Origin of the sequence: Pedobacter ginsengisoli (assembly GCF_002736205.1) — a bacterium.
GTDB classification, from domain to species: domain Bacteria; phylum Bacteroidota; class Bacteroidia; order Sphingobacteriales; family Sphingobacteriaceae; genus Pedobacter; species Pedobacter ginsengisoli_A.
This window is the reverse complement of record NZ_CP024091.1, coordinates 4,267,688-4,325,358: the sequence shown is the minus strand read 5'-3', so window position 1 is coordinate 4,325,358 and position 57,671 is coordinate 4,267,688. Positions and strand designations below refer to the sequence as shown.

Below are 57,671 nucleotides of genomic sequence, written 5' to 3'. Positions count from 1 at the left end.
TATGTTTTAGGTTGTTTGGCATGGTTATTACAATATACCCCATGAATTTTAAACAGAAAATTATGAAAACATTATTGATTATAGGACTAGGATTAACAGTAAGCAGTTTAGCTTTTAAGGCAAATGCACAGACTTCACAATCGGCGGCGAACGATAAAATGCGCTTTGGGATTAGAGCTGGTGCCAACCTAATGAACATGGGTAAAATTCAGGCAGTAGGCCAGGAATATTCAACCGACTCGAAGTTCGGATTCCAGGCTGGTATTTATGCTGATTTGCCTATGGGTGGAGGGTTTGCCTTTCTGCCGGAAGCGATGTTTATACAAAAGGGCGCTAAATTAAGTGAAAACGGTGTGGACTTAGACACTAAGGTGTCTTATATAGACATTCCTGTATTAATAGGATATAAGGCTACTCCGGAATTAACTGTATTTGCAGGTCCTCAGGTATCATTCCTTCTTTCACAAAAATCTACCGGAGAGCTTGGTAATGGTACACAGGGAGAATCGACCGACACTGAGAACTTTAGTAAGTCGTTAGCTGGTGGTGCGGTTGGTCTTGGATATAGTATCACACCAAACCTCAATGTAAATGCCAGATATATGATGGACTTCCAGAAAGCTCTTAAAGACGATGTAAATCAGGACAAAATAAAGAATAAAGGATTTGCATTGTCGTTAGGTTATACGTTTTAAACCGGGTGCTTTTTGAAGTGCAAACGAAACAAATTGAAGCCTTTGCAGGAATAATCAAAAAATGCATGTACCTTTAAAAAGTTATAAGGTCGAAATGACATTCAGATTATACTTCAAAAAAGATAACCAATAGGACAGGAAAGATACTAATCCCTAATTGTGTGTGAGGATAATATTCCTATTTAACCTTAAAAAGCATCCTGAATAGGGTGCTTTTTTTATAACTTTGAAATTTAAACAATCCACTGCCATAATGAATGTTAAACATCTGCTTACTATTACCTTCCTTCTAATTATCTCAGTATCGTCAATTAAGGCACAAAAGAAATCTTATTTACAAACTTTAACAGAGAAGAACCAATGGGTAGATTCTGTTTTTAATAAATTAAACAGACGTCAGAAAATTGCTCAGATGTTCTTTGTAAGGGCGCATACCAATTTAGGGAAGGCATATGAAGACTCGATTGCCAATGTGATTAAAAAGGAACATATTGGAGGGTTGGTGTTTTTTCAGGGTGGTCCGGGCAGGCAAGCCATTTTAACAAATCAGTATCAGGCTGCATCAAGAGTACCACTATTAATTACCTCTGATGGGGAATGGGGATTGGGAATGCGTTTAGATAGTACTATTTCTTACCCTTACCAAATGGCATTGGGGGCTGTTCAGGATAAAGAACTGCTGTATAAGATGGGTTTGGAGGTTGCTAAAGATTATAAGCGAATTGGTATGCACATGAATCTTGCACCAGATGTTGATGTGAATAATAACCCTAAAAATCCGGTTATAAATTATCGTTCTTTTGGCGAAAACAAATATAACGTTGCTGCTAAGGCTGGCGAATATATGAGAGGAATGCAGGATGGGGGATTGCTGGTTAGCCTTAAGCATTTTCCGGGGCATGGGGATACTGATGTTGATTCTCATTACGATCTTCCTCAACTTAAATTTACCAAAGCTCGTTTGGACAGCTTGGAGATTTATCCCTTCAGAGAATTGATCAGGCAGGGGGCCTCGGGTGTAATGATAGCCCACATGAATATTCCTGCATTAGACAATACACCAAATATGCCATCAACCTTATCAAAACCTATTGTTACCGGTGTTTTAAAGGAGGAGCTTGGTTTTAAAGGCCTAATTATTTCGGATGCTATGGGTATGAAAGGGGTGGTTAAGTATTTTAAGGATGGAGAGGCTGATGTAATGGGGGTAATTGCAGGTAATGACATTTTGGAACTTTCGGAAAATAGCAACAGAGCCATAAAGCTTGTTCGTAAAGCAGTTAGACAAGACAGAATAAGCATGGATAGAATTGACGAAAGTGTTAAAAAGATTCTTACTGCAAAATATTGGGCGGGTTTAAATGTTCGTGATTCTATAAATGAAAGAAACGTGGTTGCCGATGTAAACAGGCCATCAAGTCTGGTACTTTTACAAAAACTGGCCGATGCTTCGATGACCCTGTTAAGGGGAAAGGCTAATATTAAGCAATTGTCTAAGGACAGAAGAACTGTTATTATTAGTTTAGGAACACCTGGAGTTACAGAGTTTCAGCGAGACCTGGGTACGTATTATAAAAACTCAGTGTTCTATACACTAGACAGAAATGCGAATGCTGCAGCTATTGCAAAAGTTTTAAGGTATATTAATGTTTTTGATCAGGTAATTATTGGTATTCATGATACTCGCATCAGGCCTGGAAATGGGATGATTCTAAGTAATGACCTAAAAATGTTTATTAAAGACATGTCGCTTAGTAATGCAATTTTTGCATTGTTTGCTAATCCATATAACTTATCGGCATTACCTGGACTTGAGAATAGCAGAGGCCTGATAGTAGCATATCAAAAAGAAGATTTCATGCAAAAGGCTGCCGCTTCTGTAATTAAGAATCAGTTGATTCCTACAGGCAGGCTGCCTGTTACTGTGAATACTTTCTTTAAATATGGTGATAAAGACTAGTTATTTTACTTTTTGTTGCTTGTAAGTTTCAGGATCAACTGCTTTTGCTGTCCAGTTTTTTAAGAAATCTGTAACTGCTTTAACACTATGTCCCGTTTTCTTTTTGCCGTTTACATCTGTCTCGTCGGTTTCTAAGTAAGCAGAGTTTTGGGTGTGCAAAAGTTTTCCATTCCCATCAAGGATTACAAAAACCGGAAAACCGAAGCGCTGAGGGTAATTAAGACTGGCAAGCACAGCCTCATTTTTATTTTCCTGACTATAATTCACTAAGACAACTTCATAATTTTCATTAATAAATTGCTTTAATGCAGGTGTGTTATCAACCATTTTATGGAAAGCAATACACCAGCCGCACCAGTTTCCGCCAATTTGCAGAAACACATGTTTTCCTTCTTTTTTTGCTTTTGCTACTGCGCCATCAATATCTGCACGGGCATTAGCCTGGGGATTGTATATATGTACTGCTTCTTTTTTCTCTTGTGCAGAGCTTGAGCCTACTGTTGCTATTGCGATAAGTAGTATTAAGGCTATCCTTTTCATTATTCAATAATTTAATTGCAAAATTAATAGAATAGCTAATATCAATTGTAATACCAGTTTAATATTCTCTAGTTAAATAGTAGATTTTATTTGTAGTCATATTTTTCCAAATAAGTTATAGCTTTACGTAATGCCTCAACCACCTTTAAAATTGCTTAGAGCATCTGCCGGATCGGGTAAGACTTTTAGCCTAACCCTTCATTACCTTACACTTTTATTTAGTGGGCCTGGTAAATACAAGGAAATTCTAGCTGTTACTTTTACAAATAAGGCAACAGCCGAAATGAAGGAACGAATATTAGGTGCTTTACAGGCAATAGCAAATGGGGATCCTTCGGATTTTAAACCTCTGCTAAAGGAGAGCTATCCTGAACTTTCAGATCAGGATATTAAGGCAAGGGCGCAGCAAATTTACAGCAACATTCTTCATGATTTTGGCAGATTTTCTGTAAGTACAATTGATGGCTTTGTGCAAAAGGTGATCAGGAGTTTTGCTTTTGAGCTAAATCTTGACAGTGGTTACAAGCTGGAAATGAACCATGATAAGGTAAAGGAAGAGTTGGTTAAAGCACTTAATTTGCAGATGGAAGCCGACCCTGAACTGTTGGAATGGGTAACAGCATTAGCTATAGACAGAATTAGCGATGGTAAGGATTGGAATTACCAGCGTGCTTTAAAGGATCTGGCAAACGAGATTTTTAAAGAGCGTTACTACCCTTTTCAGGAAGCGATGTTGCTTATGGGAGAGGATAGATCAACAGAGTTTAATGCTTTAAAACAAACTATTACCTCTGGCATCAAAGTTTTTAATAAAACTTTGTCAGACCAGGCTGCTGATTTAAAATACATATTTGATCTTTCAGGTATTTTACCGGAAGAGCTGGCCCGGAAATCTGTAAACCCATTATTTAAGCTGGATAAGATACTAAATGAGGACTACACCGGGTTTCCGGCATTGTCTGTAATGGTAGATGATTTTGACCAGTGGCCGCATGCATCATTAAAAGATACATCTGGCGTAAGGCAGTTGTATGATGAGCTTAATCCCGGCTTAAAAAAAATGGTTGCTTTTTATCAGGAGGGTGCTGAACAATATTCAACATGGCTGGCTATTCATAAAAATAGTTCTTATTTACGGTTGATGCAGGAAATGGCACAACAATTAAAGAATTACAGGGCCGAGAACAAGGCCCTTCTTATAAGTGATGCTCAGCAATTATTGGTGGGTATAACAGGTGCCGACGCTGAAAACCCTTCCTTTATCTGGGAAAAAACAGGGAACAGATATAAGCATTTTCTGTTTGATGAGTTTCAGGATACCAGTACTATGCAATGGCTTAATTTTTTGCCTCTAATTAGAAATGCACTTTCTGAATTTGAAGGCAATACAGCCGAGCATCTTATTGTGGGTGATGTAAAACAATCTATATATAGATGGCGTAGTGGCGATTGGCGCATTCTGCACAGCAATGTAAAGCACGATGTTCAGGCACATAATGTTGCTGAGGAAAGCCTTGAGTTTAACAGACGAAGTGCGGCTAATATAATTGCCTTTAATAATTTTTTGTATACCCATTTACCCTCTATTTTACAAAGGCAGCTTAATGGGGTGCTTGCCGATACCGAAAGAGAGGATCTTATTAGTTATTGGAACCAGGAATACAGCCAGATTATTGCTAGTGCTTATGAAGGCAGTGATCAAAAAGTTACTCCTCAAACTTTGGATGGTGGTAAGATAGAGGTTCAGTTTCTTGATAAAGAAGAAGATACAGATACTGAAGAGGAAAGCCCGCTTGCAGAAGGCCATTCTGTCGATAAAATAATTGAACTCTTATCTGTTTATGGGTTTTCTATGAAGGATATTTGTGTGCTGGTAAAAACCAATCGTGAGGCAGAAACTATGATTTCTGCATTGCTGGGCAGACAAGATGATTTATCAGCAGCAGCCGGCAAAACATTTCAGGTTATTTCTGGCGATGCTTTAAAGATTTCATCAAACCTTGCCGTCCAGCTCCTCGTCAATATATTTAGAATGCTGGTAGCCAGAGAAGAGGAACAGGCGATTTACAGAGCTACCTGTGCAAGATTATATAACCAGATTAATAATCCTGAGGGGATAGAAAGAAAGGTTACCTTAACTGCACAGGACTGGATGGATATTGCCAATCAACCTATCCAAAACCTTAAGCTCTATTTTCCTGAAGATTTCTGCGATGGCTTTGAAAGCTTCAGGCAATTGCCTATGACCAGCCTTATGGAAAGACTGGTGCAGTTTTTTGGGTTGGGAACTGGGAGCAATGAACATCATATTCCTTTTATTATGGCACTTAGGGATCAGATAGGAACTTTTGCCGGGGGCGGTGATCAAGGCTTAGGGATGTTTCTGGAATGGTGGGATGAGGAAGGCTTAAATAAAGCTTTGCCTGCTGCAGATGATCAGGATGCAGTACAGATCATGACCATACATAAATCGAAAGGACTGGAGTTTAAAGCAGTAATTATTCCATTTCTGAATTGGAAATTAAATATACCAAGTGGATTTATCAAGAAGATTTTATGGGTAGATGCCGCTGCGGCAGGTTTTGAAAGCTTTAGCACTTTGCCTGTTGATTATAGCAGCAAACTTGCATCAACAGCTTTTGCCCGCGAGTACTTTGAAGAGATGCTGCTCAACTATATGGATGCATTAAATACATTATACGTAGCTACCACCAGAGCCAGAGAATACTTGTACCTGGTATGCCCTAAAACTACACTTGTAGAAAAGAAAAAAGAAAGCTCAATAAAAAATGAGCTTCAAAACATATTACTCAATCTCTTTAAAACAGAAGAAGGATCCGGTTTTGTGCTTGATGAAAGTTTGTTGGCTTTTGGAACATTAAAGCCGGCAATTAAAAAAGAGACTGAAATAAATGAAAGGGCTATAACAGTGTCTGACTATTATGTGAATGAGCGTTTAACGGCTAAATTTAATTACCAAAAAAAGGATGACGGCTGGTTTAATGCCCGGCAACGAAAAGGGGTAGTGTTACATAGTATTTTGGAAACCATTACTGATTTGGCAGCCCTAGATAAATTAATTGCCGTAAAGTTACAAGAAGGCCTGATTAGGCGTGCTGAACGGGATGAGGTAAAGCAAGCGGTAATAAATGTAATAAGTCAGCAGGAAATTGCCGGATGGTTTAAGAATTCGAACCGGATTATTAGTGAAAGGGATATGATTTTGGAGGGAGGGGAAGTAAAACGGCCTGATAAGCTTTTTGTAATGGAAGATAAGGCTATTTTGCTTGATTTTAAATTTGGAGCCCCTCATAATAAGTATATAGAAGACATAAAGCAGTACAGGGACAACCTGTTAAAGATGGATGAGTTTAAGGAGATAGATGCTTACATCTGGTATGCCGAAACAGGAAATTTATTAAAAGTATCGTAATGAAAAGTGTGAACGAAGGAAAATTTTTAAACAGGGTAGCTGCCGATCTTTTAGACCGTTTTGGGAATGAATTACAGGATGTTGCTGTTGTTTTTAATAATAAGAGGCCTCAGCTCTATTTAAAGAAATATCTCGCAGAAGTGAGTGGTAAACCAATCTGGAGCCCTCAGATGTATACTATTCAAGAGTTTCTTTCGCTGGGTACGACACTTGTTCCCGCGGGTCAGCTTAAACAATTCTTTGTTTTATATACCTGTTATAATGAGCTGCTAAAATCTGAAGGTAAAGACAGTGTTTCGCCGGATGAGTTTTATCCGCTGGCAGAAATAATTCTTGGAGATTTTAGTCAGGTAGATTATTATCTGGCCAATGCTAACGAGATATTTGGCTTAATTGAAGATATAGCAGAGCTGCAGTTGCAATTTCCAAATTTTGATGAGGATCAGCTACAGTTCATGCGAACATTCTGGGGCTCTTTTTCGGCAAAAAAGCAAAACCAGATGCAGGAAAGGTTTATAGAGCTTTGGCAAAGAATGCCGGCGCTATATGTTAATTTTCATGCCCGATTAGCAAAAGAGGATCTGGTTACCAATGCCCGGATGTACCGTAATCTGGCTGAAGGCAAGGACTCTGATCCCTCGTTTTTAAAAACATTTAAACATACTGTATTTGTTGGTTTTAATGCCTTGTCGAGAGCGGAAGAAAAGTTTTTTAAGCAATGGCAGGAAAAAGAATGGTGTTCTTTTTATTTTGATGTAGATGCACATTATTTCTCTAATCCTTTGCAGGAAGCGGGACATTTTATCAGAAGAAATATACATACGGTTGGACTTGTTAATCAGTTTCAGGAAGCGCCGGCAAGATTAAACGATAAGGCGAAGGAATTTTTTGTAGTGCAGGCACTTGGAAATGTAGCACAGGGGAAATTGCTTTCAGAACTTTTGGACCAAAAGGATACAAAGAATGAAGGTGGAAAAGCAATTATCCTTGCCGATGAGAAATTGTTAATCCCTGCACTACAGACCATTGATGATGATAGCGTCAATGTTACGATGGGTTATCCCTTTGAGCAGTCGGCCTTATACGGTCTATGTGATCTTTGGCTTAGTATCCAGGAGGCGTTGTTATCTGATGATGAAGTTAACTATAAGCATGTTTTATCCTTTCTTTTTAATCCATTGATTACCATAGATGCAGATTTGAGGAATAAGATGCACAATCAGGTTGTTGATGAGAAAAAGATAACTTTTAATAAAACAGAACTTTTACATACAGGCAAGATCGCCGGAATTACTTTTAATCACTTTATTGACTCTTTTACCTCGATAAGACATCTTGCAAGTGTATTGTTATATGTTGCAGAAGAAGGGAAATTACAAAGGATGGATAGTCTGCTATCTACAGAAGCTGTTAAGGCACTTAATGCACTTACCGATAGCTTTGAAGAACTGAAAGCAGAGGGTGCTAAAGATTTTAACCCCAGGTTTGTTTTTAAACTGATAAGAAGGGCACTTCAGGGATTAACCGTTCCTTTTGAAGGGGAACCTTTGGCCGGCTTACAGGTAATGGGGCTTTTAGAAAGCAGGAACCTCGACTTTGATGAGCTAATAGTTTTAGGGGTAAACGAAGGGATCCTGCCTAAAATTAATAATACACCCTCATTTATTCCTGATAATATCAGGCGTGCCTTTGGCCTGCCTATTCTTGAGCATCAAAATGCAATTTCGGCTTATCTGTTTTATAGGTTATTGCATGTTGCTAAAAAGATCACTTTAGTTTACAATGGTGTAACTGACGAAAAAAGTACCGGCGAGGAAAGCCGGTTTATAAAACAATTGGAGTTTGAAACGAATTGTACGTTTATAAATAGGGTGCAGCAAAATCAAGCTATAGAGAATCCGAGGGAGCTTAAAATAGTTGTAGAAAAAAATGGAGATGTATTAAAGGGGTTGGAGAAATATTTCAAACGAAATTCTACGGCTAAGTATGATAAGAAGATCTCTGCAACTGCCTTTACTGATTATAATACGTGTTCTTTAAGGTTTTTCTATAAAAATATTGCCGGATTAAAGGAACCGAAAGATTTGCCAGACAGGATAGAGGCAAATTTAATCGGCAGTGCTTTGCATACGGTAATGGAAGTATTTTATGAACCCGTGACAGGTCAGGAAGTAACGGCAGATTTTATTAAAGAAAGAGAAACAAGGCTTTCTGATCTGTGTGAGTTTGCTTTAGCTAAAGAACTTAAGCTTAATGCAGCCAAAACCGGCACCCAAACTCCGGCATTGCAGCAAATTGTATTGCAGGTGTTAGAACAATATGCACTTAAGATTTTAAGGAACGACGAAAAGCTTACTCCTTTTAAAATAGAAGAACTCGAAAATAAAAGTGATTACGTGATGCTTTATCCAATAGAGGTAGGGAGCAAAAGTCAAAACATCTGGTTGTATGGAATAATTGACCGTGTTGATGTTAAGGATGGGAAGATCAGGATTGTTGATTACAAAACAGGAAAAGACCAGCTCAAATACAAAGATTTTCCTTCGCTTTTCGAAGATCAGGCAAAGGATCATAACAAGGCGCTAATACAAACGCTGTTTTATACCTATGTTTATGAGCAGGTTAAAAAGCGACAATATGTAGAGCCACATCTTTATACGGTAAGGGATTTTAAGGAGGGTACCCTGTTTAAAGAGAAGCATAAAGGTGGCTTGTTACTGCAAGATCAAAGCCTTGAGGCCTTTAAATCTATGTTTGCAGATAAACTAAGAGAAAAGCTGGAAGAACTGTTTGACGAAAACATTCCATTTGTGCAAACGGAGAACAAAGAGAACTGCGGATATTGTCCGTATAAGGACATTTGTCAGAGATAGTTAATGAATTCATCGATAGCCTGGATACTGCAAGTGTAAAACTTTCTTTTCATTGGGTGGCAGTGCGTGAATAAATTGCATATAAAAACAATTTTATCTAAGTTTGCCGCAATTAATATTTGAATATACAATGAGAGAGATTCAATTTAGAGAAGCTTTACGTGAAGCCTTAAGTGAAGAAATGCGTAAAAACGAAAACATTTTTTTGATGGGCGAAGAAGTTGCACAATATAATGGTGCATACAAAGTTAGTCAGGGAATGTTGGATGAATTTGGCGACAAACGCATTATCGACACGCCTATAGCTGAGTTGGGCTTTGCTGGTATCGGTATTGGTGCAGCGATGAACGGATTGGTTCCAATCATAGAGTTTATGACTTTTAACTTCTCTCTGGTTGCTATAGATCAGATTATTAACGGTGCAGCAAAAATGTTGTCTATGAGCGGTGGCCAATTTTCTGTGCCTATCGTATTTCGTGGGCCAACAGGAAACGCAGGTCAGTTAGGTGCTCAGCACTCTCAGAACTTTGAGAACTGGTATGCAAACTGTCCAGGCTTAAAAGTTGTAGTTCCATCTACTCCTTACGAAGCAAAAGGTCTACTTAAACAATCTATTCTTGATCCGGATCCTGTTATTTTTATGGAGTCTGAGGTTATGTATGGCGATAAAGGAGAAGTTCCTGAAGGCGAATATTACATTCCACTAGGTAAAGCAAATGTTGTAAAAGAAGGTACAGACGTGACTATCGTAACTTTTGGCAAAATGCTTAGCCGCGTAGTTAACCCTGCTGTAGAAGAATTAACTAAAGAAGGTGTTAGTGTTGAAGTAATTGACTTACGTACTGTTCGTCCTATCGATTACGCAACTATCATTGAATCTGTTAAGAAAACAAATCGTTTGGTAATTGTTGAAGAGGCGTGGCCATTGGCTTCTATCTCTTCTGAAATTGCATTTAATGTCCAAAAAAATGCGTTCGATTATCTTGATGCTCCGGTATTGCGTATCACTTGTGCGGATGTACCATTGCCTTATGCACCAACTCTTATTGCAGCTAGCTTACCTAACGCAGAAAAGGTAGTTAAAGCCGTAAAAGAAGTTATGTACGCAGCAAAATAAGACTAATAATTTAAAAGAAATATAATCCCGCTGGTTAAACCCTCTGCGGGATTTTTTTTATTTTTAACCCCACTGTACTTTATAACATCAAATAGAGATCAAAATGAGTAATCACTCTACAATAATCGCTGCTGAACTCGCAGTAGCGGAAAAGCAGGTTATCGCTACTATTGAATTACTGGATGAAGGCGCAACTGTTCCCTTTATTTCGCGTTACCGCAAGGAGATGACAGGGAGTTTGGACGAGGTTCAGGTTGCGGCCATCCGCGACCGGTTTCAGCAGCTCCGCGAGCTTGATAAGCGTAGAGAAGCAATTCTAAAAGCACTTGCTGCACTTGATAAATTAACTCCGGAGCTTGAGGCTAAGATAAATGCAGCAGCAAACATTGCCACCATTGAGGATATTTACCTTCCATATAAGCCCAAACGTAAAACCAGAGCATCCGAAGCTCGTAAGAAAGGCCTGGAGCCTCTTGCTATTGCCATACTTGAACAGGGGAAAGAAGATCCTGAGCTAGAGGCTGGCAAATTCCTTAGTGATGAACTTGGCGTATCTTCAACAGAAGAAGCATTGGCCGGAGCACGAGATATTATTGCAGAAATTGTAAATGAGAACATTGATGCCAGAATATCAATGAGAAAATACTTTCAAAATAATGCTACGTTTAAATCTACTTTGGTTAAGGGTAAGGAAGAAGCCGGGATTAAATACAAGGATTATTTTGATTGGAAGGAACCTCTTAAGTCAGCCCCGTCTCATAGGGTTCTTGCGATGCGTAGAGGTGAAAATGAAGATATCTTAAAGCTTGAAGCATTGCCAGAAGAAGATGGTGCAATCCAGATTCTGGAAAAACAATTTGTAAAAAGCAATAATGGCAATTCTGCACAGGTTAAACTGGCTATACAAGACAGTTATAAACGGTTGCTTGGGCCGGCAATGGAAACTGAGATTCGCAATCTTTCAAAAGAAAAGGCAGATGAAGAAGCAATACGTGTATTTGCAGAGAATGCAAGACAATTGCTGCTTGCTGCACCACTTGGGCAAAAGAATGTACTGGCAATTGATCCGGGATTCCGTACCGGTTGCAAAGTTGTTTGCCTGGATAAACAAGGAAAATTACTAGAAAATACTGCCATATATCCGCACAACGGTCAAAGAGGTGCATTAGAGGGGGCTGAAACTATTAAAAAACTATGCGCTAAACATCATATTGAAGCCATAGCTATAGGAAATGGAACAGCAGGAAGGGAGACTGAAGTATTTATCCGCGGATTAGCTATTGCAGATGTTGTGGTGGTGATGGTAAGTGAAAATGGAGCATCTATCTATTCGGCTTCTGAGGTTGCAAGAGAAGAGTTCCCAACTCAGGATATTACTGTAAGAGGAGCTGTTTCAATTGGCCGCCGTTTGATGGATCCATTAGCAGAACTAGTTAAAATAGATCCTAAGTCAATTGGGGTAGGGCAATACCAGCATGATGTTGATCAGAATAAGCTACAGGCCTCTTTGGATGATACTGTAATGAGTTGTGTGAATGCAGTAGGGGTAGAGCTAAATACGGCGTCTAAACAAGTTCTTGCATACGTATCCGGCCTTGGGCCGCAACTTGCACAAAACATTGTAAGCTATCGTAATGAGCATGGTGCATTTAAAAACAGGGAAAGCCTTAAAAAGGTACCTCGTTTAGGCGATAAGGCATTTGAACAGGCTGCCGGATTTTTAAGAATTAGAGATGCTGAGCATGTGTTGGATACCAGTGGTGTTCACCCTGAGCGTTATGCTTTGGTTAATAAAATGGCCAGAGATCTAAGCTGTAGTGTTGCTCAACTTATGAAAGATGCAGAGTTAAGAAAGCAGATCAAACTTCAGCAATATGTAAGTGACGAAATAGGTTTGCCAACTTTAAATGACATTATGAGTGAGCTTGCGAAACCAGGAAGGGACCCACGTGAGCAATTTGAAGTATTTAGTTTTACCGAAGGTGTTAATGGAATTGATGATCTGAAGATTGGAATGAAACTACCAGGTATTGTAACTAATATTACCAATTTCGGAGCTTTTGTGGATATAGGTGTTCATCAGGATGGCCTGGTGCATACCAGTCAGCTTTCAAATAAGTTTGTATCCAATGCTAATGATATTGTTAAGGTGCATCAGAAAGTAGAAGTTACTGTAGTTGAGGTTGATGTTGCAAGAAAAAGGATTTCTTTATCAATGAAAACAGAAGCATCAGCTCCTAAACCTCAGCCTAAAAAGACTGATCAAAAGCATAATAATTTTAAAAAACAAGTAAATCCCAGTAAGCCGGATCAGCATAGAAAACCTGCAAAGCCTCAGAATAACAACGGCGGCACCAAAAAGGAAAAACCGCTGCCGGAAGGAGATTTACAATTGAAACTTGAAGCATTGAAAAATATGTTTAAATAAAAAAGAAACCGAATCAATGACATGATTCGGTTTCTTTTTTTGATCCTGTATTAGTATTACAGTTCAATCTGTCTTTTGATGCTCTCTTCCAGTGAGATTAAGGTTTCTGTACGTTGTATGCCAGATACAGCCTGAATTTCTTCGTTCAATACATGTCTTAGATGGCTTGTGTCCCGACAGATGATCTTGGCGAACATACTGTAAGCCCCGGTAGTATAATGAAGTTCTACAACTTCTTTAATTTTACTTAACTGCTCTACAGCATCTTTATATTGTATCCCTTTTTCAAGATAAATCCCAAGAAAGGCGGTGATATCGTACCCTGCTTTTTGGGGATCAATAATAAGATGTGATCCTTTAATGATGCCCATTTCCTGAAGTTTTTTCATGCGAACATGTATTGTTCCACCCGAAACAATCAGGTCCTTAGCTATTTCTGTATAAGGTTTAGTGGCGTCATGCATCAGTTGCTTTAAGATATCAATATCCAGGTTATCAATTTCTAAATTTTGGGTTTCTTTTTTAAGCATCGTTTTAATATTTGGTAACAATATTCTAAGTTAATTAAAAATATCGTAAAAATAAAATTAAATGATTAAAATATTTGCAACGTATTAAGGTTGTTGTTACATTTGTATCAAGCAAGTAACAAAAAGTAGTTCTTTAAAACTTGTTTATACTCTGTAGGGTGGTGAAATTGGCAGACGCACCTCCTTGTCTCGGTGGTGGAGAATTTGGGAAACCCGTAAGGGCTAACCACTCCTTGAAGGTTCGACTCCTTCCCCTACAGCTATTAAGTAGTTAATCAACCTAAACTTACTACTTAAGAAATAGTACTTTGTATAATGTTGGGTGGTGAAATTGGCAGACACGCCTTCTTGTCTCGGTGGTGGGGATAAATGGATAAACGCAGTTTATGGGTTGACCACAAATTAATTTTTGAACTGTAGCTAACTACCCCTTGAAGGTTCGACTCCTTCCCCAACAGCCAGTTTTTTTATGAATAATAAGTTAGTTAAAAAACGAGTGACCCCGGATAGGGCCACTCTTTTTTGTTTTAGGTCAGTTCTTATATTTATCACTAAACTTTTTATCAAGCTGCTTGTGCAGATTATCGAGGTTAATGTCTCTGCCCTGAATAAAGGCCTGCTCAACCTTATTGCTTTTCATATCAAGAGCATCACCAGCCGAAATAAAAAAAGTAGCATCTTTACCAATCTCTAAACTCCCGGCAATTTTATCTATTCCTAATACTTTTGCTGTATTTAATGTAATGGTTTGTAAAGCCTTTTCCTTATCCAGGCCCCATGCAGCGATAGTTCCTGCCATAAATGGAAGGTTTCTTAGCTGCCAGTAGCTCTGCATACTCATTACAACCTCAACGCCAGCATTAGCCAGAACTCCGGCATTTTTATAAGGCATATTTACATCGCTATCATCAGAATCGGGAAGCGAATGCGGTTCATTCACTATAACCGCAATATTGTTTTCCTTTAAGAAAGCAGTAATTAAATAAGCCTCATCGCCGCCTACAATAACAGGGGTAATGCCATATTTTTGGGCAAACTTAATTGCAGCAATAATGTCTTTTTCTCCTGCTACGCTAATAAACAATCGCTGACTGCCATCAAATAGATGTTTCATTGCAGCAAATCTTGTATTTATAACTGCTGGTTTGTCAGTTTCTGCATAGGCTTTTGCTTCAGTAAAAAACTGATCAAGGGAATTTAAGATGGTTTTAGTGCGTTCTTTAAGTGCATCTACCGAAACGGCTGCTCTGTTGCCTGTATTTTTGAATTTTGGTGTTACAGGCCAGTTTAAATGCATAGCATCATCCTTTTTAATCGCGGCATCTTCCCAGTTCCAGGCATCAAGCTGCACTACTGATGAGCTGCCGGATATAGTACCTCCCTGTGGGGTGATCTGAGCCATTAAAACACCATTGCTTCTTATAGTAGCCGGCACCTTAGAATCTGTGTTATAAGCAACCAAAGCCCTAATGTGGGGGTTGAAATCACCAATTTCACTATAATCAAGCGTGGCTTTAACAGCGCTGATCTCAATTAAGCCCAGGTTAGTAATTGGGGCAATAAAACCTGGGTAAATGTGTTTATCATTTGCATTAATTATTGTTGCGTCACTCATGTTAATACGTGCAACAGTTGCGTCTCCAACACCCGTAATTTTACCCTTATCAAAAATGAGGTAGCTGTTGTCAATTACCTTTCCATTACCAACATGAAGTTTAGCGCCCATAACAATAGTTTTTTTAGTCTGGGGTTTTGCCGGCGAAATATTAGCTTGTGCAAAGCAATTAATGCCAATAGCCCATAACATTACTGTTAGCATGTATTTATTCATGGTCATGAGTCCCTTCCCTTTCATTAAGTTCCATAGAATATTCTTCCAATGTTTCGCAATGGTACATATGTTTCTGCTCTGCCTTAGGACGTTGGGTTTTACCTCCCTTATCTTTGCTGTCTTTCATTTTTTGAATTAGTCTTTTGCGTTCAGCTTGCTGAGCATTTCTGGTCTGAGCATCCCGGTCTATGTCCCAATATGCAATACCGTCAACAAAGGTCTTTTCAGCCTTTGCATAAACGGATAATGGGTTATCTGACCAAACTACCACATCAGCATCTTTTCCTGCTTTAAGGCTGCCCACCTTATTGTCAATATGGAGCATTTTTGCAGGATTCAGTGTTACAAATTTAAATGCTTCTTCTTCCGGTACACCACCATATAAAACAGCTTTTCCTGCCTCTTGATTTAATCTCCGTGCCATTTCAGCATCATCAGAGTTAAACGCAGTAGTTATGCCTACATTATGCATAATTTTTCCATTATAAGGGATCGCTTCAGCAACCTCCATCTTATAAGCCCACCAGTCAGAAAATGTAGAAGCATTAATGCCCCGGGCTTTCATTTTATCAGCAACTTTATAGCCTTCAAGAATGTGAGTAAAGGTGTTAATCTTAAACCCTAGGCTATCCGCAACGTGCATGAGCATATTGATTTCAGATTGTACATAAGAGTGGCAGGTGATGAAACGCTTATTGTCCAGAATCTCAACAATAGCATCCAGTTCCAGATCTCTGCGAACAGTATTACCCTTTTTGGCCAATTCAGCTTTATATTCTTTTGCACGTGTAAATTCATCAACAAAAGTCTGTTCTACGCCCATTCTGGTAACCGGGAATCGCGCCCCTGTTCCAAAGTTACTCTGTTTCACATTTTCTCCCAGTGCAAATTTGATAAAGCCATCAGCTCCGGCAAACTTTAATTCTTCAGGTAATTTACCCCATCTTAATTTAATCAATTGCGATTGCCCGCCTATAGGATTTGCCGATCCATGTAAAATCTGAGAAGTGGTAACCCCGCCGGCAAGTTGTCTGTAAATATTTACATCTTCAGAATTAATGATATCAGCTATCCTTACTTCCGAAGATACAGATTGAGCACCTTCATTAATGCCTCCGGTACCAGCGATATGGGAGTGTTCATCTACAATTCCAGGTGTTACATGTTTACCTGTTGCATCAATTACCTTTGCATTTCCTGCATTCAGATTTTTGCCTACAGCTTTAATTTTACCATTTTCTAAAAGAACATCAGCATTTTGCAAAATACCTTCTTTTTCATTGGTCCATACAGTAGCATTTTTCAATAAAATGCTTTCCTGTTTTAAAGGTGTGGCATTACCAAATGCAGTGAACGGGAAAATTAATGCGCCAACGGTTTCTTTTTTCGGTATTTCGGTGGTTTTCGCAACCGCTTTGCTTGCGGTGTCTTTTAAATCAGCCTCATCTTTTTTAAACCAAATAAAACGTTTGCCTTGTACCCAGTTCTCTTCTATAATGTTTTCTTTTTTGAAAAGGCTATCAGAGGTTATAATAAAGTTGGCAAGTTTTCCTTTTTCAAGGGTACCGACTTTATCTGCTATTCCGATCATTCCCGCGGGGATTTCAGTAAGGGATAATAGGGCCTGTTTTTGTGTTAAGCCATTTTCGAGTGCTGTACGTATGTTTGCCCAGAAATCTTTAGGCGTTTCGAGGCCATAAGTAGTGAGTGAAAATTTTATGCCTGCTTTTTCCAGTACCGCAGGGTTGGTAGGCGCCATTTCCCAGGCCTTCATTTGTGCCAGACTAATATTTCTGTTTTCAACCGTATCTTCAACATCATAGGCCTTTATAAAATTAACAGGAATAATAAGGCTCGCCCCTGTTGCCTTAACTGCATCAATCCTTTGATATTCATCTCCATTAGATTTTATGATGTATTGTTTGCCAAACTCCTGTGCAATTTTATTAGCCCTTAGAATATTTTGCCATCCCTCTGCTTCAAAAATCTGAGGGATGTTTTGTTGTTTGTTAAACTCTTCCAGGGAGATGTTGTACTCATCTTTTTGTTTGCTGTACCATTGCGCATCATAATATGTCTGGCGAAGTAAAGCGATGGCCCCCATTAATGAGGTTGGATAATCGTTTTGCGAAGTCCCTTTACTAAAAGAGTAGTTTGTTGCCGATTGAGGGTTAATAATTGTACTGTTCTCTTTCTCGTCGCTTAATGTTACAGCAACTGAAGTTCCACGGGCAATGCCATCTCGGTTAATTGCATTTACGCTTCCAAAACCTGCTTTACGTAAGTCATCGGCTTTCTTGCTGTCCGCTGCAAAAAATGTGTGGGCTTTTGTTTCTGGCCTTATTGCCTCGTTCCAGCCGTAAGCGCCCTTTTTTGTTGAGGTAAATATCGATTGGCGGCCTGATGAAGTACGGGTAGGCTCTGGTAAGCCATACGATGTAAAGGCATCGATAAGAGAAGGATAAATAAATTTACCCTTCAAATCAATAACCACATACCCTTTGGGGATGGATGTTGCAGTGCCTACAGATTGTATGGTTTGCCCTTTAATTAGTAATGTACCATTAGGGATAGTTTGATTTGCGCTAACCACAATATTAGCATTAGTAAAAGCATATGTGCCTTGTCTGACGTCGTATGAGCCATTAACCGGATAAGTTTGCTGGGCAAATAAAAGCGTAACAGGGAAAATCAAAACCAGACTAAGCAGAATTTTCTTCATATAATTAATACTATTTTGTAATGATCTCTATATTACCGCCGTTCTTAAACAGGTCGTGCGACACAAAATAACCTTTGTTTTCTACTCCATTAACTTTGATAGCGGTAATTCCTCTTCCTTTACCAGGTTTTTTAATAGTTAATGTTTTGTTTGTATTGGTTTTCCATGTAATTTCATCAAAAAGAGGAGCTGTTACCAGGTATTCCGGATCCGTTGCAGAAAAGGTATACATTCCTAATGAACTCAACACATACCAGGCCGACATTTCTCCTGCATCATCCATTCCCGAAAGCACCAATCCCTCCGGGCCAATTCCATATAGCTCATTCAATATTTTGTCGATAATTTTCTGCGATTTTTCAGGCTTACCTATAAAATGATAAGCAAAAGGAGCCTCATGATCCGGCTGATTGCCCTGGCAATACTGGCCTATCATTGTTTCTACATTTCGGGCGATATAATTTGGGTTCCATGGAACAGTAAACAAGGAATCAAGTTTTGATTCAAAGCCTGCAGGCCCGCCATATAATTTAATTAAACCAGGCATATCATGCGGGGCGAAAAACGATACCTGCCATGCATTTGCTTCGCGGTACATGTATTCATAGTATGGATACTGTGGGTTAAAATTCTTAATCCAATCACCATTTGCCAACCGACCCCTCATGAATCTTGTTGAGGGATCAAACATATTTTTAAAGTTTTGCGACCTGGCCATTAAGATTCTGTAGTTGGCGGTGTCCCCAAGTTTCTTAGCCATTTGTGCTAATGAGTAGTCATCGTACGAATACTCTAAAGTTTTTGATACCCCTGCATTGGCCTTAGTTTCCACATGTGGGTTAGCGATGTCAGGGTCAGATATAAAACCTTTTTGAATATATTCCTCCAGATGAGGACGTGCTCCCGGCGATACATTTGCATTCCTTAAAAGGAGCTTATAAGTACCTTCAACATCAAAATTGTCAATGCCCCTTAAATATGCGCCAACAATAGACGAAGCTCCATGATCTCCATGAAAAAAGGTAGGGATAAATCCGGTTTTATCACCAACATCTTTCATTGATTTGATTACGTCAAGTGCAACCTTAGGCGAGATTAGCCCTAACAGCACATCTTTATTCCTGTAGGTATCCCATAATGATGGTTCAGTATAATAGTTAAAATCAGCCTTGCCTGCTTTTCTTTTGGCATCAGTATATTCTCCGTTTACATCACTGCGCAGTGCAGGCCAAAGTAAGGACCTGTACAAAGAAGAATAAAGCATCTGCTTTTGCTTTTCGGTTCCGCCTTTTACTTGTATCAACGACAATATGTTTTCCCATGTTTGGGTTCCTGCTGTGCGGACTTGGTTAAAGGTTTTAGCACCTATTTCCTTTTCAAGGTTTTCTTTGGCATTTTCAACACTTACAAAAGATAAGCCTATTTTAAGCTCAACAGGTTCTTTGCCACCATCAGCAAGATGCACCATTGCAAAGCCTTTTCTTGAGCCTTCTTCCTGTTTTTCTAACCTTTCAATATCAGTGTTGAGCTTGGCGTAAAAATAAATTACCTCACCAACATTTTGGAAGCCCTGCAGGTCTCTGGTTCCGATTTGTTCAATTTTCCAGTTTCCTACCCTGTTGTTTGCTCTGGCAAGATCAAATAATATTTTCCTGCCGGTTTTGTTTTTGTATTCATATTTATGATACCCGGATCTTAAAGTAGAGGTAAGGCTTACATTAACCCCAAAATCATCCAGGTATACCTGATAAAAACCGGGCGCTGAACTTTCTTTTTTATGAGAAAAATGAGAGCCGAATTTACCATCCTTATCTGGAACTGGGTTTCCTGAAATTGGTAAGATAGGAATGTTGCAAAGATTCCAGTGCCCTTTATTGGTATGGGTAAAACCATAAATCATATTGTCTTCATATTCATACCCTGCACCAGAACCATATTCGGTAATTGGGCTAAGCTGTACCATGGCATTGGGCATAGAGCTGCCAGGAAATGTGAGGCCAGCCCACGATCTCCACCCTTGGGGTAAGTTGTAGCCAAGAATTGCTGAATCGGTAAGTGGTGCCGTTCCAATAAATGTATTTACGTACCTGGTAAGGCTTTTTGTTTTCTGGCCTTTGCTTACGTTAAAAGAGGCAAGCAAAATAACCAGACCTAAACTTAGTCCTTTAATTCTGATTTTCATTTTAATTCGTCATTTGTGTTGTTTACCAAATATATAAATTTCAGAATGATTACCTTAGGTTTGTGGCAGTACAAGAACCACGAAATTTATATATATGGATCAGGAATTATTTGGGAAAGTAGACCACTATATCAGCGAGATGCTGGCGCCTGAAGACGAAGTTCTTAAGGAAACTATAAAATCTTTAGATGACGAAAATATGCCTCAGATTAGTGTTACAGCAAACCAGGGTAAGTTTTTGCAGGTTATAGCGCGGATGTGTAACGCAAAAAGAATACTGGAGCTGGGAACTCTTGCTGGCTACAGTACCATATGGATGGCCAGATCACTTCCTGAAAGTGGCAAAATTGTTACAGTTGAATTTGACCCTCACCATGCAAATGTTGCAAAGCAGAATATTGAAAAGGCCGGGCTTTCTGATAGAGTAGACATTAGGGTGGGTAAGGCAATGGATATTATGCTGCAATTAAAAGAAGCTAAAGAAGAGCCATTCGACCTTATTTTTATTGATGCCGATAAACCACCTTATGCAACGTATTTTGAAATGGCACTAACCCTTTCCCGTTCAGGAACCGTAATAATATGTGATAATGTAATCCGCGAGGGTAAGGTTCTTGATGAACATAGTGATGATGACCGGGTTGTAGGAGTACAGCGTTTGAATAAAATGTTAGCGTCAAATGAAAATGTTACAGCTACCATACTTCAAACTGTTGGTGTTAAAGAGTATGATGGAATGGCTATTGCAGTGGTAAAATAAAGAGTTTATAATGAGTCAGAACAAAAAAATCACTACACTTTTTACTGATATAGGTGGAGTGTTGCTTACTAATGGCTGGGACAGAAAGGCAAGAGCCGAAGCCGCACAACTATTTAATTTGGATCTTGTAGAAGTTGAAGAAAGGCATCACCTTACTTTTGATACTTATGAGGTTGGTAAAATTACACTGGAAGAATATCTGGACAGGCTTGTATTTTATGAGGACAGAAATTTCTCTAAAGAGGACTTTAAGGCATTTATGGTAAGTAAATCACTTCCTTATAATGATATGATTAAGCTGATATGCGATCTGAAAAAGAAATATAACTTAAAGGTAGCAGTAATCAGTAATGAAGGCCGGGAGCTTAACCAATATAGAATCAGCACTTTCAAACTAAATGAATTTGTTGATTTTTTCATCTCGTCGAGCTTTGTGCATTTCAGAAAACCAGATGCAGATATCTTTAAGGTTGCCATTGATATTTCCCAAAGCGATGTTGAAACAAGCATTTATATTGATGACAGAATGCTTTTTGTACAAATTGCAGAAGGGCTTGGCCTTAAAGGAATATGCCATACAGACTATAATGACACCAAAATAAAACTGGCTGAGTTCGGTTTAAGTGTGGATTAATCTTATATCTAAAAAAAATTACAGCCGTTGGTCGAAATTTTTAGGGAGTTTGTCGTGAGTTACACGATGCTGGTATAATACGCCGAATTTGGCTGAAACGAAAGGGGAGTAATGACGTCTTATTAATAAAAACAATAAGAAAAATCCTAAAACATAAAGTCATGAAAACTCTTACAAAAGCACTATTCGGAACAGCATTAGCAGCAATTTTTTTAACCTCTTCGGCAATGAAAACTTTCGCTGCAAACAAAATTGAAATTACTTCAGTAAAAACAAACTCTACCGGAATCAACAAAATTTGGGTTGCAGGAAATGTGAAACTTGTATTAAGCCAAAATGATAAAGAAGGAGTTTTTGTGAATGAGAATTTCGATGCAAACAATACATCAGTATTAAGATCAGGACAAACTTTGTATATCAACTCTACAGAAAGCCATCAGGTTACTATAAATATTTCTGTAAAGGATTTACAACGTATCGAGGCTGCAGGTAGTTCAGTAGTTGTTACTAAAGGCAACTTCGATGTAAAATATCTTCAGTTGTTTTTAAGTCAAAGTGCAACAGCTAAAATTAAATCTAAGGTGGGTAGTTTATATACAGTGATCAGTGAGGATGCAGTGTTAAAGATGAGTGGCAGTTCAGATGAGCATACCTTGATTGCAAGCAATATGGAGAATGTTAAATTTGATAATTTTGCCAGTTTGAAAACAGAGAATTTAAGTGAAGGGGTGATTATGAGTGCTGATAGAACAGCGGCAATAAAGTAAAATAAAACGCTTAATCCATGAAAAGGCCCGTTATGACCACGGATGGTCGGAAGAATATTTCTTCCGACTTTTTTGTTTACAATTGTTTTTTTATTTTTATTTAACTATCTGATTATCAATTATTTATTTTCTTTTCTTATTGATTTTAAGTATATTAAATACTGTAAATCAATAAGATATGGCCATTTTCAAAGATCATAAAGTCACTGTAAAACATCTCTTAAGCTTCATTTCTGAAACCTTGATAGCAAACTTGTCGGTCACGACTAAGATCGATCACTACGCGAAAGTTCTGCATGGCAACAAACTGTTTTATTTGCTGCTCTATGGCATTCTGGAGAATGACAGGCTTAGCCAACGAACGCTTGAGGATACGTTCAATGATTCGGTATTCAAAGTGCTTTTCAATCTTGATGAGGATGAAAGGATACGCAGAAGCTCTATTTCCGAAAGACTGTCCAAAGTTGATCCTGATTATTTCCGGCAGATCTATGAATACATTTACGAGCGCTTTTCCGCGACTTATACTTTAACAGAAAGAAAGCAGTATAACCTGATCCGTGTAGACAGCACGATAGTGAGTCAAACCGCCGGTAAGTTAACTGAAGGTATAGTCAATCCCGGCAGCAGTAAAAAGGCGGTTAAATACAGTCTTGCTTTCGATGGTATGCTGCCCGGTTTGGTCCATGTGTTCACCAATCCCAAGTATGGAAATGAAGACAATGCACTGCCGGAAGTCGTCATGGCGCATGTTAAAAAAGAACCCGGTCATCAGAATATTTATGTGTTAGACAGAGGTCTTCAATCTACCAGAACCATGAAAACTTTTGGTGAAGATGGCATAACATTCATTTGCCGGGCAAAAGAGAACAGGAAGTTTGAGCTGATAGAATCACTGATCGATGAAAAACAAGACATGGATATGGGCGAATCCATGTTGCTAAAAGATAGCATCATACGGCTTTATACGGGTACACCCATAGCCAACCAACGGGGAAATATACATTACAGAGAAGAACTAGTGGAAAGTCCTTTTCGCCTGGTTGTCGTCAAAAGCAAAGCAGAGCAAGGCAAGGAGTACTGGCTGTTAACAAACGATTTCAATTTGCCCGCTAAAGAAATCGCGCAGGCTTACCGAAGTCGTTGGGACATTGAGGTATTCTTCCGCTTTCTTAAACAGGAACTCAATGTAAGTCACCTGGTTTCACTTAATAAAAACGGATTACAGGTGATGCTGTACATGACACTAATAAGCAGCATGCTGGTACTAATCTATAAAAAGGGGAATGATCAAGGCTATAAAACAGCAAAAAGGCGTTTTGCCATGGAGGTTAGAGATCTGGCTATAGCCATGATTGTTATTCAATGCGGCGGCGATCCAGGCCTATTTTTTAAAACATAAAAAATGGCCGGAATTTCTTCCGACCATTCGTGGGTATTACCGGGCTTTTTTTTATTACTATTTCTTGGTTCCCTTTATGGCATTGGGCTTTCGTCGGCTTTGTTTATGTCGCTTTTAGTAGGGACAGCATCTTTTACATCAGCAGGTTCAGAGCCCTTTAAGTAAGTAGGCAGATTTAACCCGGCCATATTAAACAAATCATTTAAAGGGGGAACAGTTTTCATCATACCGGAAACAAAATTGGCAGTAGATGAATTGCCGTTTTCATTTACTCCGTTACCGGAATCCCACACCGTGATCTTATCGATCTTGATGTTTTTTACTGCCTCAACTTGTGTTTTAACTAATTCCGGTAATTTCTCAATTAGCAATAACTGGAATGCTTTGGTTGGATCTCCTCCTGCAGCAGCAACTACTTCTTTATAACCTTCGGCTTGTTTGGTTAGTATTTCAAATAAACCCTTTGCTTCGGCCTCCATTTTTGCATAGATAGCATCTGCCTCACCTTTAGCGTTTTCCCTGATGGTTTCTGCGTCAGCTTGGGCTTGTATAATTGCCCTTTGTTTGGCAATTTCGGCAGGAACCACAATATTGGCAATTTGCGTTGCTCTTTCACGTTCTGAACGGGCTGCTTCAGCTTTTCGCTCAGCCAGATAAGATGCTTCCAAAGCCTGAGCCTGTTGTACCTTTTCAGCAGAAACAGCAATTTTTAAAGATTCAGCCTCTTTTTCTCGGCGAAGCGCATCGGAATTAGCAATATCTATTTTTGCCTCGTTTTCTCCTTTTACCGCAATGGCATTTGCTTCCGAGGTTTTAATACGTGTATCTCTCTCTGCTTCGGCTTTACCAATTTTCTCATCTTTAGCGGCAGAAGCAATACTAATTTCACGGTCTTTTTGAGTGATGGCAATTTTAACATCACGCTCACGCTGGGTCTCAGCAATTTGAACATCTTTTTCCCTGTCGGCAATGGCTTTCCCTGTTTCACCAATTTTGGTTTGTTCTGCAACACTGATCAAAGCTTCGTTAATGGCCTTTGCTGCGGCTTCTTTACCCAGTGCTTCAATATACCCAGACTCATCTTTAATGTCTGTAACGTTTACGTTGATTAGTTTAAGGCCGATCTTTTTAAGCTCAGTATCTACGTTTTTTGAAATATTATCCAAAAACTTATCTCTGTCAGAGTTTATTTCTTCAATGGTCATGGTGGCAATAACCAAACGAAGCTGACCGAAAAGAATATCTTTAGCAAGTTCCTGTATTTCTGGTGCTGCAAGGCCAAGCAACCTTTCAGCAGCATTATTCATGCTGTCGCTTTCTGTTGAGATGGCGATAGTAAAACGACATGGAACATCAACCCTGATGTTTTGACGGCTTAATGCATTTACCAGATTGGCTTCAATTGAAATGGGTTTAAGGTCCAGGTAAGCAAAATCCTGAATGACAGGCCAGATGAAGGCACCCCCTCCATGGATACATTTGGCCGATGTACCTCCGGTTTTACCGTAAATAACTAAAATTTTGTCTGATGGGCACCTTTTGTAGCGGGCAATTAATGCCGATAGCATTACAAAAATAACGATAACGGCAACAACGATGATGGTAAGTGGTGATTGTAAGATGTTTTCCATTCTAAATTTTTTCTACTAGGACTATGTTTTGGGTTTCTATACTAACTATTGTAACGGTTGATGAACTTTCTATTGATTCTCCATTTGTAATGGCATCAATTTCCCGAAAGGATCCGTTAATGCTGATCTGGATCTTGCCAGTCCCTGCTTTATTTGCCGGAATGCGCAGATAAACAGTAGCATTTCTTTTTAAAACAGACTCTATTTTAAAAGTATTATCCTCTGCCAGTTTCTGGATTTGCTTCATTATCAGGAAAAACAAAAAAATAAAGCCAATGCCTATCAAGACAGATATTATAATAAGTAGTGGCTTGCTACCAATAAGCGAATAAAAGGAGATACCACTCCAGCTCAACCCTAAAAGAAAGTTGATTAAATTCCGGAATGAGAATAACTGAAAAGGTGCATCGGCATGGTCAAGATTTCCATCAAAATCTGCATCTATTCCATCTGCAGAATCAACACCGATAAATGTTAAAATGGTTTGAATTATGAATATCAAACTTACAGGTATAGCTATATACCAATATGCCCTTAGTAAGGGTTCGAGAGCGTTAAAGTAGTCCATTATGGTAAAAATAAGATTTTTCTGCTATTTAATCAACAGCAATAAACTGATTTTTACCTCAAAAGAATGATAGTAATAGAATTTTAATCCAAAGTTTATACATTTCGTAATTGCATGTGCATTGTATAATGATTGTATAAACATTGTGTTAACATTGGTTAAACCCCCAACTTTTTCCAAAAATTCTAGAGTTAGGCCGCCGGATAAATGCGGTGTACATACCCTTAAATGCAAAATATTATAGCCGGGAACATGAGTTAATTTATACATTTGCTTTCAATAACAATCTAGAACCCCAAAAACCAAAAATCATGAGTAATTCTGATAATTCTTCTGAACTTAACGAGGCAATATCTCACAATGTATATTTTGAAGGTAAAGTGCAAAGTCTTGGTCTGAAAACGCTAAAAGGCAAAGCAACTGTTGGTGTAATGAAAAAAGGAACATATACATTTTCTGCATCTTCACCAGAGGAAATGATTGTGATGGCGGGGACTATGCATGCACAGCTGCCAGGAGAGAGCTACAAAGAATATAAAGAACAGGAAAGTTTCCATGTGGAAGCAGGAACTTCTTTTGAAGTTATATGTAACGATGACGTAGCCTATATCTGTTATTACGGATAAAAAGCATTATTAGTTTTGCGTATATGTGCAAAACGGCATGTATGTGCAGTAACTAATGTATGTATGGATATCATTGAAAAAACAATAAAAGCAAGAAGAGCCACAAAAGCAGTATTTCTGGTATGTGGACTTGGGGTGTCTAGCTGGGCACCAATGGTTCCTTATGCAAAGGAGAGGCTTCAATTAAATGATGCAAATTTAGGTTTATTGCTTTTACTGCTGGGTACCGGTGCGATAAGCATGATGCCTGTAAGCGGTGTTTTGTCAAATCGCTACGGAAGCCGGATAGTTATGCTGTGGTCAGCTATAATTATGGCGCTGGCACTTCCCCTACTTTTAGTTATGGACAATGTTATCTGGATGGGAGTGATGCTATTCATATTTGGGTCGGCGGTTGGTACTGTAGATGTAGCTATGAACTCTCATGGAGTACATGTGCAAAATAGATTTGGTAAACCGATTATGTCGTCCCTTCATGGGCTTTTTAGTGTTGGGGGCCTTTTAGGTTCTTTAGGTCTGGGTTTCCTGATGAAGATAGGATTGGAACCCATAACCGCTGCTATATGTATTGCTGTTTTGTTGATCGTTATTGTTTCATGGAAGTATAATGCCTTGTTTGATAAAGAAACTGAAAGTGCAGCCATTAAAGATTTCTCTTCACATGATCAGAAAGGCAATTCAAGGTCATTCTCGTGGCTAACTGGAGGCGTTCTTTTTTTAGGGGCAATGTGTTTTGCTGTTTTTTTGGCCGAAGGGTCTATGTTAGACTGGAGTGCAGTTTTTTTAACAGAAAACAGAAAAATAGACGAAGAACTGGCAGGAGTAGGCTATGCTGCATTTTCAATTGCTATGGCCACAATGCGATTGCTTGGCGATAAGCTGGTTTCCCATCTTAATGGACCAAAGGTTGTTATCGGGGGTAGTCTTATTGGAGCTGCCGGTATTTTTCTGGTAATACTAACGCCCTGGCTGGTTACGGCTTTATTGGGCTTTATTTTATTGGGCTTAGGAGCTGCCAATATTGTTCCTGTGTTTATTAGTGAGGGTGGACGGTTAAAGAATGTTCCTGCCTCGGTATCTATTCCGGCAATTACTACTATTGGTTATGCAGGACAATTGGCAGGACCGGCAATGCTTGGATTCATAGCCCACCAATATTCTCTGCCCATAGCTTTAGGTTTTAGTGGCTTTTTGCTGGTGTTGGTAGCTGTTTTCTATAAAATGAAGCCAGGTGGATGAACCCTAAACACCCACGCTGGTTTCTGCTCTTGTCTCCCTCACTCTCCTAAAAAGGTCCTCCCCGGATATGTATCATTATGCAAAAGGACAGCCAGTTGGAGAAAGAGGCTTTGAAGGGGCTTTAATGGGCTATCGTCAAAAGAGCCAGTGTATTATAAGCATCAAAATGTAGAAAGAATATCCTAATTGTATTCAAATGGGAGTTGATCGCCAATTCTTTTGCCACCCCAAAAGCCCTGTACAAAAAAACTTCTGAAATCTACATAGCTGCCTTTGCTGTCTATGATTGCATTATCCAGAAACAGACGTATTATAGAGCCGTCTTTACCCATCCATCTGGTAATTGCGCTTTTTTGATCGGGATCATTGGCTTGTAAAGCTTTCTCCTTATCAAAAATGATAAAGAGTCGGGTTTTGAATTTCAATTGAATAAAATTGCTGTCAATTGTATTGATGTATTGCTCCATGTTTACCGGTGTGGGAGCTAACTTTAATGGTTGGATGTTATTCATTACTTCGTAGGTAATAAATCCTTCCTGTTTCAAATGGTTTTTATAGAGGGATCTGAAATAATGCATAAGAGATCCTTGGAAAGCTTTTTTTCTGTTTGCAAGCCAGGAGGTTTTTTCATTGTCGCTGCCTTCCAAATTTTCGAATACCGATTCGCCATCATAACTTGTAACACCTGTTTCTTTGTTGTAGCGAAAGTTTCTAAGCAGGTATTTAATTTTATAGCCAAGACTTTTGTTTTCAATAATCAGGAAATCGTCTGATGTGGCTTCCAGTATTTTCTTGTTGGTCGAAAAATCAAGAATTTCGAGGTTTAATATGGTGCATTTTTTTGCATTCTCAGATTCACCAAGAAAATTTTTAAGGAATATTTTTATGTTCTCTTTCCGCTGAGAATCATTGCCTATTACTACCTGGCGTAAAATAATTGGTTTTTCTGTTAATTGGATGTTTAATGAGGCCGGCTGATCCTGAATAATTACGTTGCTTTTTGATGAATTGTAGCCAACCATTCTAACTATGACCTGGTAGGTTCCGGGCTTTATGTTGTTAAATTTAAACTCGCCTTTTGCATTGGTGGCAGTGCCTTTTTCAGAACCATCAATAAAAATGGTGGCACCCTGCATAACTTCTTCTTTTGTATTCTTAACAGTGCCGCTAATAGTAAAAGTTTGTTGTGCTTTTAATATGCCTGCCTGCATTAAAATAATAAAGATCGAGAGCGTAATCTTTTTCATTGTTTAAGGATTATAAGAGCCTGTTAAGCTAATATAACAGAAATCCTAAAAACCTGTATCAGAAAAGAAAGTCTTCTATCATTGTTGTTACCAAATCAGGGAGCTTACTGCTTTTATTTTCGGCGCAGATTTCTCCAATATAGTCTCCATGGCCACCTGGAAGTACAGCCAGCTCGGCATTTGGTAAAGTTCGTGTTAGCTGAAGAGCGTGTTCAGGAAGTATTACATCTTTATAGCCATTAATAACAAGTGCCGGCGCCTGGATGGCTTTTATATCTGCATCGCTGATGTCTTTAAAGGCAATCATTCGTGCAACATCTCTGTTGAACATGATTTGGAGACCTTTTGGGTCTGGATTTGCTTTCAGGTAAGCTTCCTGCAATGGCTGGGGCATGTATTTGAGTTCTGCATTTTTAAAACCATCAAAGAATCCGGCAGGCATACCATCACGTTTGTAAGCAGCAGATGCAAGAACAAGCTTGTTTACCAGTTGGGGATGTCGGATAGCAATTTGCAACGCGGTGGTTCCTCCATTGCTAAAGCCCATGATGTCGGCTTTTGCAATATGCAGGTGTTTAAGTAATGCAGCTACATCATCAGCATCCTGTTCAAAACTTAAAGGACGGTCAATATCTAATGTATGCCCGTGTGCCTGTAATTCTACCGCGATTATCTTATGCTTTTTTGCCAATTCCGGAAGGATGCGTCCAAATGTAGAAGCTATAGTTGAACCCCCGCCGTGTATTAATACCAAAGGCTTGCCATTACCATGAATTTCATAATATAGTTTTAGGCCGTTTACCTCCGCATATTGCCCTGTTTGTGCACTCATTTGAAGATGGGTTATAATTAATAGAAATGTAGTGATTGTTAATGTGCGTTTCATAATTTTATTTTGATAATATAAATTTACGATCAGAATATTCGAAAATGGAGGGGTGTATGTGCCAAAATATATGGGCGATTGCGTCTTCTTTTTGTTAAATCAGAAGTAGTATTTATGAATCATTTAAGGTCTTTGCTGGCTACATATGCATACAACATTACAGGTTCTTATGAGGTGTCACAAGATATAGTTCAGGATGTCTTCTTAAAATTCTTGGAGGTAGATAGGGCTGATGTTATAAATGAAAAAGCTTACCTGGTACGTTCAGTAGTTAATATGGCTATTAATTATAAAAAGCGAAGTGAACGGGTGCAACATGAGTATCCCGGAATCTGGCTGCCGGAACCTATTGACACTAATGAGGCTGATTCTACTTTGAACAGAGAGGATGTACTTTCTTATTCCCTGATGGTACTTCTTGAGAAATTAACACCTCAACAGCGGGCAGTTTTTATTCTTAAAGAGGGTTTTGATTACAACCATGCAGAGATTGCCGAGCTATTGGAAATAACGATTAGCAACTCAAGGCAGATTTTGAAACGGGCAAAGCAATGTATACAGGAAAGAAGAAAGTTGGCTAAAAATAATGCTGAAAGGGAATTAGTCTTAAAATACAGAAATGCAATAAAGAATGGGGATGTTCGGGAATTGGAGTTGATGCTTAAGGACGATATTTCTGTAATATCTGATGGTGGAGGAAAAGTGCTTGCTGCTTTGAAACCTATTTCAGGCAGGGCGAATGTGATCCGGTTTTTGAATGGATTGCAAGCGAAATTCTTTTCGAAACGAAGTTTTAAATATGGTTTGATTAACCATCAGCAGGCAATGTTTCATTATGAAGGTGGGGTAATGGTAAGCTGTCAGATCTTTGTTTTTGAGCAAGATGAGATTGCTAATATATTTTTTATTCGAAACCCGGATAAGTTGTCACGCTTTGAGCATTCTGATTGTCTTTAAGAGAAAAGAATATTTTATGTTACGAATTAATCAGAATGAAATCCCTGAAGGATTATTTAAAGCAATGAGACAGGTACAGGATCATATCCGTAATTCCGGAATTGATCCGTTGTTAATTGAATTATTAGACACAAGAGTTTCACAGATCAATGGCTGCGCATATTGTTTAGATATGCACTCGAAAGAAGCGGTACACAAGGGAGAAACGTTACAGAGGTTGATCTCTTTATCCGTTTGGAGAGAGACGAACTATTATACACCTAAAGAAAGGGCTGTATTGGCTTTTGCTGAAAGATTAACTAAACTTAAGGAAGAGAATGAATCAGATGATCTGCATGATGAGCTTAAAAAGTATTTTTCTAATGCTGAAATTGCAAATCTTTCATTAGCAGTTGCCCAGATTAATTCATGGAACAGGCTGGTTAAGTCTTTTGGAACAATAGCAGGAACATATGAAGTGAAGTAATATTTTTTTTCATAGATTTATGCATTATGAACAAGTCTAACAGAAGAAAATTTATTGGAACTGCTGCAGCTCTTGCAGTGGGGACAGCTGCAACCGCTATGCCGTTATCAAGTATGAAAAAAAATTACCCGGTGGTACACCATGTGTTTTTCTGGTTGAAAAATCCAGATTCAAAAGAAGATCGTGATAAATTGGTTGCTGGTGTGAAAGCACTTTCAAAGATCCCGACTGTAAAAGAATTACACGTAGGTGTTGTGGCCAGCACTGAACAACGTGATGTTATTGATAGTAGCTGGGGAGTATCTGAACTAATGTTTTTTAGTGATCTGGAAGGTCAGGCAACCTATCAAACACATCCAATACACCTTGAATTTATAAAAAACCATAGCCATTTATGGGAGAAAGTGATCGTGTATGATGCAGTTGAGGCTTAAAATAGAATCATTTTAAATATCAATTAGTAATTGGCTATTACATAAAGCATAAAGTAATTACTTAAGTTTGAAAGAAAAACTGTTATGAATTTTTATCACATTTTAAAGAGCGCACACTCAGGCTGGCGTTATCTTGTCTTGATTTTATTGGTATTGGCAATAATAACTGCAATTGCAGGATGGCTTGGCAAAAAACCTTATACAGAAGGAAATAGAAAACTTAATGTGTTTACTTTAATTTTTGTGCATACCCAAATTTTATTTGGCCTGGTGTTGTATTTTGTGAGCCCACTGGTTGAAGCAGGGATCAGATATTGGAAAATGGAGCATATTGGGATGATGATTTTTGCAGCTATTTTAGTGACTGTAGGTAACGCAAGATCGAAAAGAGGGGATGACCCGTCGGTTAAACACCGTACCATAGCGCTTTATTTTGGATTGGCTTTAATAGTAATTGTAGCATCAATTATTCAGATGACTATGGTAGATCCTAGCCGTAGTTTTTTTGGAGTTTCATAAATTTCACAATTTAATTTTGTTTAGTAAGATTTATTTATATTTTTGTTGCACATGATTAACAATATACATACTTGGCAATGGCGTGGTAACTTTGAAAAGAGTTTCGTCGTAACCTTGTGTACCTTATAGTTTATCAACCTAAACCAAACCACATTGTAAAACCCGACGTAACCACACGCCGGGTTTTTTTATGATCCGGCAATTTGAATAAATGAATTGAAAAAAATGTTATTATGAATAATTATACCATTAATACAACTTATAAAAAGAGACTTGCAGATACCACTACTCCGGTAAGTATTTACCTGAGACTGAGAGATGTATTCCCAAATACAATTTTATTGGAAAGCTCGGACTACCATAGCCGGGAGAACTCTATGAGTTATGTGTGCGCCGAACCTGTTGCAGGTATTATTCTGCAGGATGGTGTGCTTTCTTCTTACTTTCCTGATGGGCGGAAAGAGGAGAAAACCGAGTTTGTGCTAACCGAAGAAATAGATAGCTTTAAAGCTGCTTTTACACCGGATGTAATTGATGGAAACAGGCATATTTCGAGTGGGTTATTTGGGTATTTTACATGGAGTGCCGTGCAGCATTTTGAAGACATTTCTTTTTCTGCAGAAACTCCGCGGGACGAAGAGATCCCAACAATGCAGTATCATATTTACAGGTATATTATCGCTATTGATCATTTTCGTAATGAGATCACACTGTTTAAAAACAGATTTAATGGTGATGACAATGAGGACCTGGAAAAGATGGAATATATTATTCAGAATAAAAATTATCCTGAATATAGTTTTAAAACCAATGGTGAAGAAAATTCTAACCTGACAAATGAGGACTTCATGAACATGGTTGATAAACTTAAGAAGCATATATTGCGCGGAGATGTTTTTCAGATTGTTCCATCAAGGGCATACAATCAGGCTTTTTTAGGGGATGAATTTAATGTTTACAGGTGTTTAAGATCTATAAATCCATCGCCGTATCTTTTTTATTTTGACTACGGAAGCTTTAAGCTTTTTGGCTCATCGCCCGAAGCTCAAATTACAATAAAGAATAATGAAGCCAATATTTTTCCTATTGCAGGTACATTTAAACGCACAGGAAATGATGTAGAGGATGCCGAACAAGCAAAGAAACTGGAAGAGGACCCTAAAGAAAGTGCTGAGCATGTTATGTTGGTAGATTTGGCAAGAAATGACCTTAGCAGGCATTGCAGCGGTGTTCAGGTTAAATCTTTTAAAGAAGTTCAATACTATTCTCATCTGATCCACCTGGTTTCTAAAGTGAGTGGCAACCTGCAGGAAAATGTATCTGCATTTAAGGTTGTGGCCGATACTTATCCGGCAGGAACATTAAGTGGGGCCCCTAAGTACAGGGCTATGCAGTTAATTGATGAGAATGAAGGCCTTGGAAGAAACTTTTATGCAGGAGCACTTGGGTACATGGGTTTTAATGATGAGTTTAATCATTGCATCATGATCAGGACATTTATGAGCAAGAATAATCTGCTCCATTATAGAGCAGGTGCCGGTATTGTTGCCGACTCCGTTCCTGAAAATGAACTAAATGAAGTAAATAATAAAATTGCTGCTTTGCGCAGGGCAATTGAAATGGCTACGCAAATTTAAGATGGAGAATAATAAGATCATGCAAAAGAAAGTTTTGGTTATAGATAATTACGATTCGTTTACCTATAACCTGGTGCATTTAGTAAATGAATTAGGCAGGGATGTTGAAGTGTGGAGGAATGATAAATTTGAGCTGGCTGATGTTGAGCAGTATGATAAGATTTTACTTTCGCCAGGACCGGGGATACCTGAAGAGGCCGGCTTATTACTTGATGTAATTAAAACCTACGCACCTACCAAGAGTATTTTTGGTGTTTGCCTGGGTCAGCAGGCTATTGCTGAAGCATTTGGGGGAAGTTTGTTGAATTTAGGACGGCCAATGCATGGAATTGCAACGCCGATTACAGTGCTGGATAAAGGTGAACTTTTATTTAAATACTGCCCTGATGTAATTAAAGTTGGCCGCTACCACTCATGGGTTGTGAGTAACAATGGGCTGCCTGATTGTTTTGTTGTTACAGCAAGTGATGATACGGGAGAGATTATGGCTTTAAGACATAAAACACTTGATGTGCGTGGTGTACAATTCCATCCGGAAAGTGTACTTACAGAGTATGGAAAACAAATGATGCAGAACTGGTTAGAAAGTTAAATATGAATATTTTAGATAAAATTGTACTGAGAAAGAAGGAAGAGGTGGCTTTGGCTAAGCAGAATGTTTCTGTTAAACAGCTGGAGAGTGCACTGCACTTTGAACGCAATCCATATTCTTTTAAAGAGTTTTTATTGGCGGCAGACCGCACGGGTATTATTGCTGAGTTTAAGCGCCAGTCTCCATCTAAAGGAGTTATTAATGACAAAGTTACAGTTACTGATGTCACTACAGCTTATGCTTCAGCAGGCGCTTCAGCATTGTCTGTGCTAACGGATACAGATTTCTTTGGCGGTCATCAGCAGGATTTGCTGGAAGCCAGGGCTTCGAACAATATTCCTATTCTGAGAAAAGATTTTATGATTGATGAGTACCAGGTTTTTGAGGCGAAGGCATGGGGTGCTGATATCATTTTATTGATTGCGGCTATACTTACCCCTAAGGAAATTGCTACTTTAGCGGGAAGGGCTAAGGGTTTAGGCCTTAATGTGCTGTTGGAAGTTCATAATCAAGAAGAACTGGAAAGGAGCATTTGCAAAGACCTTGATGCAATAGGTGTTAATAACAGAAATCTTGCTGATTTTACAGTAAATATTCAGACTTCTTTTGATCTTGCTGATCAGATTCCTGCTGATTTTATGAAGATATCTGAAAGTGCTATTAGTGACACAAATACAATTAAACTATTGAAACATGCAGGATTTAATGGCTTTTTAATTGGCGAAAATTTCATGAAAACTGAGAATCCGGGACTTGCAATCAGAGAGTTTGTCAGTGAATTGATCTCGGTATAACTTTTGTATCTTTGTATTTTACATGGGAAAACAGAAATATTACGACACGGCGGTGAAGCCGGAACGGGCAGTACTTGTAGGAGTAATCAGGCCTGGTGAAAAGCCAGAGGAAACCAGGGAGTACCTGGATGAGCTTGCTTTTCTGGTAGATACGGCAGGGGGGATTGTGGAACATGAATTTACGCAGAAGATGCTTAAACCTGACCGTGCAACTTTTGTAGGGACAGGGAAATTGGAAGAAATACAGGCTTACGTAAAGTCTGAAGAGATAGATATGGTTGTTTTTGATGATGAACTTTCGCCATCACAACTAAGAAACATTGAACGGGAACTGCAGGTTAAAATATTGGACCGTAGTAACCTGATCCTTGATATTTTTGCCGGCAGGGCACAAACTGCACAGGCTAAAACGCAGGTGGAACTGGCTCAGTTGCAATACCTGCTACCCAGACTTACCCGCTTGTGGACTCACTTGGAGCGCCAAAAAGGTGGTATTGGTATGAGAGGACCAGGTGAGACGCAGATTGAGAGTGACAGAAGGATGATTCTTGAGAAGATCTCTCTTTTAAAAACCAGACTTACCCAGATTGACAGACAAAACGAAACGCAAAGAAAGAACCGTGGACAACTGATCAGGGTTGCTCTTGTTGGTTATACCAACGTAGGGAAATCAACGATTATGAACATGCTTTCTAAATCTGAAGTGTTTGCTGAAAACAAACTATTCGCAACCTTGGATACTACGGTGAGAAAGGTGGTTATTGAAAACCTGCCGTTTTTACTTTCAGATACAGTTGGATTTATCAGAAAATTGCCTCACCATTTGGTTGAATGTTTTAAATCGACACTTGATGAAGTTCGTGAAGCAGACGTGTTAATTCATGTTGTAGATGTTTCGCATCCTAATTTTGAAGATCAGATCAATGTGGTGAATGAGACTTTAAAAGATCTGGGTGCAAGAGATAAGGAGACCATTATGGTGTTTAACAAAATGGATGCTTATGTAAGCCCTGAGCCTGATCATGAGGATGAGGAAAGAGCAGTGCTTACTCTTGATGATTTTAAGCGTAGCTGGATGGCAAATCATAATGCTCCTGCATTATTTATATCTGCCCTGCATAAAGAGAATCTAGAGGAATTTAAACAGTTATTATACGATAAGGTTGTTGCTTTACATGTAGATCGCTATCCTTACGATAAATTGTTATATTAATTAATGCCGTTAAAGAAGAAAGAGAAAAATTATGGAAAGTAAACGTCAACAGAAATTTGCCGGGGTGTTACAAGAGGAATTAGCTGCCATTTTTCAGCGCGAAGGCTCTGCATATTTACCCAATACACTGGTTACTATTACTAAGGTCCGTGTTTCTCCGGATTTGGCGGTGGCAAAGGTTTATTTAAGTTTTTTAAATACAAGCAATACAACCTTATCTGTGGCTGAAGTAAATTCACATGCCAGTGAGATCAGATACAAGCTGGGTGCACGCATCCGTCATCAGGCTCGTGTGATTCCTACGCTTACCTTCTTTGTGGATGATACCAATGAGTATGTAGAGCATATGGATAAGTTATTTGATAAAATATCAAGGGACCGTAAGGAGACGGATGAAGAAGCCGATTAAAATACGTAAATTGGTATATGTTAAAGATTCTCATAGCATTACTTTTGTTATTGGGGCTAAATGTTAAGGCTCAGCCAACTTTAAAGGGGGGCTAGAATCGTTTGTAGTGAATAATAAGATTTATCCTCAGTATTCTTTCCAAAACTGTATTGATGGCACTGTTACCATAAGCTTTAAACTTAATAAGGCTGGCGAGGTGTATTTTTCTAAAATTCAAAAAGGCATAGGAACTGATCTGGACGATGAAGCACTGCGATTAATCCGTTTAAGTAGCGGTAAATGGATAGTTCCGGAAGATCATGATACTACGGTATCTGTTGTGGTGCCAATAAACTTTAAATTGTCAGGTGCCAATTGCCAAAATAAAAGCCCAAAAGAAATAAAGCAGGCAATAGAAATCTATAAAACCAATGTGGGTATGACGGATGCCGTGCTTAATTTTTACAGACACAAGGCTAATGGAAAATTTACTGCTGACGAAGAACAAAGAATTTTAGCTTTAAAGGCGAGCCTTGGCTATGATGAGGAATATATGAAAATGAGGATAAATGATGGGTTGAGGAAGCTGAAGCAAAAGGATAAACAGGGGGCCTGTGAAGATTTTATGTTTGTTAAAAACATGGGATATGATTTGGCAGACGAGCAGATTGCGAAATATTGTAATTAAACAATAATATTAATTGCTGCGGGAATTATGTTGGCCTCAATTCTGCTTACCTTGCCCATGTATTCTCCATCGACCTGAAAATGTGCCTTATGTTTCGTTTTGATATTGAGGCTGGTTGTTTGAAAAGATTCGATATTCTTAGGGTTTAAAGCCATATTGGTAAACCTGAGTTTTAGAATCTCCATTACTGAATATTCTTTTACCAGGATTACTTCAAAAAAATCATCGTCGAGTTTCCCTTTTGGATTGATTTTTACGCCTGTGCCGTACATTGTTGCATTTGCAATAACTACCATTGCAGCTTCTGAACGAATGGTTTTATCTTTTACCTTAATCAATACTTCCATTTTATGATGGCTCCAAAGTGCTTTCCATGCAGCTTTGGTATATCCCCACATTCCACGCTGCGGGAGATCATTAAATTTTTTAACGATGTAGGCGTTAAAACCAATATCAGCAAGATGAATGCATAACTCATTGTTTACAGTTACAGCATGTATTTTTTTTGACTGGCCGTTTACTGTCACATCCAGCGATTCTTTAATGGTTACCGGTATCCCTAATTCTTTAGCCATACCATTTGCAGACCCCGCAGGTATAATGCCCATTGGTGTTTCTGTTTGGAGTAAGCACTCTGCAACCAGCTTAATTGTTCCATCGCCACCTACGGCTATAACCCGGTCGGCATTTGAATCGGTTATTATGCTTTTGACTTTGTCGAGCGAGCAGTTTAATGTTAATGTGTAAAGCTGAGCAGTATGCTCTAATGTTTCAAAATAGTCACTTATAACATCGCAGAAATTGATCTCGCCATTCCCAGATCCCGGATTAATAATAAAAAGCAATTTCATTGGAATAGTTTTGTCGGCCATTACATTTTCTTTAATATCACAAACAACTTTAGTATTGCTCTGTTTTAATTATTAATGAAAAAATCTGTAAGCGTTAAAGTATATCATGGATACGGACACACCCATAACCTTGTTGTATATGGCCATGTATTTAAGTTCAGGGCCAGAACCATGCAGGGTTTTAGTAATAATTTGTTCGTTAACATTATCCATTTGCTAAAGTTATTTGTACTTAAACCATATCCTCATGTACAGGTCCGGCTAACTTTTAATGAGCAGGAAGTATATCATAAAACGGAGTATGATGGTTTTTTTAAATTTGAATGGGCGGCAAATAAAAATGTAGATGCAGGTTGGCATGGCGTAAAAATAGAAGCTCTAGATAAGGATGGAAACATGATAGGGATGGGGATGGGGCAGATTTTTGTACCGCACATTACCCAGTTTGCCTTTATTTCTGATATTGACGATACAGTGATGGTATCTCATTCGGCAACTATTAGAAGAAGATTAAGGGAGCTTTTTATTAAAAACCCACGGACGCGAAAAACTTTTAAGGATATATATACCCACTATACTGCGCTTGCGATTTCACATACAACTGCCGATCAGCCCAATCCTTTTTTTTATGTATCTAGTAGTGAGTGGAATTTATACGACTATCTGGTAGAAATTTTTAGCTACAATAAACTGCCGGATGGGGCCTTTTTACTAAACCAGATTAAGCAGCTGAGGGACCTCATTAAAACAGGTAAAACGGGGCATGAGGGGAAACTGATGAGGGTAATGAGAATTTTGGATGCTTTTCCGAATCAAAAGTTTGTTTTTTTTGGAGACAATACCCAAAAAGATCCGGAGATATATACAGCTATTGCAGAAAAGTATCCTAAAAATATTGCAGCAGTTTATATCAGAAACATCCGTAAAGACATGGAAGCGCCAACCAGGGTATTGTTAAAAAGGATTGCGGCGCAAAATATCAATACATGCTTATTTGAAAATAGTATAGATGCCATTGAGCATTCTAAAAAAATAGGATTGATTGAAGGTTAACTGATCGATTTTCCAAAGGGAGAGAAGGCCAGGTTCATTAATTTGAAATGCTGACGGCCAAATGGAATACCCACAATGGTAATACATAGCAGTATGCCAAAGAATAGGTGTGTAAGTGCGATCCATAAGCCTCCAAATATTAACCAAATGATATTCATTACGGTTGATAGGCAGCCCGTGTTTGAAGATGTGTCAGTAATTTTAACGCCAAATGGAGCAAGGCCGACAAAGGCAAATTTGAAACATTGTATCCCGAATGGGATTCCGACAATGGTTAAGCATAAGATAAGGCCACCAATTATATATTCAAAAAATATAAATATTCCGCCAAAAATGATCCAGATTATATTGCCTATTAAATTCATGTTATGTTTTTATTAGGATGAAATATAGTAAGATTAGTTACATTAAGGCTAATGTTTTATTATTGTGAATGGTTTTTAGATTACCTGAAGATGAGATTGTTTTTCCTAACCCGGCATTGGCGGATCCGGATGGCTTGTTGGCTGTAGGTGGAGATTTAAGCGTAGAAAGATTGCTTTTGGCTTATCACAACGGAATTTTTCCGTGGTTTAGTGATGATGATCCAATTTGCTGGTATTCGCCTCATGAACGCTGTGTAATATATCCTGCCGAAGTAAAGGTTAGTAAAAGTATGGGTAAAGTGCTTAAATCCGGAACTTTTGTGATCACCTTTAACAGGGCATTTAGTGAGGTAATAATTAACTGTGCAAAAGTTGGCAGGAAAGATCAGCCAGGCACCTGGATTACCAAAGAAATGCAGGATGCTTATATCAGGTTGCATGAACACGGTTATGCTAAAAGTGTAGAGGTTTGGAAAGATAATGTACTGGTAGGTGGATTGTATGGTGTTGAGATAGGGGATGTTTTTTGCGGAGAGAGTATGTTTAGCTTGGTAAGTAATGCATCAAAAGCTGCTCTTATTTGGTTGTGCCAGTCGAATAAATTTAAGTTAATAGATTGTCAGTTGCCCAATGATCATTTGATGAGTTTAGGGGCAGAAATGATTTCGCGTGAGAAGTACAGTGAATTCCTGAACGGTTAGTTCAGGATCTCTTTGATGTCGTCTTTACTTAAAGATTTGAAGAAGCTTTCTTCAGTAGTTATTAGGGAGCTTGCCAATCTTTTCTTACGGTTTTGCAGTGCCAATATCTTTTCTTCGACAGTATCTTTTGAAATGAACTTATAGATGAATACTTTTTTCTCCTGTCCTATTCTATGTGTACGGTCAATTGCCTGTTGCTCTACAGCAGGGTTCCACCATGGGTCCAGAATAAATACATAATCGGCCTGGGTTAAATTTAAACCTACACCGCCGGCCTTTATAGAAATTAAGAAGACCTTTAGCTCTGTGTTTTTCTGGAATTCAGCAACTATCTCCCCCCTGTTTTTAGTTGATCCATCGAGATAAGAAAAGGAAATGTTCTCTTTCTCAAAATAAGTTCTGAAGATATTGAGGTGTTTTACAAACTGAGAAAAGATAAGAACCTTATGGCCACCTTTAAGAACATTGTCAAGCGTATGAACAACGTTTTCAAACTTTCCTGAATCAGAAGTATAAGTGTCATCTATCATACCCGGATGATTGGCCAGCTGACGCAGTGCGGTTAAACCTTGTAAAAGCTGCACTTGTTTTTTTGCATAAGTGCCATCGTCCATACTGCTAAGTAGGTCGTTGCGATAAGCGGATTTCGTTTTTTCATAATATGCCGCCTGATCCTCGCTCATATCACAGTAAAATACTTGTTCAGTTTTAGAAGGAAGCTCTGCCGCAACCTGTTCTTTTGTACGGCGTAAAACAAAAGGTTTTATAATAGCCTGTAGTTTTCGGGCCTTATCCTCATCCTTCTTTTTCTCAATTGCCTGAACATATTCTTCGTTAAAAAAGGATTGTGTACCGAGCAGTCCGGGATTTAAAAAGGTAAGTTGGGTCCAAAGATCACTTACAGAGTTTTCAACCGGAGTACCACTCAGAATGAGCCTATGTTTAGATTTTAGCGTCTTAACTGCCTTAAATGATTTTGACGAAGGGTTTTTTATATTCTGACTTTCATCTAATATGATGTAGCTAAAATAGAAGTCCTTAAGGATGTCTATATCTACACGGGTAATTCCATAAGTGGTAATAACAATATCATACTTGGCAAATATGCTTACATCTTTGTCTCTTGTAGTTCCCGTATGTGAATGTATTTTGAGCTTAGGTGTAAATTTTTTTGCTTCATTTAACCAATTGTAGATTAAAGATGTTGGCATAACGATTAAAGAAGTTCCATGAATGGTATTTTGATCGTTTTCTTCTTTAAGTTTTTGTAACATGGCTAATGTTTGTATGGTTTTACCCAAACCCATATCGTCTGCTAAACATCCGCCAAAATTATACTCGCGCAAAAAACTAAACCAATTGTAGCCGGCCTTTTGGTAACTGCGTAAGTCGCCTTTAAAATGGACAGGCATTTGGGTGTCGGCTATGTTTTCGAAATCATTTAATCTTTCAAGTTTACGGCTTAAAGTTATGTTGGCAATGCTATCCTCGGCCAGCTCATTGATGAGGCCTATGTGATGTTTTTTTAGGTGAAGAGATTTGCCTCCTTCTGACAGGCTAAAAAGACTGCCATATTGTGTAAACCATTTTTCAGGAATAATGGCAATTGTGCCATCAGGCAGTGTAAACTCTCTCTTTTTATGAAGGATGTGTTGTTTAAGAGATAGAAAGGGCACGGGATGAATACCGAAGTATACAATTGCATTTATGTCAAACCAGTCATTGTCTTCTTTAATTTCAAAATCTATTTTGCTGGTGGCAAACAGGAATTTTTTTGCGCCGTTATGTTGTTCAATTTCAAAACCAAGTTCTTTTAGTCTTTCTATATGTTCGTTTACCCAATTAATGATGGCATAAGATTGATCATCGTCATGATTATCTGCAACTTCCAGGTTGTGAAAAAGGGCACTGGTTTTTTTTAAGCCCAGGTTTAGTAGAGTTTCAAATTTTTGTTTCTCAAAAGCAGTATCTCTTTTTATACGGGTAAAAACATAGTTGTTACCCTCTTTGGCAAGGCGAACAGTTACTTTCTTTTCATTTCCCATTGCAAAAGCGTATTCACCGTATTTAAAATAAAGTTGAAGCTGAGAAATACCAGACTCTACATAAATAACTTTTAGTGTTGGTGTTGGGTCATGCTTTTCTGTTTTTATGTCGAAACCTTCGGCATAAACATGATATTTTTCTATAAGCGGAGCAACAAACTTTTCAAAATAGGTTTCTTCAGTTGCTTTTGGGATTGTTATGTATCGCTTATTTAAAAAAGGGAGAAGTTTTTTTCCCTCGATATCTTGTTCAAAGAAATAGATCATATCATTAAGTAATAGCCATGCAGGCTGATTACTTATAATTTGGGCATCTTTAAACATAAAATCGATTCTTAAACCCTGGTATTTTATAGTTGGGAAATAACGGGTTTCAGTCTCGTTACGTCTGAAATGGAATAATACGGTTGAAGGTTCTGTTGCAATATCTATTTTTCGTTCGGCTGGCCAACCATCATTGTCCATTAAATATAGTGATCCTTCGGGTTTAAGCGCTTCTAAAACTTCAGATAGTTTCTTCTCTATTTTTGGGCGAACGGTTTCATAAAACTTATCATTAAAAAACTTACTAAAAAACTCTCCGGGGCGTATCACTTTCTTATGATATTTCTTTATAATAAAGTCTTGCTCCGTTTCGTCAAGAATCTTAATGAGCTTAAAGTCGCTATCTGTTAAATGTTTCGCAAACTCTTTAGCGGTATGAGAAAATAAGCGCTGATAGGTAAGTGAAAAGTCGCCCTGAGGATTTAATTGAACCATATGAGGTTCAATTAAGTATCCAAAATACGCGTGTTTACATAATGAGTATACAATTTTGCAGGGTTTGGAACTATCTACGCGTAACATTGACTAAAGATTAAAACAATCGGAGGGTAAGCATTTAAAAATCTTTAAACATACATCAAATTGAAGTTTTTTTCAAATGGAATCTCATATTATGGCTAAAATTTTATAATGAGTTTGTCGAGGGAATCAGACAGTTGGTCGTGAGTTACATTCGGATGGTATAAAATGAAATATTTGGCTGAAACGTTTGCTGAAAAAGGGGGTCTTAATTACAAAAAAACTACAAAACCCTAAAATTCGAAAAGATGAAAACTCTAGTAAAAACATTATTCGCCTCAGCATTGACCGTTGTATTTTTGGCCTCTACCGGTATGACAACATTTGCTAATGGAACCGATAAAAAGCCAGTTGAATTGGCTACTTCAATGACTTTTAATAAGCTTAAAGTGAGCGGGAATGTGAAGGTTGTTTTAGTTCAAAGTAAAAAAGAACGCATAGAAGTTGTAAATGGTGATTATAATCAGGAGAAAACTTCAATTAAAAGACTTGGATATACTTTAATTATTAATTCTACAGAAGCTAATCAGATAACAGTTCTGGTCTTGGTAAATGACCTACAGCGAATAGATGCTTCTGGCCAGGCTGTTGTGAAAACCGAAGGTAAGTTTGACCTTAAATGTCTTCAGGTATTTCTAAAAGATGATGCAAAAGCAACGGTAAAAGCAAATACAGAAAGTATGTATACTTATATAAAAGATCATGCAGATTTGAAATTAAGCGGAACAACAGCAGATCATACTATGATAAAGGACGACATTTCGAAATTGAATACTGATAGATTGGTGGCAGTGAAAACAACAACAACACCATATGAGCAGGTTATGGTAGCTGCCAGTAGAAAATAGTAGTTCTATTTATGCATAATGAAAGCAGCGTAGATGTATCCGCTGCTTTTTTTTATGCAATATGTTTAGAGATCAAATTTAATTCCTTGCGCTAAAGGAAGTGTGTTGGAATAGTTTATTGTATTAGTCTGCCTGCGCATATAAGCTTTCCAGGCATCAGATCCGCTTTCTCTGCCTCCACCTGTTTCTTTTTCACCGCCAAAGGCTCCGCCTATCTCTGCTCCGGAAGTTCCGATATTAACATTTGCGATACCGCAATCAGAACCCTGAGCAGATAAAAATTGTTCGGCTTCTCTTAAATTGAGTGTCATTATTGCTGAGGATAAACCCTGTGGTACCCCATTTTGTAAGGCAATAGCCTCGTTAAGTGTTTTGTATTTTATGAGGTATAAAATTGGAGCGAAGGTTTCATGCTGAACAATTTTGTAGTCGTTTTTCACCTCGGCAATACATGGTTTTACGTAACACCCGCTGGTATAAGCCTGGCCTTGCAGAACACCACCCTCTACTATAAAATTTCCGCCTTCTGTTTTACAGTTTTCAATTGAATTAAGATAAGCAGCTACAGCATCCGTATCAATTAAAGGGCCTACATGGTTATGCTGATCAAGAGGATCGCCGATGCGTAATTGACCATAGGCTTTTACCAGCTTTGCAGTAAAAGTGTCGTAAACACTTTCATGAATTATAAGCCTTCGGGTAGAGGTACATCGCTGACCTGCGGTTCCAACAGCACCAAAAACAGCACCAATTAAGCTCATATCCAGGTCGGCATGTTCAGAGATAATAATAGCATTGTTTCCACCCAGCTCAAGCAAGCTTTTACCGAGCCTGGCACCCACCGCTACGGCAACAGCCTTTCCCATGCGGGTTGATCCTGTAGCTGATATTAGTGGGATTCGACTGTCATTTGTCATGAGCTCGCCAATTACTTTATCTCCGATAATTAGGTTACATACACCTTCCGGAATCTCATTTGCTTTAAAAACACCGGCAATAATATGTTGACAGGCAATTGCTGTAAGTGGTGTTTTTTCGGATGGTTTCCAAAGGCAAACGTTGCCACAAACTAGTGCCAATGCTGCATTCCAGCTCCACACAGCTACGGGGAAATTAAAGGCAGAAATAATGCCGACGATCCCTAATGGGTGCCATTGTTCGTACATCCGATGGCTGGGACGCTCAGAGTGCATTGTTAAGCCATAAAGCTGGCGAGACAGGCCTACGGCAAAATCACAGATGTCTATCATTTCCTGTACTTCTCCAAATCCTTCCTGAAGACTCTTACCCATCTCATAAGAAACAAGAGTACCCAGATCTTCTTTGTTTTTACGAAGGGCATCACCAAACTGCCTTATTATTTCGCCCCGTTTTGGTGCTGGTATGCTGCGCCAATAGGAATGGGCCTCTTCTGCTTTTATTATTATAGCATTGTAATTTTCAGTAGTTGCCATCTTACAACGGGCGATGTTCTTCCCATTAACGGGAGAATCACTGTTGAGTATTTGTGCGTCTGGAGAGGCTCCCCATTCATTACCTGTACTGTAGGCCGGATTTAAATCCAGAATGTTTAGGTTTTTTAAAACCTGACTGATATTATTCTGCATAATTGAATAGTTTAAAGGCAATTCTCTTTTCTTCGGGTATCAACAATATAGATAATTTTCCATGTGGTTTTATCTTTAAATAACTGGAAAGAATTGACGCCACAATGGCTAAATTTATTGTCAATGTAGAACTTATAGTCTGTCCACACACTGGCTAGATTTCCGTCTATCAGGATCTTTGTAAAGATAATGCGTTCATCGAATTTTTCCTTATGTGAAGTTCCTGTAAATTTGATGAAATCAGAGACCTTTTCATCAGTTAGTTTAAATTCTCCGTCTTTTGATTTATGGATGGACTGCATAATTGCATTACTTGCAAAAGCATTGCTAACCATCGCACTATCAGTGTTTTTCATGCCTTCAAATAGCTTATTTATTGTGGCCTTTACAAGGTCTTCTTCATGTTGCTGGATTTGGCCAGTAACGTTTATTGCTGTCAGAAGAAAAACAATAATCAGAAAGTTACGCTTTTTTATTTTTAGGAACTGTTTCATAAAAGGGAGCTATTTTCGTGACGGGAATATTACCTGTCTTAAAATAAAGTTACGTTATTTTGTATTGAATTAGGACCAGAACCCTTGTTTCATTCTCTATCTTACTAAACATTCTTAGGGTAGATGTTTAGGCTAACTATTATTAATTCAGTTGTTTATGGGCAAGGGTGTGTGTATGTTGAAAATTATTTGGTTAGTGCTACTAATAATTGTTGTAAACTTATAATGTATTTTTAACACAGGGATCTGTTCTTTAATTATTAGATACATGGAAGAGGAATTTTATTTTGATTTTAGCGATGATGCGCAACGTTCTGTAGAGCGTTACGAAGAGATGATACGTAATCAGGATCAGTACTTTTTTGATGCCCAGGCCTTTGAAAATATTATTGATTACTATATTGAAAAGAACGACCCGGTAAAGGCATTGCAGGTAATTGAATATGCTTTAAATCAGCATCCATATGCTGCGGTATTCCTGGTAAAGCAAGCTCAGCTATTATTTGTTACTGACCAAACTGAGCGTGCGTTTCTGGCTTTGCAAAAAGCGGAAATGCTTGAAGCTTCGGAAGCAGAAATTTATATTCTTAGGGGGAATATTTATAATAGCCTGGAGCGTTACTCGGAAGCACTGGATAATTTCCAGAAAGCACTTGAATTTGCTGAAACTACTGACGAGATTCTGTTGCAAATTGCGTATGTATACCAAAATATGCTTGATTACGAAAGTGCTATTGTTTATATTAAGCAGAGCCTGGAGCAGAATATGGAGAATAAGGATGGATTGTACGAACTTGCTTTCTGTTACGATATATTAGATAAGCAAGAGGAAAGTATTCAGTTTTATCAGGAATATATTGATAATGACCCTTATTCATATGCAGCATGGTACAATCTTGCAAATTCCTATCATAAGCTGGATCTTTTTGAAAAAGCAATTGATGCTTATGACTATGCAATCCTGATTAAAGATAATTTTGCATCTGCTTATTATAATAAAGGGAATGCCCTGGTTCAGCTTGACCGATTTGCTGAAGCAATAGAGGTTTATAAGCAAACATTTGAGTACGAAAAACCTAACGCTGATACATATTGTGCCATTGGGGAGTGCTATGAGAAGCTGGAGCGTATGGATGAAGCGAGGTCTTATTATAAAAAGTCGGTAAAAATGGATCCAAAGATGGCGGATGCCTGGTTTGGAATAGGAGTAACGCTTAATTTTGAAGAGCGCTTCTTTGAGTCACTTCATTTTTACAAAAAAGCAATTGAGCTTGATGGAGAGAATCCTGACTTTTGGTTTGCTATAGCAGATGCTTATTATAAGCTGGGACAGATAGAGCAATCTGTTGAAGCTTATTATAAAGTCCTTGAATATAATCCGGTGGATGTAGAAGCCTGGTTGGATTTTTCTACGGTTTTGTATGAGCAAGGTAAATTGCTGGAAGCATCTGAAACCATTGCTGATGCTATAAAAAACAACCCTGATGCTGCAGAGCTCTATTACAGAATGGTAGCTTACTTGTTTGCTCTTGGTGAAAAGAACGATGCATTGTTGTATCTTGAAACCGCATTGGCAACAGATCCTGATAAACATTACATTTTATTTGAATATTTGCCCCAATTACAAGAGAACGGTTCCATACTTGAAGTAATCAACCGTTATTTAAAATAAAGACCGGACAGTTTTTATTGGCCATGCTGATGAAAACTGTCCGATTTTTTTTCACCTTTGTGACCAATATGAATTACCCATTGAATAATATACCCGAACGACCTGTAAAACCTAGGAACAAAGGAATTACGATGGTTATGGATAAAGGGCTAAGCTTAAGACAGACAGAAGATTTTATAGATGTTTCCGGAATACATACAGATATTGTAAAGTTAGGTTGGTCTACGTCTTTTGTAACACCTAATTTGAAGGAAAAACTAGCTATTTATAAGTCAGCCGGCATTCCTACCTATTTTGGCGGTACTCTTTTTGAAGCGTTTATTATCAGAAATCAGTTCGACGATTATTGTCGTGTACTTGAACAGTTTGATATGGAATATGTAGAAGTTTCCGACGGTTCAATCAGTATAGAGCATGACTTGAAATGTGAGTTTATTCAAAAACTATCCAAACAGGTAACCGTAATTTCGGAAGTAGGATCTAAAGATGCAGCTAAAATATTTGCTCCTTACAAGTGGATTAAGCTAATGCAGGCTGAAATAGAAGCTGGATCGTGGAAAGTAATTGCTGAAGCCAGAGAAGGAGGTAATGTGGGGATTTATAGGGGGTCAGGTGAGGTTAGGGAAGGTTTAGTTGATGAGATCCTCACGCAGATTCCTGAAGAAACGATCATTTGGGAGGCTCCTCAAAAAGAACAGCAAGTATGGTTCATTAAGCTTCTTGGCGCAAATGTTAATCTTGGAAATATAGCCCCTGCTGAGGTAATACCTTTGGAGACCATTCGTTTAGGACTAAGAGGAGATACGTTTGATCACTTCCTGGATTTAGCGAAGTTGTAATTTTTATTCTTTAATTATAACTTATCAGAATGAGAAAATTTGGGTTAATCGGGTTTCCGTTATCACATTCCTTTTCAAAAAAATTCTTTACAGAGAAATTTTTAAATGAACATATTACTGACTGTGAGTATGAGCTTTTCCCAATCGAACAAATTACGCTTTTGCCAAAACTTATAGCCGAAAATGTAGAATTGGAGGGCTTAAATGTAACCATTCCTTATAAACTTCCTGTTCAGACTTATCTAAATGAAATTGATGAGGCTGCAGAACAAATAGGTGCCGTGAATTGTATTTCGATCCAACGGAATAACGGGAAGGAAATATTGAAGGGTTACAATACAGATGCGTATGGTTTTGAAGAATCTTTAAAGCCAATGTTAGATGAACGCCACACAAAAGCCCTTGTTTTTGGAGATGGAGGCGCCGCTAAAGCAGTTAAATATGTTTTAAATAAGCTCCATATTCCTTTTGTTGTAGTTACAAGAACAGCAACATCCAATAGTATTCTATATGATGCTGTAACCCCGGAACTCCTTAAAGACTATACTGTTTTAATAAATACAACACCTTTAGGGATGTCCCCTGATACGGAAACCTGTCCGGATATACCATATGAAGCGTTGACTGAGGCTCATTTGGCTTATGATTTGGTTTACAATCCAGAGGAGACGACGTTTCTCGCAAAATCTGCGGCTAATGGAGCTAATGTTAAAAACGGATTGGAAATGTTATATCTGCAGGCAGAACGATCCTGGTATATTTGGAATAAATAGATGAAGAAGGTTACATTTTTTTGTCTTTCTATGTTAATGATGTGGCTTTGTGCCTGTACCACAGGGGGTAATTATTCGCCCAAACCCAGAGGGTATTTTAATATAGAAATGCCAAAAAAGGTGTATAAAACTTTTAATAGCGGATGTGCATTTTCATTTGATTATCCGGTTTATGCAGAGATGCAGAAAGACAGCAGCAGGGATACCAGGCCTTGCTGGTACAATCTTTCTTTTAATCAGTTTAATGCCCGGTTGCATTTAACCTATTATGATATCGCTTCCAAAAATGAATACGAAGGCTTAATTGAGGATGCAAGAACTTTTGCATTTAAGCATACCGTTAAAGCAAATTCGATAGACCAAAGGCTAATTAACTATCCTGAAAAAAAGGTTTATGGCGTGTATTATGCGATAGAAGGGAATACTGCATCATCAGTACAATTCTTTTTGACAGACAGTACTCAACATTATTTTAGAGGTGCACTATACTTTAATGAGCGGCCTCAGTACGATTCTATACAGCCAGTCGTTTCCTTTATTAAAAAGGATATTGACAGAATGATTAGTACATTTAGGTGGATAAAATAAGGCGATATAAGTAATTTAAAATGATAAGTATACAAAGATTTACTTTTAATCCGGTAAGGGAAAATACATATGTTTTATATGATGAAACCGGTGAATGTGCAATAATTGATCCTGGAATGTATGATGGGGAAGAGCAAAACATTCTGGCCAGATTCATAAAGGAAACAAAACTAAAGCCAGTGATTTTATTAAACACCCATTGCCATTATGACCATGTATTTGGTAATAAGTTTGTTTACGATACCTGGGGACTAAAGCCCCAATTTCATAAAGGTGAGTTATTTGTGTTACAGGCTATTCCGGGTTATGTACCTCAAATGGGCTTGCATTATGAGCTTTCTCCGGAACCGGAAGTTTTTTTGCAAGAAACCGGGAAGGTTAAATTTGGTAATAGCGAGCTGGATTTGATTTTTGCCCCTGGGCATTCACCTGCACATTTGTGCTTTTATGCTGCTGCTGATAATTTTCTTGTTGGTGGTGATGTGTTGTTTTACTCAAGTATAGGCCGAACAGATCTTCCTGGAGGAAATCACATGCAATTGATCAACAGTATCAAAAATAACTTGTTTATATTGCCTGATGATTGTGAAGTTTTCCCAGGGCATGGGCAACCAACAACAATAGGTTTTGAGAAACAGCATAATCCTTTTTTACAGTAAGTTTTATTAAAAAATAATTGAATACACCCTTTTACATAGCTCGCAGGTATCTTTTTGCTAAAAAATCTACTAACGCTATAAACATCATTTCTACAATTTCGGTAGTGGGTGTTTTTGTAGGGAGTGCCGCATTAATTATTATATTATCTGTATTTAATGGTTTTGAGGAAGTTGTATTAAAAATGTTTAATACGATTACCCCTCAGATAGTTATTTCGCCCGTTGAAGGCAAAACATTTGAGCCGAATACGGCTTATTTTAATGAATTAAAAAAGAATAAAAGTATTTATTCTTATAGCGAAGTCCTATCGGAAAATGCCTTGCTAAGGTATAATGATAAACAATCTGTAGGTTTAATAAAGGGGGTTAGCCCGGATTATCTGAAAAATAAGAGCCTGGATAGTATCACTATTGAGGGTAAGTTTTTAATTGAAAACGGTAATGGTAACCATGCTGTAATTGGGTCAGCAATTCAGACTTATCTGATGGTAAATACAACAGATCCTTTTAACCCGTTACAAATATTTTCTCCGAAAAAGGGAAACAAAACTAGTTCTGTTAATCCTGCAGATGATTTTACCGTATTATCGATTCCTGTGTCGGGAGTATTTGAAGTACAGCAGGATTTTGATAATGTAGCTATCGTTCCTCTAAAATTTGCAAGAGAGTTATTAGGAGAGCCTCAAAAAATTACGTCTGTTGAGATCAATCTTAAACCTGGAGTTAATGCAGATATTTTTAAAGAGGATATTGAGAAAGGCATAGGGAAGAGCTTTGAGGTTAAGGATAGGATACAGCAAAATAAAGTGCTTTATAATATTCTGGGAAGCGAAAAATGGGCAGTTTATATTATTCTTACTTTTATTTTAATTATCGCTATCTTTAATATCATAGGTTCTTTAACAATGTTGGTTATAGATAAATTGAAAGATATAGCCGTATTAAGTAGCTTGGGTGCTGGGAAAAAATTGATTAAGCGAATATTTCTATTTGAAGGAATGATGATTACTATGACCGGTTGTATTGTTGGTTTGGTGGTTGGATTTCTTTTCTGTTTATTACAACAAAAATTCGGACTTATTAAAATGTCACAAGACAATTTAGTGATTACTAATGCGTACCCGGTGGCATTTAAATGGAAGGACTTTTTGCTGGTATTTTTAACTGTAAGTGTGTTTTCTTTTGTGGCATCAGCTTTGTCATCTAACTTAAGTGTTAAGAAGATAAACCATTTGAATCAAGATCTTTAATGATATGAACCAATTTAATAAGAATTCTGTAGTTTTATTAGTGTTGCTGTTAGCAGGAGTAATTGTGGCCTGTAATAGAAGGGATGCTGAAGAAACAGCAGGAACTTCAAGAGTAATAAAAGGACTGTATAGTTATGGCCCTGAAATAAAGTCATTTACCGATTGTGAGGAAGGTAGGGAGTATTGGGTAACTGATAGCGCAAAAACATTGGAACTAGCCTATAGTAACTTTAATTTTGAGAAGCCTTATGAACCGGTTTATGTTGAGGTAGAGTGTCACATGATTAAATCTGATAGCCTGATAGTATCGGCAGATTTTGATTCTACCATGGTGGTAACGAAAGTGCTTAAAATAACAAAAGAAATACCTGACGGCCCCTGCAACTAAGCTTGGGTTACGGAATTAAGTATAAATCGCGATCAATTGGTTGTATTAAGCCCTTTTCAACAGCTAGTTTAAACAGCACATCAATAGCTTTTCTTCCTTCTGTACCTAAATTTACTGAATATTTGTTTACGTACAGTTCAATATGCTTATACATTACTTCTTCACTCATCTCCTGGGCATGCTGTTTAATAAAATCAATGCCCGATTTTGGGTTTGCAAAAGCAAATTCAACAGATTTTCGCAGTAATCGGTTTACCTTCTGTTGTGTCTCAATATCAATATTTCTGTTAATTACTATACCTCCCAATGGGATGGCACAGCCCGTTAATTGTTCCCAATAACTTCCAAGGTCAATAATTTTATGAAGCCCCTTTTCAGAATAAGTAAAGCGATTCTCATGTATAATGAGGCCGGCATCAATCTTGTTATCAATTAATGCAGACTCGATTTCAGAGAAAATCATTTCCTGTTTATCTACTAAATGGGGAAAGGCAATCCCCAACAGAAAATTTGCTGTGGTATATTTTCCCGGAATCCCAACTTTAAGATTTGTAGTTAATTTTTCTGGAGTATGAATGAGGTTTTCATTTTTGCAGATAAGCAAGGGGCCTACACCAAATCCAAGAGCACTTCCGGCATCTAATAAGGCATATTGCTCATATACATGGGCAAAAGCATGAAAGCTAAGCTTAGTGATGTCTAGTTCGCCTTTAAAGGCCTTTTGATTTAAGGTTTCTACATCATCAAAAAATACCTCAAATTCTAAACCCTCAGTGTCAATTTTATGGTGTATGAGGGCATCAAAGATAAAAGTATCATTTGGGCAGGGAGAAAAGCCAAGACTAAGTTTCATGGGATAAAGATAGGGAGTATGCCAAACTGAATGGTTATGTATTTGTCAAAAATCCTATTGTCCATTCGTTTAGATTTTTTATCGCAAGACCGATCTGCCAGGCAGCCTTGTTTCTAGGCTCAACATAATTGGAAATGCTGCGAATCTGCAGACATGGAATGCCTGTATTTTCACAACCGTATAATACAGCAGCTCCTTCCATGCTTTCTGTTATTGGATTTAAGCGAGCCTTAACGGTCGAAATACTTATTTCATTTCCATGTACCTTATTAACAGTTATCCCTTTAACTTTTTTTAGTTTTATTACCGATTCACTTAGCAGGTTGTTGTATGCTGTATAACTGTTTTTGCCAAATCCAAGCTCATCAATAGAGATAAAATTTTCACGATCTTCGGCTCCAAGCTCTGCAAATTCATCTGTTATTACATTTAAGACAGTACCCAAAGGTATTGAACGATCAAAGCATCCGGCAATTCCCAGATTTAATACAAGATTGTATTTGGTGGATAGGTGCTGTCCCAATGCGAATGCTGTTGCGGTCATTCCCACTCCTGTAATTAAGATATCAAATTCAGGAGTTTGCATAAAATCTTTTTCAGGGAGCTTAAAATGCTCGGTTATTAACCCGATTTCTGGCCTTGTGGCGGCAACTAGCAAAATCTTCATAAACATCTAAGTTAGTGTTAAACCTTTCTACTTTAAGCTTTCTGCGTATATTTGTTTGTTAATAACAAAAACAATAACCTTTTAAAATGATATATATCACAAGAAAAGCGTCATTTAACGCAGCCCATAAACTTTCAAGGCCTGACTGGACCGAAGATAAAAATACGGAAGTTTATGGAAAATGTGCTAATCCAAACTGGCATGGACATAATTACCAGCTGTATGTAACGGTTAAAGGAGAAATTAATCCTGAAACAGGGTTTCTGGTAGATTTAAAATGGTTAAAGGACATTACAAATACTTATGTAGTTGATAAGATTGATCATAAGAACCTAAATCTGGATGTTGATTTCATGAAAGGAAAACTTGCCTCAACAGAGAATTTAGCTATAGCCATTTGGGATCAATTGTATGCACTTATTGCAGAATCGGGAGCCCATTTACATTCTATTAAAATTTACGAAACCGAGAATAACTTTGTTGAGTATTTTGGTTAATAATCACAGATATGAATCATACAGATCATTTAGATGAGACAGAGGACGGATACATAAAGATTGACCGTTATAATGAAGGAAAAATTAATGCCGTAGCTAGCCACTATAAAGATATATTGGGTCAGCTGGGCGAGAATCCGGAAAGAGAAGGGTTGGTTAAAACTCCTGAGCGCGTGGCTAAAGCTTTACAATATTTAACACATGGTTATGACCTTAATCCGGCAGAAATATTACGTGGAGCAATGTTTAAAGAAGATTACAGCCAAATGGTTGTGGTTAAAGATATAGAAGTGTTTTCTATGTGCGAACATCATATGCTTCCTTTTTTTGGCAAGGCACACGTTGCTTATATCCCTAACGGTCATATTGTTGGCTTAAGTAAAATACCACGTATTGTAGATGCTTTTGCCAGACGATTACAAGTTCAGGAACGTTTAACTAACGAAATAAGAGACTGTATTCAGGAAACACTCCAGCCCGCTGGCGTTGCTGTAGTTATAGAGTGTAAACACCTTTGCATGGCAATGAGAGGAATACAAAAGCAAAATTCTGTTACCACCACATCAGCATTTACAGGAGAATTTGCAAAAGATAAAACAAGAGCTGAATTTTTAAGATTAATAACAGCGAACTTACATTAAAAAATAGAACCAACAACATTTATGAAAGCATATGTATTTCCAGGTCAAGGCGCACAATTTTCTGGTATGGGAAAAGAACTATACGAAAATGAGCAGGCCAAAGCATTATTTGAAAAGGCGAATGAAATTATAGGATTTCGCATCAGCGATATTATGTTCTCTGGTTCGGATGAAGAACTTAAAGAAACCAAAGTTACACAGCCGGCAATATTTTTACATTCAGTTATTTTAGCAAAGACATTAGGCGAAGAATTTAAACCCGATATGGTTGCAGGACATTCATTGGGTGAGTTTTCTGCTCTTGTTGCAGCGTCAGCCTTATCATTTGAGGACGGTTTGAAATTGGTTATAACCAGGGCAAATGCAATGCAAAAAGCATGTGAGCTTCAGCCATCAACTATGGCCGCAATACTCGGACTGGCGGATGATGTTGTTGAAAATATTTGCAATAGCATCGATGAAGTAGTGGTAGCGGCAAATTACAACTGTCCAGGTCAGATTGTTATTTCAGGAAGTATTGAAGGTGTTGATATTGCCTGTGCAAAATTAACCGAAGCTGGAGCGAAACGTGCCTTAAAGCTTAATGTAGGTGGCGCATTTCACTCACCATTGATGGAGCCTGCCAGAATAGAATTAAAAGAGGCTATAGAAAATGTGACCATATTACCTCCTGTATGTCCTATTTATCAGAATGTAGACCCTAGCCCAAATACGGATCCTGAAAAAATTAAATCTAATTTAATTACTCAATTAACAGGAGCAGTGAAATGGACGCAGACAATAGAGCGAATGATTGCTGACGGAGCAACTGAGTTTGTTGAAGTTGGCCCGGGAAATGTATTACAAGGTTTGGTAAAAAAGGTTAACAGAGCACTGCCAACTAGTTCTGCAGCCATAAGCTAAGCCAGTTATAATACTTTTATTAAAAACTATTCAAGTGTGAGTATCGGAGGTAAAATCAGATTTCTTTTAGTAATACTAGGTGCCTGCTGTATAGTTACAGCTTTGTCGCTAAGGCATTCAATTACAAAAAAGGAGCTGTTAGTACATGAAGCTGGAAAGCTTCAAAAGAACCTCGCAACAAATGAAAGGCTGGTATACGATTTTTTAAATGATGCTGCTCAGGTAGAAAAGGCCAAGCAGTATCATTTAAATGATCAGTATGGACTAGCTTTTATCAATAAATATCGTGATAAAGGGATCAACATATTTACTTATCAGGATAATAAGCTGAAGTTTTGGAGTTATAATGCGCTGATTCCTCCTGACCCTGACGTAATCAAAGAAGGCTCTTCGTTTTCTCAGTTCGCAAACGGATGGTTTGAAGTTATCAAGAAAACTACAGGTAATTATGCCCTAATCTTTTTATTAGAAGTAAAGAACCAGTTCAGTATACAAAATCAATATCTGGAGAATGATTTTTCGCCTTATTTGTCTAATAATAATTCGCTGTCACTGGCTACTTTTATTGACCCTGAAGTGCAGGGCATCAGTAATCTGGATGGGAAAATCATCTTCGAAGTTAAACTGAAATCAACCTATTCCAGAAGTGTTTATGGTACCATAGAGCTCTGGCTTTGGATAGTTGGACTATTTAGTTTTTGTCTATTTTTTAATTCTTTTTGCGGATGGTTGGCCAAAAGAGGCAATTTAGTCCCGGCAACTCTTTTGATACTACTGTTTTTTGTAGTTATAAGAGTAACTGATTTGGAGTATGGGTGGTTTAACAAGCAGTTTAATTTGCCCATATTTAGTCCTAAAATATACGCAGAAAGCTTTTTTCTACCCTCTTTAGGAGATTTCCTGCTTAATGTAATTGCCATTACCTGGGTAGTGTTGTTTGTTTTTACTTATAACGATAAATATAAGCTCCCGGGATGGTTAACACGTAGTAAATTAGGGGGGCTGCTCTTTCACTTTGTATTGCTGCTCATTTTTGGGGCTCTGGCATTTTTATTTGATCGGGTGTTCCTTGGTTTAATCATCAATTCAAAAATAAACTTTGATATTACCAATATCATCAATCTTGATGGCATAAGTTGGGTTAGTATTATAGTGCTATGCCTTGTTTGGTTTAATATTTATCTTGTTGCTAATATATTTATGCAGCAAACGCTGCAATTAAATGTTACCAATAGAGAAAGGGCAATTCTGTTTTTAGCGGCATTTTTTGCTTGCCTTATTTATAAGTTAGGAACAGGATTCAGCATATTCTTCATTGCCTACGCTTTATTTATCTTCATTATTGCCTGGAATTTTTACATCAGAAATAACGGAT

The 57,671-nt window shown here is 38.0% G+C and carries 52 protein-coding genes and 2 tRNA genes (1 of these 54 cut by a window edge); 38 read left to right on the top strand and 16 right to left on the bottom strand.

Translation table 11 applies throughout. The features are described from left to right. Positions 1-62: 62 nt before the first annotated feature. Together CPT03_RS17870 and CPT03_RS17865 are read left to right on the top strand one after the other, a co-directional pair. Complete coding sequence (locus CPT03_RS17870) at positions 63-695, top strand: porin family protein (protein WP_157766492.1); 633 nt, start codon at positions 63-65, stop codon at positions 693-695. Positions 696-948: 253 nt separating this feature from the next. Beyond that, positions 949-2,655, top strand: a complete 1,707-nt coding sequence (locus CPT03_RS17865; RefSeq protein ID WP_099440108.1) for a glycoside hydrolase family 3 protein — start codon at positions 949-951, stop codon at positions 2,653-2,655. On the opposite strand, the gene CPT03_RS17860 is transcribed toward CPT03_RS17865, so the two are convergent. After that, positions 2,656-3,195, bottom strand: coding sequence for a thioredoxin family protein (locus tag CPT03_RS17860; protein ID WP_099440107.1), 540 nt, complete (start codon positions 3,193-3,195; stop codon positions 2,656-2,658). A gap of 130 nt (positions 3,196-3,325) precedes the next feature. Here CPT03_RS17860 and CPT03_RS17855 point away from each other — a divergent pair, with 130 nt between their 5' ends. The 4 genes from CPT03_RS17855 to CPT03_RS17840 all read left to right on the top strand — a co-directional run bounded on the left by CPT03_RS17855 (position 3,326) and on the right by CPT03_RS17840 (position 13,046). Next, positions 3,326-6,628, top strand: coding sequence for a UvrD-helicase domain-containing protein (locus tag CPT03_RS17855; protein ID WP_099440106.1), 3,303 nt, complete (start codon positions 3,326-3,328; stop codon positions 6,626-6,628). Further along, complete coding sequence (locus CPT03_RS17850) at positions 6,628-9,501, top strand: PD-(D/E)XK nuclease family protein (protein ID WP_099440105.1); 2,874 nt, start codon at positions 6,628-6,630, stop codon at positions 9,499-9,501. The genes CPT03_RS17855 and CPT03_RS17850 overlap by 1 nt, the downstream gene beginning before the upstream one ends. A 130-nt stretch (positions 9,502-9,631) precedes the next feature. Continuing rightward, complete coding sequence (locus tag CPT03_RS17845; protein ID WP_099440104.1) at positions 9,632-10,618, top strand: pyruvate dehydrogenase complex E1 component subunit beta; 987 nt, start codon at positions 9,632-9,634, stop codon at positions 10,616-10,618. Positions 10,619-10,721: 103 nt separating this feature from the next. Beyond that, positions 10,722-13,046, top strand: a complete 2,325-nt coding sequence (locus CPT03_RS17840; RefSeq protein WP_099440103.1) for a Tex family protein — start codon at positions 10,722-10,724, stop codon at positions 13,044-13,046. Positions 13,047-13,102: 56 nt separating this feature from the next. On the opposite strand, the gene CPT03_RS17835 is transcribed toward CPT03_RS17840, so the two are convergent. Next, positions 13,103-13,576: an Lrp/AsnC ligand binding domain-containing protein gene (locus tag CPT03_RS17835; protein WP_099440102.1), complete on the bottom strand. Its 474-nt coding sequence runs from the start codon at positions 13,574-13,576 to the stop codon at positions 13,103-13,105. Positions 13,577-13,728: 152 nt separating this feature from the next. Between CPT03_RS17835 and CPT03_RS22850 the strand changes: the two genes are divergently transcribed. After that, positions 13,729-13,836 (top strand) — tRNA-Asp (locus CPT03_RS22850). Between the two features lie 56 nt (positions 13,837-13,892). Beyond that, positions 13,893-14,037 (top strand) — tRNA-Asp (locus tag CPT03_RS22845). 71 nt (positions 14,038-14,108) lie between these two features. Here CPT03_RS22845 and CPT03_RS17830 read toward each other — a convergent pair. Genes CPT03_RS17830 through CPT03_RS17820 form a run of 3 tightly spaced genes read right to left on the bottom strand, consistent with a single transcriptional unit; the run spans position 14,109 to position 20,311 of the window. After that, on the bottom strand, positions 14,109-15,431 hold the full coding sequence (locus tag CPT03_RS17830; protein ID WP_245869877.1) for an amidohydrolase family protein: 1,323 nt from the start codon (positions 15,429-15,431) through the stop codon (positions 14,109-14,111). Continuing rightward, on the bottom strand, positions 15,400-18,129 hold the full coding sequence (locus CPT03_RS17825) for an amidohydrolase family protein (protein WP_099440100.1): 2,730 nt from the start codon (positions 18,127-18,129) through the stop codon (positions 15,400-15,402). Before CPT03_RS17825 ends, CPT03_RS17830 begins: the two co-directional genes overlap by 32 nt. Positions 18,130-18,139: 10 nt before the next feature. Beyond that, complete coding sequence (locus CPT03_RS17820) at positions 18,140-20,311, bottom strand: GH92 family glycosyl hydrolase (protein WP_099440099.1); 2,172 nt, start codon at positions 20,309-20,311, stop codon at positions 18,140-18,142. 94 nt (positions 20,312-20,405) lie between these two features. Here CPT03_RS17820 and CPT03_RS17815 point away from each other — a divergent pair, with 94 nt between their 5' ends. The 4 genes from CPT03_RS17815 to CPT03_RS17800 all read left to right on the top strand — a co-directional run bounded on the left by CPT03_RS17815 (position 20,406) and on the right by CPT03_RS17800 (position 23,874). Continuing rightward, positions 20,406-21,071 carry an O-methyltransferase gene (locus CPT03_RS17815; protein WP_099440098.1) on the top strand — a complete coding sequence of 222 codons (666 nt, stop codon included), beginning with the start codon at positions 20,406-20,408 and terminating at the stop codon, positions 21,069-21,071. Between the two features lie 10 nt (positions 21,072-21,081). Next, complete coding sequence (locus CPT03_RS17810) at positions 21,082-21,705, top strand: HAD hydrolase-like protein (RefSeq protein ID WP_099440097.1); 624 nt, start codon at positions 21,082-21,084, stop codon at positions 21,703-21,705. A 161-nt stretch (positions 21,706-21,866) separates the two neighbouring features. Next, a complete protein-coding gene (locus tag CPT03_RS17805) occupies positions 21,867-22,472 on the top strand; it encodes a GIN domain-containing protein (protein ID WP_099440096.1) in 606 nt (201 codons plus the stop codon). 178 nt (positions 22,473-22,650) lie between these two features. Then, entirely contained in the window at positions 22,651-23,874 is a 1,224-nt protein-coding gene (locus tag CPT03_RS17800) for an IS4 family transposase (RefSeq protein ID WP_099440095.1), read from the top strand. Positions 23,875-23,948: 74 nt separating this feature from the next. Here CPT03_RS17800 and CPT03_RS17795 read toward each other — a convergent pair whose 3' ends face one another. Continuing rightward, a complete protein-coding gene (locus tag CPT03_RS17795; protein WP_099440094.1) occupies positions 23,949-25,505 on the bottom strand; it encodes a flotillin family protein in 1,557 nt (518 codons plus the stop codon). 1 nt (position 25,506) lies between these two features. Then, entirely contained in the window at positions 25,507-26,073 is a 567-nt protein-coding gene (locus CPT03_RS17790; RefSeq protein WP_099440093.1) for an NfeD family protein, read from the bottom strand. Positions 26,074-26,384: 311 nt separating this feature from the next. On the opposite strand from CPT03_RS17790, the gene CPT03_RS17780 reads away from it, so the two are divergent. Continuing rightward, complete coding sequence (locus CPT03_RS17780) at positions 26,385-26,699, top strand: pyrimidine/purine nucleoside phosphorylase (protein WP_099440091.1); 315 nt, start codon at positions 26,385-26,387, stop codon at positions 26,697-26,699. A 63-nt stretch (positions 26,700-26,762) separates the two neighbouring features. Beyond that, complete coding sequence (locus CPT03_RS17775; protein ID WP_099440090.1) at positions 26,763-27,938, top strand: MFS transporter; 1,176 nt, start codon at positions 26,763-26,765, stop codon at positions 27,936-27,938. Positions 27,939-28,120: 182 nt separating this feature from the next. Here the strand turns inward: CPT03_RS17775 and CPT03_RS17770 are convergent, their stop codons facing one another. Continuing rightward, complete coding sequence (locus CPT03_RS17770; protein WP_099440089.1) at positions 28,121-29,185, bottom strand: carboxypeptidase-like regulatory domain-containing protein; 1,065 nt, start codon at positions 29,183-29,185, stop codon at positions 28,121-28,123. Between the two features lie 58 nt (positions 29,186-29,243). Next, positions 29,244-30,071: an alpha/beta fold hydrolase gene (locus tag CPT03_RS17765; RefSeq protein ID WP_099440088.1), complete on the bottom strand. Its 828-nt coding sequence runs from the start codon at positions 30,069-30,071 to the stop codon at positions 29,244-29,246. A 114-nt stretch (positions 30,072-30,185) separates the two neighbouring features. On the opposite strand from CPT03_RS17765, the gene CPT03_RS17760 reads away from it, so the two are divergent. The 10 genes from CPT03_RS17760 (at position 30,186) to CPT03_RS17715 (ending at position 37,759) form a co-directional block, all read left to right on the top strand. Then, positions 30,186-31,028, top strand: a complete 843-nt coding sequence (locus CPT03_RS17760; RefSeq protein ID WP_099440087.1) for a sigma-70 family RNA polymerase sigma factor — start codon at positions 30,186-30,188, stop codon at positions 31,026-31,028. A gap of 16 nt (positions 31,029-31,044) precedes the next feature. Further along, the gene (locus CPT03_RS17755) at positions 31,045-31,494 is read left to right on the top strand and encodes a carboxymuconolactone decarboxylase family protein (RefSeq protein WP_099440086.1); all 450 of its coding nucleotides are present in this window, start codon (positions 31,045-31,047) and stop codon (positions 31,492-31,494) included. 26 nt (positions 31,495-31,520) lie between these two features. Continuing rightward, a complete protein-coding gene (locus CPT03_RS17750) occupies positions 31,521-31,928 on the top strand; it encodes a Dabb family protein (protein ID WP_099440085.1) in 408 nt (135 codons plus the stop codon). Positions 31,929-32,012: 84 nt separating this feature from the next. After that, on the top strand, positions 32,013-32,447 hold the full coding sequence (locus CPT03_RS17745) for a cytochrome B (RefSeq protein WP_099440084.1): 435 nt from the start codon (positions 32,013-32,015) through the stop codon (positions 32,445-32,447). A 233-nt stretch (positions 32,448-32,680) separates the two neighbouring features. Beyond that, complete coding sequence (locus CPT03_RS17740) at positions 32,681-34,084, top strand: anthranilate synthase component I family protein (protein WP_099440083.1); 1,404 nt, start codon at positions 32,681-32,683, stop codon at positions 34,082-34,084. A 19-nt stretch (positions 34,085-34,103) separates the two neighbouring features. Further along, a complete protein-coding gene (locus tag CPT03_RS17735; protein ID WP_099441167.1) occupies positions 34,104-34,676 on the top strand; it encodes an anthranilate synthase component II in 573 nt (190 codons plus the stop codon). Between the two features lie 2 nt (positions 34,677-34,678). Next, a complete protein-coding gene (gene trpC, locus CPT03_RS17730) occupies positions 34,679-35,470 on the top strand; it encodes an indole-3-glycerol phosphate synthase TrpC (RefSeq protein ID WP_099440082.1) in 792 nt (263 codons plus the stop codon). A 22-nt stretch (positions 35,471-35,492) separates the two neighbouring features. Then, positions 35,493-36,683, top strand: a complete 1,191-nt coding sequence (gene hflX / locus CPT03_RS17725; protein ID WP_099440081.1) for a GTPase HflX — start codon at positions 35,493-35,495, stop codon at positions 36,681-36,683. Between the two features lie 31 nt (positions 36,684-36,714). Continuing rightward, complete coding sequence (rbfA, locus tag CPT03_RS17720; RefSeq protein ID WP_099440080.1) at positions 36,715-37,092, top strand: 30S ribosome-binding factor RbfA; 378 nt, start codon at positions 36,715-36,717, stop codon at positions 37,090-37,092. A 106-nt stretch (positions 37,093-37,198) separates the two neighbouring features. Then, positions 37,199-37,759: a TonB family protein gene (locus CPT03_RS17715; RefSeq protein ID WP_099440079.1), complete on the top strand. Its 561-nt coding sequence runs from the start codon at positions 37,199-37,201 to the stop codon at positions 37,757-37,759. Here the strand turns inward: CPT03_RS17715 and CPT03_RS17710 are convergent. After that, positions 37,756-38,631 (bottom strand): diacylglycerol/lipid kinase family protein, encoded by an 876-nt coding sequence (locus CPT03_RS17710; protein ID WP_099440078.1) that lies wholly within the window; start codon positions 38,629-38,631, stop codon positions 37,756-37,758. The genes CPT03_RS17715 and CPT03_RS17710 overlap by 4 nt on opposite strands. A 54-nt stretch (positions 38,632-38,685) precedes the next feature. Between CPT03_RS17710 and CPT03_RS17705 the strand changes: the two genes are divergently transcribed. Beyond that, complete coding sequence (locus CPT03_RS17705; RefSeq protein ID WP_099440077.1) at positions 38,686-39,663, top strand: App1 family protein; 978 nt, start codon at positions 38,686-38,688, stop codon at positions 39,661-39,663. On the opposite strand, the gene CPT03_RS17700 is transcribed toward CPT03_RS17705, so the two are convergent. Beyond that, positions 39,660-40,028: a YccF domain-containing protein gene (locus CPT03_RS17700; protein WP_099440076.1), complete on the bottom strand. Its 369-nt coding sequence runs from the start codon at positions 40,026-40,028 to the stop codon at positions 39,660-39,662. The genes CPT03_RS17705 and CPT03_RS17700 overlap by 4 nt on opposite strands. Before the next feature lie 68 nt (positions 40,029-40,096). On the opposite strand from CPT03_RS17700, the gene aat reads away from it, so the two are divergent. Continuing rightward, entirely contained in the window at positions 40,097-40,729 is a 633-nt protein-coding gene (gene aat / locus CPT03_RS17695) for a leucyl/phenylalanyl-tRNA--protein transferase (protein ID WP_099440075.1), read from the top strand. Here aat and CPT03_RS17690 read toward each other — a convergent pair. Next, a complete protein-coding gene (locus CPT03_RS17690; protein WP_099440074.1) occupies positions 40,726-43,620 on the bottom strand; it encodes a DEAD/DEAH box helicase in 2,895 nt (964 codons plus the stop codon). The two genes, aat and CPT03_RS17690, sit on opposite strands and share 4 nt — an antisense overlap. Positions 43,621-43,865: 245 nt before the next feature. Here CPT03_RS17690 and CPT03_RS17685 point away from each other — a divergent pair, with 245 nt between their 5' ends. Continuing rightward, the gene (locus CPT03_RS17685; RefSeq protein WP_099440073.1) at positions 43,866-44,465 is read left to right on the top strand and encodes a GIN domain-containing protein; all 600 of its coding nucleotides are present in this window, start codon (positions 43,866-43,868) and stop codon (positions 44,463-44,465) included. Positions 44,466-44,530: 65 nt separating this feature from the next. Here the strand turns inward: CPT03_RS17685 and CPT03_RS17680 are convergent, their stop codons facing one another. Continuing rightward, positions 44,531-46,072, bottom strand: coding sequence for an aldehyde dehydrogenase family protein (locus tag CPT03_RS17680; RefSeq protein WP_099440072.1), 1,542 nt, complete (start codon positions 46,070-46,072; stop codon positions 44,531-44,533). Between the two features lie 11 nt (positions 46,073-46,083). Further along, positions 46,084-46,566, bottom strand: a complete 483-nt coding sequence (locus CPT03_RS17675; RefSeq protein WP_099440071.1) for a nuclear transport factor 2 family protein — start codon at positions 46,564-46,566, stop codon at positions 46,084-46,086. 268 nt (positions 46,567-46,834) lie between these two features. Between CPT03_RS17675 and CPT03_RS17670 the strand changes: the two genes are divergently transcribed. The 7 genes from CPT03_RS17670 (at position 46,835) to CPT03_RS17640 (ending at position 52,735) form a co-directional block, all read left to right on the top strand. After that, a complete protein-coding gene (locus CPT03_RS17670) occupies positions 46,835-48,238 on the top strand; it encodes a tetratricopeptide repeat protein (RefSeq protein ID WP_099440070.1) in 1,404 nt (467 codons plus the stop codon). Positions 48,239-48,306: 68 nt separating this feature from the next. Beyond that, positions 48,307-49,077, top strand: coding sequence for a phosphosulfolactate synthase (locus CPT03_RS17665; RefSeq protein WP_099441166.1), 771 nt, complete (start codon positions 48,307-48,309; stop codon positions 49,075-49,077). Between the two features lie 29 nt (positions 49,078-49,106). Beyond that, positions 49,107-49,850 carry a shikimate dehydrogenase family protein gene (locus CPT03_RS17660; RefSeq protein WP_099440069.1) on the top strand — a complete coding sequence of 248 codons (744 nt, stop codon included), beginning with the start codon at positions 49,107-49,109 and terminating at the stop codon, positions 49,848-49,850. Continuing rightward, positions 49,851-50,438, top strand: a complete 588-nt coding sequence (locus CPT03_RS17655; RefSeq protein WP_099440068.1) for a gliding motility lipoprotein GldD — start codon at positions 49,851-49,853, stop codon at positions 50,436-50,438. It abuts the gene before it with no gap. A 20-nt stretch (positions 50,439-50,458) separates the two neighbouring features. Continuing rightward, positions 50,459-51,097, top strand: coding sequence for an MBL fold metallo-hydrolase (locus CPT03_RS17650; RefSeq protein ID WP_099440067.1), 639 nt, complete (start codon positions 50,459-50,461; stop codon positions 51,095-51,097). A gap of 17 nt (positions 51,098-51,114) precedes the next feature. Continuing rightward, positions 51,115-52,347, top strand: a complete 1,233-nt coding sequence (locus CPT03_RS17645) for an ABC transporter permease (RefSeq protein ID WP_099440066.1) — start codon at positions 51,115-51,117, stop codon at positions 52,345-52,347. Between the two features lie 4 nt (positions 52,348-52,351). Further along, positions 52,352-52,735, top strand: coding sequence for a hypothetical protein (locus CPT03_RS17640; RefSeq protein WP_099440065.1), 384 nt, complete (start codon positions 52,352-52,354; stop codon positions 52,733-52,735). 7 nt (positions 52,736-52,742) lie between these two features. Here the strand turns inward: CPT03_RS17640 and CPT03_RS17635 are convergent, their stop codons facing one another. Further along, positions 52,743-53,588, bottom strand: coding sequence for a menaquinone biosynthesis family protein (locus CPT03_RS17635; RefSeq protein ID WP_099440064.1), 846 nt, complete (start codon positions 53,586-53,588; stop codon positions 52,743-52,745). 34 nt (positions 53,589-53,622) lie between these two features. Further along, complete coding sequence (gene mqnB, locus CPT03_RS17630; RefSeq protein WP_099440063.1) at positions 53,623-54,255, bottom strand: futalosine hydrolase; 633 nt, start codon at positions 54,253-54,255, stop codon at positions 53,623-53,625. A gap of 86 nt (positions 54,256-54,341) precedes the next feature. Between mqnB and CPT03_RS17625 the strand changes: the two genes are divergently transcribed. The 4 genes in view from CPT03_RS17625 to CPT03_RS17610 are tightly spaced (at most 36 nt apart) and all read left to right on the top strand, a layout consistent with a single transcriptional unit that may run on beyond the window. Beyond that, positions 54,342-54,752 (top strand): 6-pyruvoyl trahydropterin synthase family protein, encoded by a 411-nt coding sequence (locus tag CPT03_RS17625; protein ID WP_099440062.1) that lies wholly within the window; start codon positions 54,342-54,344, stop codon positions 54,750-54,752. Positions 54,753-54,763: 11 nt separating this feature from the next. After that, on the top strand, positions 54,764-55,393 hold the full coding sequence (gene folE, locus CPT03_RS17620) for a GTP cyclohydrolase I FolE (RefSeq protein WP_099440061.1): 630 nt from the start codon (positions 54,764-54,766) through the stop codon (positions 55,391-55,393). 21 nt (positions 55,394-55,414) lie between these two features. Continuing rightward, positions 55,415-56,296, top strand: coding sequence for an ACP S-malonyltransferase (gene fabD, locus CPT03_RS17615; RefSeq protein ID WP_099440060.1), 882 nt, complete (start codon positions 55,415-55,417; stop codon positions 56,294-56,296). Between the two features lie 36 nt (positions 56,297-56,332). Further along, positions 56,333-57,671 carry the start of a sensor histidine kinase gene (locus CPT03_RS17610; protein WP_172954196.1) on the top strand. It continues 2,381 nt past the right edge of the window, so only the first 1,339 of its 3,720 coding nucleotides appear in the window; it begins with the start codon at positions 56,333-56,335; its stop codon lies beyond the right edge, outside the window.

Excerpts from the sequence above, each read along its gene's own strand:
- CPT03_RS17815 (WP_099440098.1), top strand. The coding sequence starts at position 20,406 with ATGGATCAGGAATTATTTGGGAAAGTAGACCACTATATCAGCGAGATG.
- hflX (WP_099440081.1), top strand. The coding sequence starts at position 35,493 with ATGGGAAAACAGAAATATTACGACACGGCGGTGAAGCCGGAACGGGCA.
- aat (WP_099440075.1), top strand. The coding sequence starts at position 40,097 with ATGGTTTTTAGATTACCTGAAGATGAGATTGTTTTTCCTAACCCGGCA.
- CPT03_RS17705 (WP_099440077.1), top strand. The coding sequence starts at position 38,686 with ATGAAAAAATCTGTAAGCGTTAAAGTATATCATGGATACGGACACACC.
- CPT03_RS17625 (WP_099440062.1), top strand. The coding sequence starts at position 54,342 with ATGATATATATCACAAGAAAAGCGTCATTTAACGCAGCCCATAAACTT.
- fabD (WP_099440060.1), top strand. The coding sequence starts at position 55,415 with ATGAAAGCATATGTATTTCCAGGTCAAGGCGCACAATTTTCTGGTATG.
- CPT03_RS17655 (WP_099440068.1), top strand. The coding sequence starts at position 49,851 with ATGAAGAAGGTTACATTTTTTTGTCTTTCTATGTTAATGATGTGGCTT.
- CPT03_RS17650 (WP_099440067.1), top strand. The coding sequence starts at position 50,459 with ATGATAAGTATACAAAGATTTACTTTTAATCCGGTAAGGGAAAATACA.
- CPT03_RS17675 (WP_099440071.1), bottom strand. The coding sequence starts at position 46,566 with ATGAAACAGTTCCTAAAAATAAAAAAGCGTAACTTTCTGATTATTGTT.
- CPT03_RS17685 (WP_099440073.1), top strand. The coding sequence starts at position 43,866 with ATGAAAACTCTAGTAAAAACATTATTCGCCTCAGCATTGACCGTTGTA.
- CPT03_RS17735 (WP_099441167.1), top strand. The coding sequence starts at position 34,104 with ATGCAAAAGAAAGTTTTGGTTATAGATAATTACGATTCGTTTACCTAT.
- CPT03_RS17775 (WP_099440090.1), top strand. The coding sequence starts at position 26,763 with ATGGATATCATTGAAAAAACAATAAAAGCAAGAAGAGCCACAAAAGCA.
- CPT03_RS17690 (WP_099440074.1), bottom strand. The coding sequence starts at position 43,620 with ATGTTACGCGTAGATAGTTCCAAACCCTGCAAAATTGTATACTCATTA.
- CPT03_RS17670 (WP_099440070.1), top strand. The coding sequence starts at position 46,835 with ATGGAAGAGGAATTTTATTTTGATTTTAGCGATGATGCGCAACGTTCT.
- rbfA (WP_099440080.1), top strand. The coding sequence starts at position 36,715 with ATGGAAAGTAAACGTCAACAGAAATTTGCCGGGGTGTTACAAGAGGAA.
- CPT03_RS17830 (WP_245869877.1), bottom strand. The coding sequence starts at position 15,431 with ATGAAAGGGAAGGGACTCATGACCATGAATAAATACATGCTAACAGTA.
- CPT03_RS17790 (WP_099440093.1), bottom strand. The coding sequence starts at position 26,073 with ATGGACTACTTTAACGCTCTCGAACCCTTACTAAGGGCATATTGGTAT.
- CPT03_RS17740 (WP_099440083.1), top strand. The coding sequence starts at position 32,681 with ATGAATAATTATACCATTAATACAACTTATAAAAAGAGACTTGCAGAT.
- CPT03_RS17710 (WP_099440078.1), bottom strand. The coding sequence starts at position 38,631 with ATGGCCGACAAAACTATTCCAATGAAATTGCTTTTTATTATTAATCCG.
- CPT03_RS17840 (WP_099440103.1), top strand. The coding sequence starts at position 10,722 with ATGAGTAATCACTCTACAATAATCGCTGCTGAACTCGCAGTAGCGGAA.
- CPT03_RS17765 (WP_099440088.1), bottom strand. The coding sequence starts at position 30,071 with ATGAAACGCACATTAACAATCACTACATTTCTATTAATTATAACCCAT.
- CPT03_RS17825 (WP_099440100.1), bottom strand. The coding sequence starts at position 18,129 with ATGAAGAAAATTCTGCTTAGTCTGGTTTTGATTTTCCCTGTTACGCTT.
- CPT03_RS17865 (WP_099440108.1), top strand. The coding sequence starts at position 949 with ATGAATGTTAAACATCTGCTTACTATTACCTTCCTTCTAATTATCTCA.
- CPT03_RS17760 (WP_099440087.1), top strand. The coding sequence starts at position 30,186 with ATGAATCATTTAAGGTCTTTGCTGGCTACATATGCATACAACATTACA.
- CPT03_RS17680 (WP_099440072.1), bottom strand. The coding sequence starts at position 46,072 with ATGCAGAATAATATCAGTCAGGTTTTAAAAAACCTAAACATTCTGGAT.
- CPT03_RS17800 (WP_099440095.1), top strand. The coding sequence starts at position 22,651 with ATGGCCATTTTCAAAGATCATAAAGTCACTGTAAAACATCTCTTAAGC.
- CPT03_RS17810 (WP_099440097.1), top strand. The coding sequence starts at position 21,082 with ATGAGTCAGAACAAAAAAATCACTACACTTTTTACTGATATAGGTGGA.
- trpC (WP_099440082.1), top strand. The coding sequence starts at position 34,679 with ATGAATATTTTAGATAAAATTGTACTGAGAAAGAAGGAAGAGGTGGCT.
- mqnB (WP_099440063.1), bottom strand. The coding sequence starts at position 54,255 with ATGAAGATTTTGCTAGTTGCCGCCACAAGGCCAGAAATCGGGTTAATA.
- folE (WP_099440061.1), top strand. The coding sequence starts at position 54,764 with ATGAATCATACAGATCATTTAGATGAGACAGAGGACGGATACATAAAG.
- CPT03_RS17635 (WP_099440064.1), bottom strand. The coding sequence starts at position 53,588 with ATGAAACTTAGTCTTGGCTTTTCTCCCTGCCCAAATGATACTTTTATC.
- CPT03_RS17750 (WP_099440085.1), top strand. The coding sequence starts at position 31,521 with ATGAACAAGTCTAACAGAAGAAAATTTATTGGAACTGCTGCAGCTCTT.
- CPT03_RS17855 (WP_099440106.1), top strand. The coding sequence starts at position 3,326 with ATGCCTCAACCACCTTTAAAATTGCTTAGAGCATCTGCCGGATCGGGT.
- CPT03_RS17665 (WP_099441166.1), top strand. The coding sequence starts at position 48,307 with ATGAATTACCCATTGAATAATATACCCGAACGACCTGTAAAACCTAGG.
- CPT03_RS17820 (WP_099440099.1), bottom strand. The coding sequence starts at position 20,311 with ATGAAAATCAGAATTAAAGGACTAAGTTTAGGTCTGGTTATTTTGCTT.
- CPT03_RS17770 (WP_099440089.1), bottom strand. The coding sequence starts at position 29,185 with ATGAAAAAGATTACGCTCTCGATCTTTATTATTTTAATGCAGGCAGGC.
- CPT03_RS17860 (WP_099440107.1), bottom strand. The coding sequence starts at position 3,195 with ATGAAAAGGATAGCCTTAATACTACTTATCGCAATAGCAACAGTAGGC.
- CPT03_RS17850 (WP_099440105.1), top strand. The coding sequence starts at position 6,628 with ATGAAAAGTGTGAACGAAGGAAAATTTTTAAACAGGGTAGCTGCCGAT.
- CPT03_RS17660 (WP_099440069.1), top strand. The coding sequence starts at position 49,107 with ATGAGAAAATTTGGGTTAATCGGGTTTCCGTTATCACATTCCTTTTCA.
- CPT03_RS17805 (WP_099440096.1), top strand. The coding sequence starts at position 21,867 with ATGAAAACTCTTACAAAAGCACTATTCGGAACAGCATTAGCAGCAATT.
- CPT03_RS17870 (WP_157766492.1), top strand. The coding sequence starts at position 63 with ATGAAAACATTATTGATTATAGGACTAGGATTAACAGTAAGCAGTTTA.
- CPT03_RS17845 (WP_099440104.1), top strand. The coding sequence starts at position 9,632 with ATGAGAGAGATTCAATTTAGAGAAGCTTTACGTGAAGCCTTAAGTGAA.
- CPT03_RS17700 (WP_099440076.1), bottom strand. The coding sequence starts at position 40,028 with ATGAATTTAATAGGCAATATAATCTGGATCATTTTTGGCGGAATATTT.
- CPT03_RS17640 (WP_099440065.1), top strand. The coding sequence starts at position 52,352 with ATGAACCAATTTAATAAGAATTCTGTAGTTTTATTAGTGTTGCTGTTA.
- CPT03_RS17755 (WP_099440086.1), top strand. The coding sequence starts at position 31,045 with ATGTTACGAATTAATCAGAATGAAATCCCTGAAGGATTATTTAAAGCA.
- CPT03_RS17795 (WP_099440094.1), bottom strand. The coding sequence starts at position 25,505 with ATGGAAAACATCTTACAATCACCACTTACCATCATCGTTGTTGCCGTT.
- CPT03_RS17780 (WP_099440091.1), top strand. The coding sequence starts at position 26,385 with ATGAGTAATTCTGATAATTCTTCTGAACTTAACGAGGCAATATCTCAC.
- CPT03_RS17835 (WP_099440102.1), bottom strand. The coding sequence starts at position 13,576 with ATGCTTAAAAAAGAAACCCAAAATTTAGAAATTGATAACCTGGATATT.
- CPT03_RS17745 (WP_099440084.1), top strand. The coding sequence starts at position 32,013 with ATGAATTTTTATCACATTTTAAAGAGCGCACACTCAGGCTGGCGTTAT.